Raw genomic sequence first — 56,209 nt, forward strand, 5'->3', positions numbered from 1 at the left:
CCGTATTGCAGACATTTCATTCTCTCTGGTCCGCTTTGAAACGTCACTCCTGCTGTTCATATATAATTCAATATGCCGCACTTTTACCTGTGCAGCAGAACTGATCTGTATATTCAGTTTAGCCAGTCTTTCCGCAAACCGGTGCATGATCCGGGAATAGTCACTCAGCTTCTTGAAACTCCCCCGGTCTTTCCGGATATGAGCAACCAAATCCTGTTTCAGTAATTTTTCACGTCTGGACACAGATACCTCCTCTTTGTCTTAAACAGCTGTACGTACAGCAGATGAATTTTGCTGTTGTGCCGTGAACACAACAGCAAAATTCATCTGCATTCTCCCTGGCGACACGGTTAAGCGTTGCGATCCTTCGGGTAATGAGTGCCTGAGCGCCAGGGTAGCGCAGACTGTTTAGGTATTGAGGGGTAACAAACCGGTGTTGCACACCGACTGCAGCATTCGCTGTACCTGTTTCCAGGTCGCCCCCGATACCACCCCTAATAAGTGGTATCGCCGGTTCGGCATCTCACTACATAAAACTCCTTAAAAAACAATAAAATTCTGCAAGAAGAACGGCCGATGAACGTTGTTCACGGTATCGTCTGTACGTTTGCAGAGAAGGTTGAAAAAACACTCTCACGTCTGGTCACTTCTTCAAATGTTAAAAAACATCCCGTGACGCGACGGTTTGTGCGGGTTCGTAAAGCAGACGCGCATGCGTCACTTTGTCATCGTTACACGCCGACAAAAGTGACGCCGCGCAGCTTTAAACTCCACATACGCACGCAAGCGGCCAGATTTCAGATGGCCTTATGCAGTGCGTACAGTCGTAAGAAGCCCGGGGCGAATGCCCGAACAGATTAAAGACGTCAGTTCGTTCAGACATGTCTCTGAAAGACTTAACGTATTGATATGCAGGCGTGATAAGCCTGTAAGTAAAGAATCATGGCATCTGCAGGATGCCTGCATAGAACAACTGGCCTCAGGCCAGCACGACCTCAATCACGGTTCCGTGATATCCGTTCCCAGAGGTTAAACGGATGTACCGCCACGTAAGGCGTTCTCTTCCAAGCTACGAGAACATTACGATCACCCGAAGGCGCTTCTCTCAGATCGTTAAAGCATTGGCTGGTAGCCGCCCGAAGGCTCCCCTCTCAGACTACTGGGGATTTGGATGGTCGCATACAGCGACATTAAAGCGGGAAAAGATTAACAAGATGGGCTTTTATATGTCAATAGTCTCATAGAAACGTCTGTCCATAAAATAAAAAGGCCGGGGTTAACCAGCCTGAGCATTAATATTCCGTAGATACAAAATAATCATTTACTCTCTATTTTTCTGTCTTTCCATATGTCAGGTTTAATATCCATCTTATCAATAGATACTGGGAGAAATGAAATATCGCAACGTTTCAATAACTCAGCAACTTTTCTGTCTCGTTCGATTCGTTCCTCTTTATTATGTGAACCATCATTAAGCTCTATGACACAAACAATTCTTTTTGTTTTTTTGTACACAAGTACATAATCCATTGCCATCGAAGCATAGATACTAAAAAACCGCCTTCTTTCCTCCTCAGTAAATTGCTTATTATTTTTAGCCTTAAAATCAACCAATTGCCCTAAAGACACCTGACAATTTATGTAACAAATGTCACCAAACCACTCAGTTAATTTCAACAAATACTTATTTTCAGGATCAGTGCATAAATATGGCCCACGTTTTCTTTCAAGGAAAATTTGCGAATTCATCATCCCCCAGAATATTTCATCTTTTCCCTCCCAGCGGGGATTTCTGTATACCTTATTATCTCTTTCATATTTTTCAACATTACTATTTGCTTTCTGGAAATCGTTATTACGATTTTCACGGTAATAACTCACATGTTTATCTTTTACATATTTTTTACCGCTACCATATACAAGACCGATAAAAAAACCTACTACAAAAATAACAATATAGTCCATAAAATCAAACCATCTCCATTTACAGATTACTTTTCGATGCAATATGCGGGACCAGCATCAGATATTTTTTTGCCAATTGAAGAACAATATTCTGCTGTTTTAGACAGCTCCCACCGCCGACCAAAATCAAAAGAAAAAGCGACCAGCGCAACAATTAACAATCCGAGGACAATTTTCTTTAACATAAACACGATCTCATCATCAATTAACGAATTTTCCCTTCAGCAACATCTTTAATATTCAACATCAGTTTCCTGAGACTTTCACTATTCAGTCTTTTATCCGATGGCGATTTAAACGTAATATATAATTTACTTCCCGCCCCATTCTTTTCCACTTCAATAGTCAGATGATCATAATCGTCCCAGTTTTGACCCATTTTATAATAACTACCGGGCATAACCTCCCATACAGGGTTCTGTTCAAGTATTGCTGATGCCGCCCATTCCCCACTGGTGTTTTTTTTGCGGATAGCTTCAATTTCATCGAAAGATATAAACTCGTAATAACGTTTAAGGCGAGCAGCAGCTGTATCAACATCAACGGGTACTGAATATTCCTGCGTTCTGGATTTTGTCGCCGGTTTTTGCACCTGACTTAAAACCGGCATTCCATTTGAATCCGCAGACGATGAGTTTCCACGCAATGCCCCCGTTAAAGCAAAAGCACCATCACTAATTTGCTTGTTAACCGAAGCAATTTCATCAACAGAACAGGCAGTTAACGCCAGGCATGAAACACAAACCAATAACAATTTTTTACTCAACATTTACACCTCCTTTTGAGACATTTATCGGTAGATTCTGTATGGTTTTTCACCTATATTTATACAAAAATGGCTTATAGTTTGAACATTAAATTCATCACATAGGACTGAAAATTAGGAGTTTTTCTTATGAAAACGACTAACAAAGCCGCTTATCTCAGAGGACAACGGTTTGCCATTCAGTGGAAACGACTCGTAAGAACGCTTCGTCAGTGGGACAACTTCTGGGTTCATGCGGCCAGAAAAAGGCATCTGCCAGCCTGGACTGGACGGCTTCCGCTGGCTATTGGATTAACCGGAATTGTGGTTTGTGCACTCTTCAGTATCACGGCAGTTCTCGGGTGTCTGGCGTTTACATGGGCTGTTGCATACATTCTTCGATGTGTTGGTGCCGGATTTAATACACAATGTGATAGTCTTGAAAAGAGGCATGACTTGAATTTTGAGTACGAAGGAGAACAATGGAAGCGTCCTATATGGAGAGAAGAATGGGAGCGTCCTATATGGAGAGAACAATGGGAGCGCGATGGAAATTAATTAAAAACATAAAATCGGGGATTTCAGAGTATCCTTCAATCCCCTGATTTAATATTTACCGCGCTGGAATTATTTTTGCTTATTCAATTTTTGACCTACCGAGCCTACTGTTTGGCCTGTTGAGCCTGCTGACGTGCCCCCAGACATCCCCCGCAACCCAGCATCCTGCAACATATTAACAGCACTGCCTCCTGATGCCTGAACTTGTCTAGAACCATCTCCCATACTTTGAGTCATCGCTCCTCCAATATACACCCCGGTCCAGGATAATGCCCCCATCCAGACCGCCGGTAAAATCAGGAACATACTGCCCATCACCAGATTCATAATCAGGTCATCTGAGGTATTCTGAAATCCTGCCATATTGAAACGGCTGTGCGTTCCCGAACTGTACAGCGCTGTAAACATCCATGAATCCAGCCATCGTGCCAGCTCCCACCAGAACGTCAGGAAATTAGTCGCAAAAATCACAAACGTCAGTGTAATCACCGTCTTTATCTCGTACGCCGCAAACGCCAGAATCAGCGGTAACATCACGTAAATAGCCATCAACAGGATCCCCTGTACCATGGGTAATGCCTGTCGCATCGCATCCAGGGCCGGAAACGCCGCCAGACTCCCCAGCGCCACGCCCCCTGTTGAGAACACGCGGGTCACCGCATTATCCAGCGACAAATCCGCATTCCCGCCATAACCAGCATAGGCTCTGCCACCATGTGACACTGTCATATTCACTGGACTGACCAGACGGCGTATCACCGCTTCTTCATACTCCTTGCCTGTATTCCCGATCATTTTCATCGTCGCTGACAGACGCAGCCACATACCGGGATCGGCCTGTTTCATCACCCGGCTTTTCAGCCCGACATCCGCCTCACTCCACCACTCATTACAGGTCGGGTAACCACCACGACCAGTATTCGGGCGTCCACTGTCACGGGATGTATTCCACGGAAACGCACTTCTCGGCATCTTTGACTGCAGCTCATTGTAATAACGCGACTGGAATGTCCTGCTGCCAATCCACTCAATATCCCGCAGCGTATTTTTATCCGTTGTCATTCCCTGATCCTGGTGCTTCCAGCTGTACAGCGCCAGTGAGTAGCAGTCATTGGTGAAATCCTGCAGTTCTTCAATCAGCGCCTTATTGTTGATTCGGGTATGCTGAACCTCAAAACGCATCTGTCGCATATCCGGCGAACAGGGAATGGATGCCACGGCAGCCTGAGTCACCCCTTTTGAAAGTTTGTGCACCATCAGCCACCACAGCGGGATCTGCGCCGTTTTACCGTCCATGCTGGAAATCACACCGGCATACCCGGTCTTATCCGGCGCCTTCGGCGTCCATGTCCCACACTGCTTCGCACGGTTGCCGTCATACTCAATAGTCCCCAGACTGACATTGACCAGCGGCACACAGCAACTGATAATCACAAAGAATCCCATGTACAGCGCATGTTCAATACGGGGCAGCGAGAGCAGCCCCTTATTCCCCTCATCCTCCCCTTCTTCCCTGACCCGCAACCAGATCCCAATAACCTTAAATACCAGTGGCAGTGCAAACAGCCCGGTTCCCAGCAGCACATCCCACAGGCCATTATTAATCAGCCAGCCCAGCAGGGTCAGAAAATATTCAAGATAGCTGTTTGTTGTCATCATCAGCCTCCCTGCGCCTTCAGCAGCGCGTATTCACAGACCAGAATAAACGCCACACTGGCGCAACAGATACGTATCAGTGGCTGGCGGTATTCCGCCCGGAATCCCGGCGCATGCGCGATACGCCAGATCCCCCAGCCCAGCAGGATATAAATGCACAGACGCCAGAGCAGCCAGCCAGAACGGTGAGCCCGCATCCACGTACTGAATGCGGCAGTTCCTTCCGGATGACGAATGGCCATATCCGCAATGAACAGCGCCACCACCATAAATGCCAGCAGGATACCGCCTGTGAGCAGCACCGCTTTCAGACGCTGACGGGCGTTACGTTTATTCATCTTCATCTGCTCCCTGCTCCAGTTGATTAATTCGGGTATCAGAGCTGTCTGCACTTTCCGTCTGCGGGTTAACGCCAACTCGCTGATTCTCACGTTCAATAATGGTCAGCACGCTGTTGCGGGCCAGTTCACGCTTCAGTTCCATCTCGTTTTTCAGCGCGGCAATCTCCCGGTCCAGCGCCTCAATACGGCGCTCCCCGTCAGCAACAGCACGAGGCTGTTCTGTTGCATTTGGTTCCGACATCCCCGTCATAATCATCCTGCGCATCAGCAGTGCTGTCTCCACCGTATCCGCCATGGCCAGTTCGCCAGCCAGACGCCCGGTCAGTGCGGCATTATCCGGATCCCGTTGCAGCGCCTTAATCACTCCGGCCGTTACCGTCAGACTGCCGGACCGGAGTCTGGCCAGATTTGCTGCTGTCGGTTTTTCCGTGCCATTAACTAGCTTCACCAGTTGCTCCGTATTCACTTTTACGGCCTCTTCCAGCATCGGGGCAAACCCCGTTCCGGCAACAGAGGTCCCCGGCTGCTGATCTTCATCCCCGCTGGTACACTCCGTTGCATTCACACAGGTCCGCATGGAACGATCGCCCAGTACTTTCACCACCGCCTTTGCCGCCTCTTCAGCATTGCTGAACTTACTGCAGACACTTCCGGTACAACTGGCTGCACTGATCGTGGATGTACTGGTGACCGGCAGGTTATTCATCATGTTAAACCCCGCTGCTGCCAGATCATGTGTGGGACGAATAGCTGGCTGTCCGGCACCACCACGACTCTGTCCGCCAATCCAGGTACTCCCTTTTTTTCCGGTCATTTTCTGTGCTTTATTGTCGGCGCTGACAGCATCCGCTTCACCACTGTTAACCAGTGACTTGTACTCCTCCATAACCGCAGCCTGTGTCCACTTGCTGCTGTCCGAGAACTCCATCATGCGCTTCGCCATGTTCTGACAGTTCAGCTGTGCCTTGTCGAACGCCACATTTGCCTGTAACACCCCGTTAGTCAGGGCGTCATACAACCCCGGATTAGCCCGCTGGATAACCATCGCCGGCAGGCTGGCCACCGCGCCCGTTGCCCCCTGTATCACATCCCCCATCAGGTTTTTAAAACCGTCCGTCACCCCGTTCAGCTGATTACCCACCGTGGTTTTCAGGTCAAAGTTGCCGCACATCAGGTTGCTGCTCCAGCCAATATCCACCCCGAGCTTCTTCATGTTGCTCCGGGTCGCCGGCTGAGATATCACTGACCCGCCTCCCAGGGTGTAAAACAGTTTGTCCGAAATGGCACCATCAATGGATTTCCCGTACCCGATGGCACTGTCATTCACCTGTGGCAGGGAGAGGCCGAACGTACTGCGTTCATTCTCCGCCGCACCGGCCATTGTGCTGCAGGCCAGCATGACCGCCAGTGCCACGATGTTTGTCAGTTGTGGTTTATGCTTCATGATTTGCTTTCCTCTAAAAATTCGTACTGCCCAGGAATTTCTGGCCCCGCTTTTTGCAGCAACTGTAGGGACGCCACAGAGCAAACGCGGCATTACCGTCCTCCGGCGCGGCATGACTGCCATCCGGGAATACGGCGCAGGATGAAGAAACGGAAGGAGTCAGTCGCTGCCATTTGTGATTACGGGTGCCGGTGTTTTCTTCCACCGCATCCGGTGGCCAGTAGCCATCCTTTTTTCGGCCTTTCAGCGACTGATAAACGTGAGGTTCTCCGGTGCGGGTGATGATATCCGCCACCCGCTGGGCCACCAGGGCTGCCGCTTTGTCATCATCGGTCTGGCTGACAAAACCGGAACGGGGGTAGATATTTCCCCACATGTCCGCATTGCGCTGATTCCCCAGCTCCCGTCTGCCGGGTATCATGGCTTCGGGATACAGGGATTCAGGCATGCCGGTACGCCAGGCAAGGCTGTCCAGCGTGCTGAGAAAATAAGGCCTCAGTGGCGTGGCAGCAGACTCACACGAATACCCGGGAATGCTGCCCCCGATAAGCAACGTTGCCGGATGCCCCAGCGCATCCGCGTATTTGAAACGGATGGCAGATTTACGCTGCCCCGGCGATTTCATATCAGCCGGGTTTCCCCCGCCAGCAGACAGCCCGGCAATCCCGCTGCTGATGGCGTTCTCCACACCGCCGGATGTCTGACTGACCAGAGCCATTTCCCGCCAGGGATTACCGCCCGGTGCGGTATAGGTGGACACCACTGCTTCAGGAATAAAATGTGAGACCTTCACGGACGTTCTGACCCGACACCCCGACCAGGAGCAGTGCAGCCAGTAACAGATACCGCTGACCCGCCAGCTGATGCAGCTCTGAGAAATGGCACCGGCCACTATCTGTGCCGTATTCAGGGAAGCGTCAGCCACAGAAACGGTCGCCATACACAGCAGCAGAGCACCGGCATAACGTCGTGTTCGCAGCCCCGTCATGGCTGACCTCCCTGACTCCGGAGTCGTTCAGCCTGTGCCACATCGGTGGTGCCGTACACCACTTCCCGGTCATCGAACACCACCGCCGGATATTTTTTAAGCCCCAGCGACCAGGCGTGGGTCACATGGCGATAACGTTCTGCAAGGTCAGCCTGTGCAGGCTGCCATTCAGGAGACTGCATGTGTTCACGAACAGCTGCCTCAGCGGCTTCGGGGTCAGCCGGCAACGGACCAAAAAAAGCATCCTGCAGTTGCTGTGGCCCGTCGAGCAACACAACCTGTACATCAGGGGGTGGATTAACCGGCAGATGTGCCGAATCGGTATAAACGGTAGTGCCGGCAACTGATATCACCGGCAGGGTAAGAAAGGAATACAACAGCTTCCGGTACATGGAATGACTCCGTCAGACAATACATACCTGACAGCGTGCGCAGAACCAGAATTGAGGTCACCAATAAATTCAAAACCGGAAACTGAAAATTTCTCAGGCTTTCCTGACCAAATCCATTTTTATTATGCTCTGGGGTATCTGAACAGACAGAGATACTTCCTTTATGTTAAAGATAATGAAACAACACAAATTCGCTTTTCTTCTCACTGCATTGCTGAGCACTTTCTTTCTCAACCTGTTTCAGCCGGACGCTGCAGGTTACAATCTGAATGCAGTGCTGCAGATTGTGGCAGGCGTTAATCTGCTGCAACGTCGCTATCAGGTCGTTTCATTTATTGTGCTGCTGATAATTTTTGTCACCACACACTGGTTGCACACTACCAGCGCCATGACACAACTGTACTACTGGAGTTATCTGGTCTTTTTCCTCACCCTGTCCGTGATTGTATTCCGACAGGTGATTTTCTCTGCCCGGATAAACACAGAGTCTGTCTGTGCCGCACTGAGCGGCTTTTTACTGATTGGCTATATGGGATTTTTCATGTTCTCAGCAATAGAAAACCACATGCCTGGCGCGTTCCGGGGACTGTCGCATGATGAGCTGCAGATGATGAATGAGCTCTTCTATTATTCTTTCATCAGTATTCTGACTGTGGGTTATGGCGATATTGTGGCCGTCAGCTGGCCGGCCCGTAATGCCACCATTCTGGTTATTCTCACTGGCTATATTTACTCACTGGTTTTTATTGCCCGCATTGTCAGTGGATTTTCAGTATCAGACAAATAATCCCCTGCGTCAGTCCCTGATATCACAGACAGAACTGAACTCACGACGTCTGAAGCTGTCACAAGTAAGTCGTATACGGCCAGGATACACACCGTACATCCTGAATACATTAACGTTATGTGGGTGGCAGCAGCCCCTGCTTCCCGCCCGGCAACTAAGGTCGGTCAGGGCTGCAGCCATTGTTCAATATCTGATTGTATAACCTGTAAACATGACTTTGATATCTGCAAAATTAACAACCCGCGCCCTTCTGGCTTTATCCTTATTCTTCGTTGCCAGCCTGCCCGGACAGGCTGCTGTCACCGTCACTGAAGGCAGACAGTACACAAAGCTCGATAACCCGGTAAAAGAAGCGCCGCCGGTCGTGGAATTTTTCTCATTCTACTGCCCCGCCTGCAGCAGCTTCTACAGCCCTTACCAGGTCAGTAAAAATATTGAAAACATACTGCCTGAAGGGGGGAAAGTTGAAAAATACCATGCCAGTTTTATGGGGGCGATGGGAAAACAGCTTACTGAAGCCTGGTCCATTGCCAGGGCACTGGGTGTGGAAGACAAAGTGGAAGGCCCCCTGTTTGAAGCCGTTCTGAAAGAGCGCTCGGTAAAAAGCGAAGACGATATCAGGGCGGTATTCATTCAGGCCGGCGTGGATGCCGGTGAATTTGATGCCGCCAGAAACAGCTTTATGGTAAAAACGATGACTGCCCGCCAGGAACAGGCTGCTGAGGAATTTGGTCTTACCGGAACGCCGGCTTTTTATGTCAACGGTAAGTACCAGATTAAAAACAACGGTATTAAAGACGGCTCCACAGAAGGCTACGGAAAGGAATTTGCTGAAGTGGTGCGTCAGTTGATGATGACAAATCCCTGACGTATTCCGGTCGTTATATCCGCTCTGCCTGTTCCGGAATACAGGCAGAGCTGCGGGTATATAAAATAAAAAAACCGGGCAATCATGCCCGGAAATCTGATATCTCAATGTAAGTAAGCCATCATTCGTGTTTAATATCATGATGAAACATTCACCTGACAGAGACAGAATGTTATCACCATATAACATTCATTTTTATTGCAACGTGATATTTTCAGACTTTTTCGTTCTCAACCGCCACACAACGAAAGTCTTCCACCCGAACTTTATCGCCAAAAGAGCGACCGGGCTCTTTCGGAATGGAAAACATTTTCTCACACTCTGTCCGGGTCATCCGGTGGTCTGAATAACGGGTCCAGAGCACCGGCAGATTACCGGGCTTCATTATCGTTGCCGTAATTCTGTAACGCACAGCCATACTTCATCTCTGTAACCAGTATATCTTCGACTGAGCCATCACCAGTGACGTAAGCGCGAAAAAAAGTCAGCGGGGCAGCAATGGCTCATGCGAAGACAGACTAAAAAAAGCCCGCGTCTCCTGCGGGCGAACCGTCCAGAGCAATAAAAAAACAATGAAACAACTTTACCCTGAAAATTCTGCCCGTAGCCTTCTGCTGATTTCAACTCCTGAAAAATTTTTCGGATTTTTCCCGTCGGTCAGTTTCGGAAATAAAAAAACCGCACCGGAGTGCGGAAAACGATGGAAATAATGCTGGTAATAAGAGTAGATTGCATAACAATAAGTGTCTGCCCGTTCATAATAACGAAAGTCATCCATCATCTGTAATACTCTGATTTATTTTTCAGACTTTTTCATCAGTCGTGCCCCGCGAACGCGATGCCTCCCTGAGTGTTTTTCTCTTTCCTTTCCCCTTTCTGATACTGAAAATAACTTCTTTAAGCCCCAACGACACGACATATACCACGACCAACAGAATCAGTGCGACAGACAGAAAAAACCATGGGTCATCAATTATCCGTTCCCTTACCGGCCCCAGCCCTCCCGGTAAATCATAACCAGAGTTCATACTTCATCCCTCTTTATTTAATCTGAAATACGCCATATATCACTGTCACCCCGGTCAGTGCGGGCACCGGAGCAGCATTAAAATCAGTGCACATATCCCCTCACTTTAACTCAGCCAGCCACAGCAGCAGATAACACAAATCAGCAGCATCGGTCACCGGGATATACCAGCGGGGATGTGCATACTCCTCCTCCGACGGCCAGCCCTCATGGCCACTCACCGTCAGCAGGAGATTCACCTGCTGACCCGACCGCCCTTCCAGTGCCACCGCCACGCTGCTGTTCACCCCCACACGCTGAGGCTGGCAACAGATACGCGTCACCGGCCCCAGCTGCTTCTGCAGATGCCCGCGCAGACGCTCAAGATTATCCCGGGTGGCACTACTGGCACCGGGCTGCCCCTGTGGTGGCAGCACAAACACACTTCCGGCAGGATGCCCCTGTGAAACCTCTTCCGGCTCCGGATATTTCAGACACAGCATCGTCTTACTCCCCGTCAGTCAGCCCACGCAGCCTGTCCAGCTTCCGGGCCACATGAAATGCGGCTTCCAGCTCACTGCACTGATGCACTTTCATTAACGCCCGGCGCTCCGCCTTCTCCTCCTTCTCCGTCATCCCCAGCGCGAGGTAAATACTCGGGGGCACCACACGGAACAGCGCCTCCACTTTCTTCGCCAGCACCACCCCTTCCGTGTAACACCCCGACAGTTTGCCGGCTGACAGCAGCACCGCTTTCTGCTCCTCTGTCAGGGCCTTAAAGCGGGCAATGTTATTCACCTCCTCCGGCGGCATGGTCAGACACACCCACCACTCGGCCATATTCAGCATCTTCTCGGCGACATCCGGATAGTCCTTCAGGTTCTGCGTGGCCAGCCACAGCCAGGCACCCAGCTTGCGCCACATTTTCACCACCTTAGTCATGTACGGGGACAGCAACGGATTCACCGTCACAATGTGTGCCTCATCCACCGCAAACAGAATATCCCGCCCCAGATACTGGTCACGCTCCGCGATGTTGTTAATCATGTTGGTCATCGACACCATGGTCAGCGCCATCTGGGCTTCATACCCCTCACGGGCCAGATGCCCCAGATCAATCAGCGTCACATCCGCCTCCGGCCACAGCGCCCCCTCACGGTTAAACAGCTCTGCCTCAAAACTGCCCGGCTGGGTGAACATCCCCAGCGCTTCCGCCATCTCTGCCGCTTTCGTCCGCCGGAGTTCATTTCGCTGACTGTCCCGGGAGATTTCCCACAGTGCCGACTGCAAATCCGCCGGCAGCATCTGGCGTCCCTCCCGGTATGTGGTGTGCGTGGCCATCAGCAGGGCTTCGCGGATCATCGCCCTGTCCGCCCGTTTGAGTGCCGCCTCTTCCTTCGGATCCCCCCCGGTGATCATCATGCGGGCAGAAATCTCCATTTCTCCCAGGATATCGCGCTGCTCCTCATTCTCGTCCTGCGTGTCATCATCAATATCCGGCAGTGTCTGTTCATCCACATCCTGCAGGGTCTGTCCCTGTGCCACCAGGTGATGCGCGTCCGCAAACGGCGGCAGGCTGACACCGGTGCCCGGTTTCACGCTGATTTTGTTGACGCTCAGCCCGAGGCTCTCAAAATAATCAGCAAGCAGCCCGAACGAGTTACCAGCCTCAGCAATAAAAAGACGGGGGCGATGTACGGCCATGATCTGCGACAGCGAGGAGCACAGCGTGGCGGATTTCCCGGCGCCGGTCGGACCGAACAGCAGCAGGTGCGCATTCTGGGTGCGATCCAGTTTATTCAGCGGATCAAATGTCAGCACATCCCCCCCCCGGTTAAAGAAACTGAATCCGGGATGACCGGTGCCTGTTTCCCGCCCGGTCACCGGCAGGAGCCCCGCCAGATGCTGCACCCACATCAGACGCGTGTACCACTGCTTCCTGTCCGTATCCGGGTCAAAACACATGGGCAGCGCACGCAGCCAGCTGTTCAGTGGCCCCACATCAAACTCCGGACGTACCGGCTGCAGGCCGGCGCCCAGCAGTGCCGTGGTCAGAGCCACCCGCTTACGCTTCAGGCTGTCCATATCCTCTGCCCGTAACAGAAAACTGATCCCCGCCCGGTAAAGTTTGTGGCGGTTCCCCAGATATTCCTTCACGGTGGCCACATCCTGACGGGCACGAATGGACTCTGTGTTTTCCCCGACCGCATTTTTTGACAGACGGGTAAAACGCTCCTCGAGTGTGTCCTGCGGCTGTACCACAATGGTCATGCACAACAGGGTACCTTCAGGGAACGTATCCATCAGGGCATTCACCGTCTTTTCGCCCCGGGCCTTCTCACCGGTCAGCGTCCCCGGCGCCGGAGGCGTACGCAGTTTCTCCACCACCACGGCGGCATGCGGAAGTCCGTCCAGCCACCACACACCGTTTTCCGGATCCGACACCGGCGGCGTGAACCAGAGACTTTCCGCAAAGTCGGTCATCACCGGCATCATACCCTCCGGGGTCTCCTGCGGTGCCGCGCGAGTGGCCAGACGGTACAGTGTGTCCCTGTCCACCCACTCTGGTCGGGGATTGAACAGTCTGAGCAGCCAGCCATGCACCTGCAGACCGTTCATACGGGTACAGCGCACCCCCGCCCCGCCCAGCGCCCCCACCACGCGTTCACACACCTGGTTCAGCATCGCCACCGGCGGCATCGGGTCATGGCTGTTTTTCCCGATACGGCGGTACACCACCATCCGGGTCCGTCGCTGCTGACCACGCCAGGGCTGACCGGTCACCAGCGTGTCCGTGAAAAGCCCTTCCGGGCGGGCAATTCCCCGCAGATGCCGTTCCATCTCACCCAGCCAGGCCTCTGTAAAAGCCGTGCGCTGCGCATGGGGCTTAACATACCCCTTCAGATGGTCAAGATACGCATCCACATCATTTTCATCCTGACAGAAGAACTGCACCACCCAGGGGTGGGTGTCGTATTCATCAAAGCTGTCCTGCAGGGCATCCTCCACCGTGTCACGGATTTGCTCAAGACGCTCTGCCGTGCGCCCTTCCGTGGCTGCCGGTGTCACCTCATACACCGCCCCGACAGACACCCCGTCATCCAGCAGCAGGCACTGCTCTTCATCCAGGTATTCCACCCAGGGCAGAAAATCAATAATGGACGGGCCCGCATGGTAAATCTTCGCCTCCTCCCGGCGGGTCATTCGCCCGGGGCGGGTCAGGTTACGGGGAGTACCGGCGTCATCGCCTCCTGAATGCTGCGCGCATTCTGCTGACACGGTCGTCTCTGCAGATATTGCCGGTTTCACGTTCTTTTTAAACAGCGGGAAAACCATCTTACTTACGCCCTTAACATACGTTGATAAACTGCCGGCATCACGCCGGCACCATCACTCAGCTCATCTGCCCCGTCAGAACGCTGCCGTGCGTTCACCGGGCATCGCATACTGCGTCTGGCTGTAAAATGAAAACACCGTGCTGTAGCCCGGTACCGGTGAGTTCCCCTCTGCAAGGTGCGGAAAGACATACATCACCATGTCCGGGTTGGGCAGGCGTGGAAACTGCTGGCTGATTTCACTCTCCTGTGTCCGGCTGTAACTGCGGTCCGTCTGCGCTGCGTCCTGCTGTTCCGTTTCTGTCAGCGGACGCCGCAGTGTGTCACGGGCTGCCGCAGCAGAACGGGCGCTTCCGCCGCCAGACTGCCCCTGCCAGATTTCCAGCATCGTCTGGTCACCGGCGGGCAGCAGTTCCTCTTTTGATGTCGCACAGCCGTACAGTGTCAGCGTGACGGTAATCAGGGTCATTACAGAAAAAAAATGCTTCACGGTTTGCTCCCTCAGTCCAGACCACCCTGTGCGTCCGCCTCTCCCGGCAGGGTGAAGTCATAACGCACCTTACGGCCCTGGTCTTCGTAATCAATCGCCAGCTGGCGGGTGATGTGAACGGCCAGCCTTTTTCCCGGTGGCACATAAATGGCATCAAACGTCTGCCCGTAACGCTGCTTCACCCACTCTGCTGTCTCATTCATTCCGCCGGAAATCGCCTTACCCAGTGCCGCCTCCCCGGCACTGCCGGTCAGCGCAGAAGAAAGGCCGTTGACGTTATTCTGCGTGGTGTACTGCCCCTGGCTCAGGGCCTCACCGGCCGCCCCCGCGGCAGACAGACCGAAAATGGTGGGCAGGTATGTAGCAGCATTGGACTTACGGGTGCCACTGATACACGGAATGCCGTCCTCATCCGAAATCCAGCCAATGCCGCCGGTGTTATTCCCGTTCTTCGTCTGCTGATTGCTGTTGGTGGTGCCATTCACATCCGGTGCCGGCAGCGTGCGAACCCGCCCGTCAGCAAACACAAAGGTGATACTGTTCACCTGGCCCCGCACACAGGAGAGCGTCCAGTCACCACTGGCGGTACCGGACACCACGGCCCCTTCCACATCCGGCAGTTCAATGCCGTTGGCGGTCAGGTTGTCCTTACCGATAAGCACCTTGAACGGATAAGGGTCTGTCACCGTGCCGTTGACCGGCACACGCCCCAGCAGGGCCGTCATTGCCCGGCTCCCGACCAGGGTGGCATTCTCCGGCAGGGTGTAGACGGCCTGTGTGGTGGCCTGTTGTTTCTCGTTACTGTATCCCTTCACCTGCTGTTCATACGCCGCCTTCTGACGGGTCAGCGGATTATCATCCAGAAAGGAGGTGGGGAAACGGGGACCACTTTTGCCCCCTGCCACATCCCGTGGGTCAGGCTGTGACTGGTCAGCCGGCGTCACCCACATCAGGCCATCGGCCCCCTGTGACACCGCGCTGCCCGGGGAACCGCTCAGCCCGTCAAGCCCCAGCCCGAGGGGAATATCGCTGTCGGTACTGTTGTTCGCATCCGCCTTACCGGAGTGCCCCTGTTGTGACAGTTGTTCCGTCAGGGACTGCACCTTTGCCATCAGGGTGTTCTGCTCGTTCTGCAGCTGGCGCTGCTTCTCCTCATAACTTTTCTGCAGTCCTGCCACGGCATCGTTCAGCTGACCGGACACATCCGTTCCGCGTTTGCGCAGTTGTTCATTCTCCTTCAGCAGTCTGCTGTTCTGTTCGTCCAGCGTCTGCTGACGTTCACGTACCTGATTGAGACGCCCGATAAGCGTGCGCAGGGTATCTTCCGGCGTGTCACCCTCAACACCCAGCGCCTTCAGTTCCTCCTGAGACAGAGTCCCCAGGACCTGTGTCTGCTGTGCTGACGGGTCTGATGACGGCGCTGAATCACCACAGCTTTTAAGCCCGATGAATACCCCACCCACAACCACAGCGGGCACCACAAATTTGACCAGCGTGTTGGATTTAATCTGCACGATTCACCTCCCCACGGGCGCTGCCCCCTGTCTTACGGGCTGTGGTGACTTTACGGCGGACTGGCTCTGCGATAAACGCCCTGTCCGGTCTGCCCTCTGTCACCAGATACAGTGTTGTGGTGTCCTCCGGTGAGCCTGCAGGTCCCAGCCAGCGATGCTGGAAGGTGGCGGTCACAAAGTTTCCCTGCAGAGCCCTGGGGTCCAGCACCACCTTACGGCTGACCGTACTGGTGAGCTTCAGCGCCACCACCGAACGCCCGCCGGCGCCCCATGCTGCCAGTGGCGTGACGGTCAGGGGCTCTGACGGATACAGGGTGGTGATGCGCCCTGGCAGGTGATGACTGACCGGGTGAACACCCGGCACCGCCTCCAGAGTCCTGAGCGGGGCATACAGGGACTGGGCGGCGTAACGGGTCAGCAGCACTGGCAGGGGCGCGCTGTAACGAACCGGCTGACGACGGGCCTGCGTACCATCATCCTGTCCCGGTGCCCGCGACTGACCGGCGGAGGTTTTGCCGGATGAGGGCGCCGGTTTCATCAGGTCAGTCGCCTGACTGACCATGCTGACCTCACCGTCATACACAATACGTACCGGCTCAGAAGGTCCCTGTTCACCGGCGGTGACATCGAGCAGAATCATTTCCCCGGTCTCCACATCCTGCAACTGCAGTCGTGTCTGCGGAAAGGCACTGTCCGCCTTCAGGTACACGGCACCACCGGTACTCTGTACCCGCAGCTTACCGTTCAGTGCCGGCGGGAATCCCACCCGCACATTTTTGTCCGCAAAAATCACCCGCTCCTGCCCCACCTTCAGGGGTACGGATAACGGAATACGCTCCCACTTCATCAGTTCGTCAGCATGCAGCACAAACGGAGATATCAGTAACGGAAGCGCCGTCAGGCTATTCCGGAGGAAATGACGAACGGTAGCTACCATCACTGCGCACCTCCCGGGCCTGAAGCCACCGGCGCGGCTTCCAGCCGTTGTGGTGTACCGCTGTAGCAGTCAAGTGCCAGCCCGAAGGGGTTATGTTCCGGGTCCCCCTCCCAACGCACCACTTTCAGGGGATAACGCACCAGCGCACGTTTGACCGGCTCGGCATGAAAATACTCATCCGCCACCAGGTCCAGACGTACCAGCCAGTTATCCCGGCCCTGTACGGTCACCGGATTTTTGTTGTAGCGACCACCGTACCCGTGCTCAGGGATTTCATACACCACACGCACGCGGTCGAGCAGTTCCCCTGCATCCTTACGGCGGCGGGCATCTCCCTCCATCAGTTCACGACACGACGGCGTCAGATAGGCCGACAGGGCATGAATTTTCGCCGGGTAATCCACCTCACCGTTCTTCGGCCAGGCATTTAACTGCTGGAAGATATAAAAGGCGAAGGAGTAGACCGTCGACGGGGGCACTTCCCACCACGGACGGGTACTGCCGGAACGCAAATCCGGCGGATTATGAATGGTCAGGCGACTGGGGGCAGTCATCCAGCCAATACAGGCCAGTAACAGAAATCCTGCCAGCACGGCACTGATAATGCGCAGGCTGCGGATATGCTGGTCCCTGTCCTGAAGGGCGTGACGAAAACGACTCATGATACTCTCCTTACCGGCCGGGTACGGCGCAGGGACCAGCCCTGCGCCACTATAATCAGCGATGAACGCCCCATACCGGCACGACACTTTTTCTCCTCCAGCCGCTGCCAGAGCCAGTTATCCGGCTTGCCACGCTTCATCCGGGTGATCCAGCTTCCGCCGAACCAGACCAGTAACAGCGGCGTGACCATCATTCCTGTCGGGATAATCACCCAGCCGGTCAGCGGAAGCAGCGGTAACGGCCAGAGCAGGCCGAGACCGGCACCGCTCAGTGCAGCCAGCCCCAGCTCCGGCGTGGTGAAGCCCCGGAACACAGCCGGCTCCACGTTAAGGCGATCGGGTAAAAAATGAATGGTCTGCATGGGCGGCGTTCCTTACAGAATGATGGACGCCGATTTGGTCAGCAGCCAGATCACCGCAACCAGCAGGATCACCCCCACCACCACAATGGCACCAAACTGCGTCCAGCCTTTTTTGCCATCCTGCACTTCCGCAAACGTGGAAATCGCGGCATTCGCCACGACAATAAACCCAATGGCGGAGATAATCAGACCACCCAGCACCACACCGTCCTGGGAATAGCCTTTAATCTGCCCGAACAGCCCGCTGCCACCTCCCGATGACGGCGGCTCCATCTGAGGCAGATCAGCCAGCGCCGGTTGCATACTCATCCAGAGCAGCAAACACAGTGAGAACACGGCCTGCCACAGGCGTAACAGCATTGTGTGCGGCAGAGAAACAAGACGTTTCAGAAAACGAAAACACCACTTCATAAACACAAAATCCTCGTAATCATGATTCAGATAACAAATCACCTCAGCTGGCAAACATCCAGATACTGAGAACCAGCAGGAGAGCCAGCCGGATAAAAAAGCGCCCCAGCATTGCGCTGCGGACTTTCTCATTACTCCAGCCCGCCCAGACATCCAGCAGCGCCCAGGCCGCCCAGAGAAACAGCACAGCCAGGAGCAGCCCGAGTGACAGCAGATGCAGCACGCTGATATCCATTTCCCCGGAAGCCGCTTTAAAGGCGGAGGACTGCGCGGCAGACATGCCCATCAGGGACGCTCCCGCCGGTAATGACCGTTCACGGCTGACGTTGTGCGGGGCTGGGCCCGGGAGGGCGTGAGATAGCGGTCAATGCCATCACGGATGGTCTCCAGATCGGCACGTGCCCGGGGATAATCAAAGAAGTAACGGGATGGCTCAGACGAACCGGACTGAACTGCAGCCACCCGGGCCCGTTCCAGCGCCGCCTGCACCTGATCAAGCTGGCGCATGGCGGTGGCCAGTTCATCCTGTTCAGCCGCCTGAACGGGTATGGCAAGGGTGAAAAGAAACAGCATCCCCGCGGCACCGGCCCGACGGCCGACACGACAGGCTGATGCCGGAAAAGAACGCATACGCACCTCCTTCAGAGTTAAACGGTACGTACAGGATGCGTAAGGCTGGGAAACAGATCAGCAATAAACTCTGTTTGCAGAACTGAAAATTTTCACGGGAAAAGCAGCATGGCTGAACACCGGAAGATTTTCCGGCGCTGAGCAAGGATTCTGATGGTGTTGGCTGGCAAACTCACACATTTGCACCGACATCCGGGCTGGCAAAAAACGGAATTTGCACTGGCGAATAATTTCATCGTGACGTGAATGAATTAACGCTGTCGGGAACAACGCTCAGAAATTACGCTGTTCTCATTTGTAACATCAATAAAGGCGGAATAATGACTGAGCTTACACTGAAGATATATGCTGGCGCACTTGCCTTCTGGCTCCTGTTTTACTGCTTCATCAAAGTTGCAGAACTCCGTTTTCCGCCCTGGGTATGGACCATCATGCAATGCATCGCCGTTTTTTTTATCATCACACTGCCCGTTTTCCTGCGGGAACTGATACGCAGCCCTGCTTTCTGACCAGTACGTTCTCTGAAGAAAACAGCATATGCAACTTAACCTGATCGCTTTGATATTGTTCCGGGGCTGTTTATCTGCATGCCCATTCAAAAGGAGAGAATACGCCTGAACATCTGTTTCAGCCCCTACTTCTGGGCTGGTTATTTTTTTGCGCCTTCTGGTTTGTATTTCTCAATTACCTCCGTCTGGAAGAACCCCATTACCCTCTGTGGGCATGTTACGTCATACAGACCATCAACGGGATCATTATTGTACTGAATGTTATTATCATCCCCGTGCTGACAGTGACAATCTTCCGCCCGTTTCTCTCATCGGTGAACTGACACTGGCAGTTTTCCACTGATGCGCACTGATGATAACAGGCCGACACCCTGCTACAAAAACAAGTTTTACACCAGGGTGTCGCGGCTCTAAGTAAATATGCTTCACGATACTATCGCTATGAGGGCTTCCTGCAAGTACACTCATCAAAAGAAGGATATATACTTGTATCGAACAAAGAAATAGTTTCAACCTGATCCACTGGAATAACATGCCGGAAATGTTGCAGATTCAGCGGAGAGGAATCAGCTGTAATACCATCTTTCAGATAAAGCGCATAATATTGGTGCTGTTCACAAAACAGCACGTAAGCAACCGCAGGGTTTACCTGATATTCAACCACATATAAACTTGCCTTTCACCATAACTATTTTATGGAGAAAAATAACATGCAGAAAATAGCGAAACGGTCTTTACAAATAATAATCATCGTTACTATTATCGCCATTATATTTAATGCGGGCAGCCTTATCAGAATGGCGAAACGTATCGGGAGTGAGCCATATTACGTAAAAATATCAACAGATCATCCCATCGATAATGGCCGCCCCCCTGGAAATTCACTTATCTGATCGAAGCTTATTCCGCCACCGGCACAGAAAAATCACTGGAGTTTACAACCAGCCATGTATTAAGACCCGGCGCCCATCTTCAGATTTATGTGCGTAACGACGACGTTATCTCCTGGGAAGAGATACCACTCCATGCCATTCCACCAGATGCACGAAAACAACTGAGAGAAAATCCTTCTCTGTAATAATGTACAAAATTCATTAAAAACCGGCGTGGTACACACAAAAGTATAAAACATCGCAATCAAGACTCTGATAATAATTAATTACTATATACTAATATTCTGGCGATTTTATTTATCGCCAGAATCATCAACCACCATCAAATCCGCCTACTCCCCCTACACAGATAATTAAACAAAACCCAAACAACACGGACATTCAGTATTGACGCCAGATATCATAAAAAATAATAAAAAGGCGGAATAACCAAAATGGAGCTTCATTTATGCAATTAAAACAGCTTATTCTTGTACTCTGCGCCCCCACCGCTTTTGCCGTGCAGGCCAGTACCGCCCCTGCTCTCTTTACTCCTGAAAAAGTCAGCACAGACATCAGCCTGGGCACTCTGAGCGGTAAAACAAAAGAACGGGTTTACTCTTCCCGGGATGGCAGCAAACTTAGCCAGCTGGACTGGAAATACAATAACGCCGCCATTTTAAAAGGAGCCCTTAACTGGGATGTTACGCCATGGACGACATTCAGCGCCGCCGGGTGGTCCACTATTGGTCAGCGTGGTGGTTTCATGACCGATACCGACTGGGAGGGTGTAGATACAAACGACTGGACAGCCCGCAGCTGGCACCCCAACACCCGATTAAAATATGCCAATGAATGGGACCTGAATATCAAAGGCTGGTTTTTAAACGAACCGGATTATCGCCTTGGCATAATGGCAGGCTATCAGGAAAGCCGTTACAGTTTTAACGCGACGGGCGGCCCCTGGGTTGACACAAATTTTGAGACCGGTGAACAAATCAGTGGCACTGACCCACTGGACAGAAAAAGCATTGGTTATACACAACGCTTCAGAATGCCTTATATCGGGCTGACAGGAAGTTATCGTTACGGCAATGTTGAATTTGGCGGCGCGTTTAAATACAGCAGCTGGGTACGTTCATCCGATAACGATGAGCATTATTTGAGAACCACAACATTCAGAGGGAGTATAAAAAATCAGAACTATTATTCTGTTACAGCAAATGCCGGATATTATATCACTCCGAATGCCAGAGTTTATGTGGAAGGGACCTGGAATCGTATCACAAACAAAAAAGGCGATGCCACACAATATAATTATGGAGACGGAATATTCGATAAAAACCCGGGAGGGATGGGCATAGAAAACTATAACTTCATCGCCACCGCAGGTCTGAAATACACGTTCTGATACCACAATATCTGGCATTCCACGCCATGAATACTTCATTTTTTATCTCCCGGGAGAGTTGTGTATGCGCTATATAAAAATACTACTGGTATGCACACTGATGACTTTTATCACCACAGCCAATGCCAGTGAGCAAAAACATTCCATATCCGCAGGCATCGGCGTAACTGACGGTGCATATACCGGAGCAGGAATAAACCTCAAATATCGTTATGAATTTAATGAGAAATGGGGAGCGGGCTTTTCATATACGGGCATAGCCAGTTTAATGCCCGGAATAATAGTTAACAGTGCCGGCGGCTATGATGCCTTTTCAGTGGGCCCCTTTTACCGTATTTCTCCGTCCCTCAGTATTTATGCTCTTGCAGGAATAGCCTCTGCAGAACAGGAAGAACAGTGGATAACAGGAAATACCATCAATCATAAAGACAGAGGGGCAATGGGCGCTCTCGGTTTACAGATAAATCCGTGGCAAAGCGTTGTTATCGATGCCTCATGGGAGTATTCCCGTCTGCTGGGCGAGAATAATAATACCTGGATACTGGGTATTGGATACCGGTTCTGATGACAACAGCGGGAAGCACTGACGCGCACTGACAGTAATAGCGTGGCTTGTCTGCTGACAGCCCGGCACAAAACACGTTTTGCGTCGGGCTGTCCAGCGCCTGGGGTTATAAATATTTCTTGAAAGACGCCATGGTCACGGTGATGGCCACACCCAGAAGCATGGCCGCCGGCCATATCAGCAGGTTCGGGTATACTGCCGTGGGCCAGGACAGATAAAGAATACAGGGAATGTATATCGCCGGTTTAATGGACTTTCTGGCATGGTGATAAACAAAACTGGATTCATACGCAGCACCATACCTGCGCAGGTCACGTCTTCCCAGACCTTCCACCACAGCCACCAGTGACACCATCACAAACAGAGGGGCTGACAGCACCAGAATCGTCACCCGGACCAGCGTCACCACCGTCACATATACCGTGGCCATCAGGTAATCATGCAGGTAATGCGCCAGCCAGCGGCCCAGGGTATCCACTTCCTGTATCACACTGTTATCAGCCGAAGCGCCCTGCTTCATCCAGGCCATAAATCCGCTGTCCGCAAACAACCACTGGTACGCCGTGGACACCCACTTCATCACCGTCACTGACGGCGTGGACAGCAGCAGACTGCGGGTGAATTCCGAGGATAACCAGCCCAGCTCGGTGTTCATGACCGCTTCACTGTGCCCGGCCCCCTGTCCGGGCCAGAAAAACGTAATACCCACGTACTCAATCAGCAGGCTCAGCAACAGGGAGGAGAGTACCATCCCGGCCAGTGCCCACGGCCATCCCCACAGCAGGTTATACAGCAGCCCGTGCCGGCGTGGGGGTTGTGCAACGTCAGGACGGTTCACATCACGACGGGAATCAGCCATGTCCGTCTCCTTCCGGTACATTCACGGCCGGGGCTTCATGCCACCACCCCTCTCCGGTGTGGTAATTACGCCGCATGGCTTCAGCCACTTTTGCAATGCTCTCCGGCATCAGCGCATCGTCCTTATCCGGCGCCGGCAGCGGCATCCGGATTTTCCACAACTGTCCGCCTTCCAGCAGGGCAAATGCCTGCCCCTTTGGCAGGGTGACGATATCCGCCGGCTCCAGTAAGGGAACCTTTACTGTACCAACGCGGTCCTGGGTGCTGGAGGTGAAATCCTGTCCGGACGTCACATCGGCGGTATCCTGATGTCCAGACACCAGTGTTTTGGTGTAAATCTCCACCTGAGGCAGCTGACTGGTCAGCAGCTCTGCCGTCCTGTTCTCCCTGACGCGCAGCATAATCATGTTATTGAAGTTACCCTGTACCTGGGCAGTTTTAGCCGCATTACCGATGCGGGCTTCAATATCCGAAGACGTCTGGGTATACGCCGTCACCTGCATACCGGCACCACCGCCCTTGTTGATGAGCGGAATAAATTCATCGCCCATCAGTTCGTTGAATTCATCACAGTGCAGGTTGACCACATTTTTACTCTCCCCGGCACCGGGCAATCCGGCATTCATACCGTGTTTGTAGATATGTCCGGCCACGCTCACCAGGTCTGCAAACATGGAGTTTCCCACGGCACTGGCCACCTCACTGTCACTGAGTGCATCAAGACCGATATACACCACCGCCTTTTTACGTATCACCTGCTCCCAGTCAAACACGGGACGGGTATCGCTCATATCCAGGTAGTCCGGTGCCAGCAGCTCTGCCGTCTTTCCGGTGGTCAGTTTTTCCAGCAACGGCAGCAGGGATGCCACGATTTTATCGAAATAGGTCCGGTCATAACGTACCGCACTTCGCAGACCATCCAGTATCGGGTCATAAAGTTTCTTCCCGGCTTCACTGCTGAGCGCCACCTCAATGGCCCAGATACGCACAGCATCCGGCTGGTTCTGCATGGTCCGGGGCACATCATTCTCACCCAGCACATTCATGTTATTCAGAATGGCGCTTTCCAGTTCCGGCATCTGTTCACTGACCACCTTTCCGGCATAGCGAATATAGAGGTCAGCAATATTATTCACATAGCGCATAATCAGCGTGTAATCCGGGCGTTCTCCCAGCGCCACCAGGGCGCGGGCAATGATATTGACAAAACGCCAGGCAAACTCCCGGAAAGCAGCACTGTTGCCTTCACCGGACAACTGTCCCGCCACACGGGTGGCCACTTCCGATACCCGGCCAAAACGCCCCACTGCGTTATAACGCGCAGAGATTTCCGGCCAGCCCAGATGAAAGATATAAAGCTCATCGCCCCTGCCGGCCCGGTGTGCTTCTGCCCAGACACGCAGCAACAGGTCAGCATCCCCTTTGGGGTCAAAGACAATGGTGACCTCTCCCCGGCGGATATCCTGTGTGACCAGCAGCTCTGCCAGCCGGGTTTTACCGACACGGGTGGTACCATAAACAATGGTATGTCCCACCCGCTCTCCCAGCGCCAGCGTCACATCCTGTTCATCCGGTTCAATACCATGCAGTGCCGGATTCCCGCCCACCGGCGGCAGGGGGCGTACCGGATTCAGCGGAGAGTCCTGACGCAAAAGTGCGCCCAGGCGGGGGACGGTATGCTCCGTTTTCAGCTCAAGCTGACGGGCCATCCGGTACAGCCAGTCCGGCTGAAGGTACCTGGCCACCTCCGGGCGCAGCGTATCCTGAAGGCGCTGGGTGTGTTTCTGTGTCCAGCGAAATCCCCGCCCCAGAAAAAGGCGCTGACGACTCACCGGTATCTGCCGGGTACTCATCACATAACGGGGCAGACGCCGCAGATTGCGACGGTAGCGGATGACCTTCATTCCCTGGCGAAAACGGACCGCTGCCAGAACACCAAAACCGGCAGCAGTGGCATAACTGACCGACGGCGCGAGCGCCACCGCCCAGGGCGCTGTCACACAGACACCGGCCGCCGTTGCCGCCACCACAGCAGTGTTCAGCTCCACCGCCGGTCGCAGCAGGGCCTCAATCACATAACGGTTACTCATGACCGGGTACCTCTCTGTAAAAGACGCCGCCACCATGAGCGCCCTGTATCCGCACGCGCTGAAAATCTTTCCAGACGGTATCGCAGAGCCATTACCTCCTGCCATGCGTCCGCCGCATTCAGCAGTAATGCCTTATACACCGGTGGCCCGTCATGTCCGCCTGCATGCACATCATCCACTGTCAGCAGGGCTTCTGTGCTGAAACGGTCCACTTTCCAGCAGGCCAGGTCTTCGCGGGAAACACACTGCCGCCGGGTCTGCAGACGAAGATACACCCCATGCCGGGACAACGGTTCTGTCAGGTTGTGAATCTCCCGACAGGCAGACCGGAACGCCCGGTCTGTGTGATAAACACTCTGGGCCACATTGTGAAGCTGTGTACGCCCCTCCCCCTGCAGGTGAAACAGAAAGCGGGCCAGACAGCTGCGGTGATTACCGTCAGCACTGACATACCAGTGAATGCCATCCGTGCTGACAAAACTCATCCCCGCATGCTGTTGCTCTGCCTGCGTGTAATATCCCGGATTCTTTTCGAGTAACGGGATATTGATGTCCATGCGTTTACCGCGCTCCAGCAGCCCCAGCCAGGTCATTCCGGCATACTGAGGATGGTCAGTCCCCACAATGCGGTACACATTGATACTGCCCTGTCCCGTCCAGTAGTGTTCCGTAATAAAATCCGACATTGCCGCAAACTCTGCGGCATCCCATGCAGCCAGTTGTTCATTTGCCCAGACAGGAATATTTGCCTGCACACGGGCCAGCAGTGAAGCCGTCATACCTGACCTCCCTTCTGCGGAATTGCATCATTATCATGGTCAGGCCAGTGTGCAACCGCACCACGGCCCCGGCCACATCCACAGTGTGGTGATACCGGCACGGATGCGGTTTTCCGGCGCAACATACCGGCCGAAATGCCTTCCAGAACCACAGATGCCAGCAACAGTGTCAGCGCCAGCACGTGCAGTGACTGAAAATCTGCCTCTGCAGCCTGCCTGAAAGAGCGCGGTGACCGGAGGCATTCTGCATCAGTGGCGGACTGTGCACGCCACTCCCCGGTTGTCACCGGCGTCACAAAGGGACGCGACGGGCACCGGAGCATCATCACCGTCCCTTCCGGCGCATCACGCCAGCGTGCTGACTCCGCCTCATAACGCTGCGCCAGCCCTGTCACACCACCGCTGGCGACCTCAACGAAATACAGCATCATCAGGCATCCCGTCAGCACGGATGGCCAGACAATCACTGTTCTGAATAAAAGCATAAACATCCGTTTTACCGTCATCATCCCCGCTCCCCCCTGGTGAGTTCATCTGTCAGTAATGTTCCGTTCAGCAGTTTCAGCAGACGCTGACCGCTGACAAGTTCGATATCCGGCCACAGTGTCAGCCTGGCCCGGCTGACCGGCCCCGTACGACCGGTATGAATAAAAAATCCCCGGCAACCCTCCCGGCGCAGCAGTTCCCCGAAGGCATCAATATGTGCCGGGCGGATGGTCCGTCCGTAGCGCTTTGCCTGTATCAGCCAGCGCTCACCGTTAATCACCACCTGTCCGTCCAGGCCGCCATCACCGCTGTAGCAGGGATTGTGAATAACCGTCATCCCCTGCTGCGTCAGGGCCAGTAACAGCAGTTCTTCGAAGACATACGGGTTGATTTTGCGCAGATACTTCAGACGATGCGCATCCCCCGGCAGCGTCTTCAGTCTGGCCAGTACCCGGGCGGCAGTGGCACGGTAACGCTGATGGCGACGGGTCCGGGCGCATTTCTGTTTTCGCCACCCTCCCCGCAGGATAAGCATCAGCAACACGGTCAGCAGGCAGAACGTCAGACAGACCATCAGCACCGGGCTGACCAGCAGGGCTGCAGTTATCACAGGTGCCTGCATCATGGCTCCACCTCCTGTGACAGCCCGTTGTCCGTTATCAGCACCGGGTAAGACTTCAGCTGTAACCGGCGGGACAGCGCAGAACCGGATGCCGGTGCCATCGCCACGCCGGGGGCCAGTTCACGCAGCGTGCGCAGGCCGTTTTCATCAGCCACATTCACCACCATTCCGGCGGCATGGCGCGCCCGGAGCACAGCCGCATTTTTCTGCAGCCACGCGCGGGAATACACATCATCCCCCACAAGGAAAAGTGCACCGATGCCCGGTAGCTGAAGCGGGCGTGGTGTCACCTCGCCGGGTGACATTTCAGGTGTGCTGACCGGCAGCATCGCCGCTTCCCCCTGCAGAAGAGGCGGTGGTGAAACAACCGGTGCAGAAGCCGGTGCCTGCCGGTTGATACCCTCAAAAAAAGGAGCCGCATCCCTGCCCCCCAGGTCAGCAATCACCGTCAGTTCAGCACTGACGCTCGCTGAAAACAGAAGCCATACAGGAAAATAAAAAGTAATCAGTCTCAGTCTGTTCATTCACGCCTCCGGGGCTCTGTCCAGATATAATCCGCCGCCGGTGCCAGCATGGCGGTCTGCTGTGGCGTCATACCTTTTGCATTCAGCCGGTCCAGATGACGTCTGACCACGGTGGTGTAACGGGCGGCCGGCTTTCCACCGGCAGGATGGTGATAACAACCGGCTGTCTTCAGCCAGCTGTCGGGATGGCGCTGACGGCACTCCTGCAGAATGACCGCCGCCGTCTCAAGACTGGTGTACGGGTCAAAGGCCGCCCATGTTGACGGGAAACGATGACCATTCCACCCCAGATTGACCTGCGCTATTCCGACATCAATGCGTCTGGCCGGATAACGTTTCAGAAACGCCTGCAGTGCCTGCCAGGCCTCCAGGCGACTGGCATAACGATACCCCTTTCCGGCCACGTTGATTGTCCAGGGCCAGGGGCGGGAGACATCCGGCAGACGCCCGTCGTGGCGGGAATACCGCATGATGCCGGCCATATCACCGGGCGCCATGGCGGTCTCTGTCAGGGAGACGGCATACAGCACTTCTGCCGGAATACCGTGTGCACGGGCCACCTGCACATACCCGTCAGGAATGGTCTGTGCAACAGACTGACACATACCGCTGCCTGCCAGCATCAGCAGAACGGTCAGAATGCAGCCACGCGCCATCCGTCCGCCCCCTGCTGCAGTACCACCGGCATCTGTCCCTCACCAAAACGCAGCCAGCGCCCCGCATCATGGTTCAGGGTGATATGCCGGCTGCGAACCTTCTCTGGTGGGATATTGTGCTCACGTGCCCACTGACGAAGCAGCCCGTCTTTCCCCTGACTGTCCACCAGGTAAATATCCACCGGCTTACCGGATGCCAGCACCTTACTCAGGCGGATATCACAGGACGCACAGTCCTTCGCCTTCACAAACAGCGCCAGTCTGCCTCCGGTGTCCCCGGCCAGAACACCGGTATTGCCCATGCTGACCGGCAGCTTTCCGGGATAAAGACGCTGCCATGCCGCATCAACCTCCCGCTGAAAAGCCAGCTCCTTCTCTGTACGGGCATACTCTTCCTTCACCCACTTTTCGGCATACGCCCGGCGCTCAGCCGGTGTCCGGGCCTCAATACCCAGTGCTGTCAGCGGGTCAAGACCCGGTGAGTGTATCCCGCGGGGGCCCGCCATCAGTGCCTGATAACGCCCCCAGTCCTCCTCACTCAGCCCCCACCGGCCAGCCTGCTGTTGCAGCGACTGCGTGGTGCTCTGCGTATGTTGTGACGTATCCGTACGGGACACGTCCGTCACGGTCGTGTTCTGGTCTGCGGCCTGTACCAGTACAGGTATCAGTATCACCAGTAACAGGGATTTCAGTCTCATCTTCATTCACTCCACCCTGACCTGTACCTGACGTCCGTTCACCCGGAACGTCGCCTGTTCGTGACCGGCATGAATCAGTGTCCAGCCGGCCACACTCTCACCTTCCCCGAGCAGTGCCACCTGCGACAGACGGGTATATCCCCGGGGTGCCACCGCCGCATATGACTGCGCCCCCCGGCGCTCGGTGCCGGTCAGCACAAACGGTGCCTGACGGAAAGTGTGCGACGTACCTGAACGTGCAGTCAGAGGGCGGGCGATTTTCTGTACCACCGGAGAGGGGTCTTTCGTTCCGGACACGTCCTTTTTCCCGGTGCCGGAAGCAGAGGGGGATTCGGACTGAACAGCCCGGGGCTGTGGCTTCTCTGCCAGTGCCGCCAGTGTGTCCAGCCGCAGGGAAAGGGCTTTCTGTGCTGCCTGAATCTGCTCAAGGGACGCCGGCACTTCCTTAAGCAGCGTCTGCTGAACCTCGGTCAGAACGGGCTGCCGGGCCAGCTGCGCCAGACGCGCACTCTCCGCCTGCAGCTTCGTCTCCAGTTCACTCAGGCGTGACTGCAACGGGGCCAGCGACGCCGGTGTCAGACGCTCCCCCTGCTGTTGTTCCAGGGTTGCCAGACGGGTATCCATCGCCAGCATGCCGCGTCCCGTCAGATACAGAGCCACGCCCGTCACCATAACCAGCAAAGTCAGGGAACCGACTGCCACGCCCCGCAGAAGTGAACGCCGGCGCGTTGTGGGTTTATCTGCAGGGACGGGTGTCATCATCTCCTGTTGTTCGCTCATTTTTTCAGGAAGCCTCCCCTAGCCGGTTGCGCCACCGGGGCCGTGATTGCCGGAGAAGCCGGCACCGGTGCCAGCTGGCCTGCCGGTAACTGATACCCCGCCCGCAGGCTGTGGCAGACCACACGCTGAACGTCATCCACCTCCAGTTGCCAGGCCGGTCCCGCCATCACCTGCAGGGCTGTACGCAGTCGCACCGGTCCCTGCTGATACTGCACGGCGGGCAGGGGCTGGCGGTACAGCACACCATTAGCCGGCCCGGTGGCACACAGCGTGTAACCGGACTGTTTCAGGGCATAACGCATGGCATCGGCCACGGTGGGCTTTAACGACGCCGGAATACGGATATCAATCACCTGGGAAAGCGGGTCACGCTGCGCTGCCTGTGGTGCCGTGCTGACCAGCAGGTAACGGTCGTAACGCACCACCTCCGGTGCCGGCTGCGCATAAATATCCTGTGACACCGGCTGCACATTGCGGGAAACGCTGACGGAAGGTACCGGCATGGCCGGCGCACGTTGCTGAAGTTTTTGTGGACTGTTACACCCGGCCAGCAGGGCCAGGGTAACCAGGGAAAATAAGATCCCGGGTTGCATCTTCATCCGGATAACTCCTCTGCAGTGATAAAACAGCGGTCACTGTGCAAAGAAGCGCCGGCTGGCTCAACGAACAACTCATTATCAGTAAACAAAAAAAACGCCAGCGTAAAAGCTGGCGTGATGTTGATTATGCGGAAAGTGGCCTCTCATATCAGCCACACTCCGCCCCGTGATAACACGGAAACGGATTAACCGAGCGCTTTCTGCAGCTCGTCATCAGAAAGCTGCAGGATCTCCTGAATACTCTCAGGCGACATCCCCATCTTCTGCATCCGACGGGCAGCCTCAAGCGTCTTCTCAAGCGCCTTTTCTCTCTCTTCCTGACGGCCTTTCTCGATACCTTTTTCGATGCCCGCCAGTTCAAGTCGTTCAGCGATAGTCATAATATCATCCTCATACCGGGGCAGATGTTCTGCCATCGCCCGTATAAATTCCGGTGAAGCCGAATCGCACGCCTTCACCATATAGTTTAACAGAACCACCACCTGATCGTGTGTTCCCTGTATCTGAAGCAACTGTGACAGAAAGTCAAGCTGCGCCATCAGATCGCCCTTCCGCTGACGGACCTTCATCAGAAGCATCAGGGCGGCCATCTGCTGATAGCAGCGGATACCCTCATCATCAAGAAGACCCACATCAATAACGCGGGGCGGCTTTCCTTCGCCGTAAAGCTCCCGACCAAGCGCCGGATCGTCCAGACAGTCCAGCCAGTTCAGGCTGTACGGATACGGACTGGGTTCACCGTGATAAAAAAGCACCGGGATCACAATGGGGGCCTGCTTATGCGTTTTCAGGTGACGATACATTATCGCCAGCACATAATGCATCATGCGCAGGGCCATAAAACGATCCGCAGAGCTCTGATGTTCCGTCAGCGCGTAGATGTAACCATCACGCCCGTCGGTGGTTTTCATGCTCCACAGAACGTCACTGGCATACTGGCGCAAATCCGGATCCACAAACGTGGCCGGCTCCAGCTTCAGGGTGTTCATATCGCACCGCTGTAACTGTGCCGGCGGCAACGCAGCTTCAAGAAAATCCCTTGCAACCGAAGGGGTTTCCATCATCGCCCTGAACGCCGCATCGTGTGGCGTGGGGGTGGTATGATTTTTTTCACTCACGATACCTCCTTGGTAAAAATGGGGGCAGTGATGCCCCCGGGGTTAACATTACATGGCATGGATAATCCGCCGTTCAGCGCCATATCCCGGTCCACTGAAGGGAATGTCGTCGTCAAAATCCATCGGCATTCCCCCGCCGTTCCCGGAAGCCGGTGACGGTGAGTTACCCGCCGGTGCACCGGCAGTTCCCTGACCGCTGTGTGCGGGTGCGACACCGCTGCCCTGCTGGCGCGGAGAGCCCAGCATCTGCAGGGTGCCGTTGACACTCACCACCACCTCCGTCGAATAGCGATCAACACCATTCTGCTGATCGAACCATTTCCGGGTCCTTAACTGGCCCTCGATGTATACCTGTGAACCCTTGCGCAGGTATTCACCGGCAATCTCCGCCAGTTTTCCGAAAATCACCACGCGGTGCCACTCGGTCTGCTCCTTCATTTCACCGCTCTGTTTATCACGCCAGGATTCACTGGTGGCCAGGGTCAGGTTCGCCACAGCTCCGCCGCCATTGGGGAAGTAACGGAGTTCCGGGTCCTGTCCAAGATGTCCAATCAGTATCACCTTATTAATACCGCGTGACGCCATATGCCCTCCTCATCCTCACGCACACGTCCGCTGCGTCCAGGTGCCGTTTTCCAGCGCCTGTGCCGCCTGCTCATGGTTCCTGTAATACTCCACGGATTCGCGGGACACCGGTCCCTCATCACACTGAGTACCAATATAATAACCACGTACGCTGCTGAGAACCTGAATGGGTAACGTATAGCTGGCCTGTGCGGCCAGAATGCCATTTGGCTGTTGCATGGGAAGTTTCCTTAAAGATAAAGACAATAAGAAAACAGACCGCCCTGATGAGGCAGTCTGTTTTCATCAGGACGGTTGAGAAAAGTACGATCAGAAAGAGTTTTCTGCGTATTGCTGTTGCATGGTGCCGTTTTGCGGCGGCTGGGAGTCTGATTTTTCAGCCTTATAAACCATCTCCTGGCCTATCTTGATCCAGTCCACCTTGATCAGGCGGGCCTTCAGGCTGACGCGTTGTTCACCGGCATGCTCTCCCTTGTTCAGGGTGAAGATGTCAGTGGACAGGTTGCTCAGCGTGAAGCCAAGCAGCACCTTGCGATCTTCATCCACCGCCTTCTGGCAGCGGGCAATCAGGGCGGTCGCCTCTTTACCGGCAACCGTGACATCAAAACGGACGTAGGACGGGCTGTCCGTGGGTCCGCTCAGCGCATTCACCACACAGCTGAGAAACGAGCCGTTCTGGTGATTCACCTGACGTACATTACTGAGATACCCCAGACCTTTCAGGGTCAGATTAAAGTATTCAGTTTTGGCAGTATTTACAGACATGATGATTTCTCCATGGAGTTAAAAAATGTGATGACGGAGAACATCACCATCCCTGACGGGAGTGAATGTTCCCGTCGGGGATGCCGGATCAGCTGAATTCCGGCTGTCTGAGAAGTAAAAAGACCTCAATCACTGAACAGTGATATCCGTTTCCAGAGGTTAAACGGATGTACCGCCCACAGGCATCCTCTTTCAGGCTACGAGGATATTCCGGCCACCCGAAGGTGTTTCTCTCAGGCCGGTGAAACGTTGGCTGGCAGTCACCCGAAGGCGTTTCTCTCAGACTGCTGAAACATTGGCTGGCTGCAGATGCAGCAAATAAGCCCGGTTATTTTTAAAACACATCCATGGAAAGTCAACCCGGAATAAAAAACGGCGCTGCAAATACAGCGCCGTTACAGGGGGGTACCAGCCCGGTGGTTATCTCACTTGTCTCCGGGGATAAATCCCGGCGCGTTTTTCACGGAGGGCATGCGCCTTACAACCCGACAGGATGTGCGATTGGCCGGTTGTTGTATCAGTAGCTGACTGAACGCCGTTGTGTTTTCGTTGAGCCAGCCTCCCGCTGATAACGGGGGTATACATCAAAGCTTAACCACACTACCCGATCCTGAACAGGGAGAAATTAAGATTACTCCGTTTTAGTTTTTCCCGATTTTTTTCGCCGCCCGGCCTTTTTCTGCGTGTTCACCACCCCCTTACACTCAGGATACCGCTGACAGCTCAGGAACAGCCCGTGCTTTCCCTTTCGCTGCCGGGTCGGCCCCTGACAAAGCGGGCACGGCGGCGTCACCGGAACCGTCATACTGAAGGGCTGTTCCCGCCCGGATGAGACCAGATGACGCACCCACTGCTGCTGTTTGCCCATAAAGGTATCCAGTGACATTCTGCCCTGTGCAATATCATCCAGAGCCTGCTCCCACAGCGCCGTCATGCCCGGGCTGGTCAGGGCTTCCGGCAGGGCGGCCGTCAGCTCCCTGCCCCGTTGCGTTGACCGGATATGCTTCCCGCTCTTCTCCAGATACTGCCGGGCAAATAACACCTCCAGCACGCCGGCCCGCGTGGCCTCCGTCCCCAGACCGGCATTCTCCCTCAGCACTTTTTTCAGCTTCGGGTCGCTGACCTGACTGGCAGCATTCTTCATGGCGGCAATCAGGGTTCCTTCCGTAAAAGGTGCCGGAGGTGACGTCATCCGATCCTTGAGTTCTGAACCGCTAATCCGGCAGAGCTCTCCCCGTTCAAACGCCGGCAACGCCATTTCCGTCGTCTGTTCATCTTCGCCTTCAGCAGCTTCTGCAGCCTCCCCGGAAAACAGGCCTCGCCAGCCCGTCACCACATTCACTTTCCCGCGGGCCCTGAACCGTTGCCCACCGAGTGTCAGTGTTGCATCGGTAATATCAGACTCCTGCAGGGGCAGAAACTGGGCCAGATAATGCTGGCGAATGAGCAGATACACCTTCAGCTCATCTTCACTCAGTGCCCTGATATCAAAGACCTGCCGGGTCGGGATGATGGCATGGTGTGCCGTAATTTTTTTGTCATTCCAGATACGTGAAACAAAACCGGGATCGAGCTGTGCCAGAACCGGCGTCAGGGCCGGATCTGAACGCGCCATCGCCGCCAGTACCTCCCGGCTTTCCTGTTGCATGGATTCAGGCAGATAGCCACAGTCCGTCCGGGGATACGTCGTGGCCTTGTGTGTCTCATACAGAGACTGCGCGATATTCAGCACAGTCTGCGCCCCCATACCAAATTTCCGGGAGCAGGCTTCCTGCAGTGTCCCCAGCGAAAAACAGAGCGGAGCCGGTGTTTTTTCACGCTTCCGGGTCACCTCATGCACCACCGCTGACGGTGTCTGCTGACACAACTGAAGAACGGCCCGGGCCGCCTGAACGTTCACGCACCGTTTCTCTTCATCGCAGTACTGCTCTGCCGCCACCCAGACGGCCCGGAACCGGATCCCGTCTTTCTCCAGTCCGACAAACACCTGCCACCAGGGCCGTGGCACAAAACCGGCAATCTCCTGATCCCGTCTGACCACCATGGCAAGTGTCGGCGTCTGTACCCTTCCGACGGATAACACATCCGGGATCCCCGACGCCCGGGCTTTAAGGGTATACAGGCGCGTCAGGTTCATCCCGATCAACCAGTCAGCCTGACCACGGGCCAGGCCGGCATCATACAGACGGGCCGTCTGCTCACCAGGCAGAATGTTTGCCAGCGCCTCCCGGACGCTGGCCTCATCCAGGGCGGACAGCCACAGCCGGCGGACTGGCCCACGGTACCGGCAGTACGTCAGCAGCTCCCGGGCGATGACTTCCCCTTCCCTGTCCGCATCCGTGGCAATCACCACTTCAGACGCACGCTTCAGCAGGCGGCTGATCACCGTAAACTGGGATTTCGTCTGCGGTTTAACCGTCATCTGCCAGTTTTCAGGCAGAACGGGAAGTGACTCCATACGCCAGGGAACCCCGAACTGCTCCCCGTACGCTTCCGGGGCGGCCAGCTCCAGCAGATGCCCCACAGCCCAGGTGACCGTGACAGTATCACCTTCAATACAGCCCTCTCCCCGCCCACTAAGCCCCAGCACCCGGGCAATATCCCGCGCCTGTGACGGTTTTTCACACAAGTAAAGTTGCATTTATCCCCCACTATTTATTCTTCTTTTTCTTCAGCGGAGGAGAAAATGATGATCGCAACTGCCCATTCATAATCTCAGCATCAGGGAGCCCCAGGCGTGCCATCGCCTGTTCTCCCGCTGGTGTTTTTTCTTCAAGATCCTGTCGTGTGACAGGGATGGCATAATAACCCCTTAAAATGCCGTAAATTTTCCGGATAAGATACCCGCCATGTGAGAGTAACTCGTCCCGTTTCTGCCGGGAAATCAGGCCAAAGTGGGATGCCTGAAACGCTTTCAGAGCCATTTGATCATATCCCACAAGCAGCCAGACACAGCGATACCCCAGCGGAGAACTACTGTAAACCCCGATATTTAATGGAGAACGGGATACAACATCAGTCATGGTAATATTCGCCGGCACGGCACACAGAACCTGCTCCAGCCAGCCAACCAGAGCATGTACTTTTTCACTGGCAGCATTAATTGCATTTTCCACCTTCCACATCGCTTCATCGGCATAGGGATTATCCGCCAGTGAATCCCGGTAAATCCCCCCGGCACGTTTTATCGCCTGCGGCATACTCATAATCCGGGGCACATTCCCGGCCTTTTGTCCGGGTAAACGCCCTTCCCAAAGACGGATGGCATAATGGGTGTGTAACAGAATAGACAACGAGGACTGCAGTGCGCCAGCCCGGATATCCTTCTGGTCCTGTTTATCTTCACTCATATCAGTTCCTTATAACGATCAGGGGTAAAGTGTGATCGTCAGGACGAAACGCAGAAGGAACAACAGAAAACCAGATTCAGTGCTCAGAAAAATGGGGAGAGAGAAAACACTTAATACACCGGTACCCACGGCACCGGTGGTGGTCAGCTTACAGCGCTGTCAGAAACGATAAGTGATCCCGGAGGAAAACAGCCCGTCCCATGACCTGTCCACCATGGGGGAGTTTTTGACCTCATCAGATAAGCGGCTGTAACGTGCGGATCCATACACACTCCAGTTACCAATAAAATTGTAACTGGCACTGACTTCCAGGTAGGGTGCCCAGCCATTATCCGCTTTATACCGCTCCAGGCCACTGCGCGCAGATTCACGACGCGATACACCATAGTAATAATCATTCTGTTTCTGGCTGCTCCACTCCACACCAATACCGGGCGTCAGCGTAAATCCGCCATTCACATAACGATATAACCACGCCACGTCACCGACAACACCATTACTGTTGTCCAGGACATCCGCTGCCAGACTCGTTCGCAGAAAACCATACGCCGTATGGTGGGACCATGATATCCCTGCCATCATCGTGCTTTTACGTTTATCCAGCTGACGTAACTGATAGTGATTACTGTCATCCGGATGAAAATACATCGGCAACCAGTAGGCCATCACCGACAGAGTATCTGCCGCATCGTTCCACAGATAATACCCACCGCCCAGACCACGGAACCAGAAGTTGTCGCCGTCATAAGACACTGCGGGGACAAGATAAGCCCTGGAGTCGTAGCCTTTGTAAGGATGCTTAATCGCCCCCACACCAGCCCCCAGAGTCAGAGTGCTTTCAGCATAAGCGCTATTTACAGATATGGCTGCCAGCATACTGAGTGCCAGAATTTTAATTTTGGTCATAAAAAATCCTTCCTTAGTCAAAATTTTAGCGCGGAAAGTATACTGATGAAAAAAGCGGCGACAAGTATTCGATTTTCCCCCTGTCCTCTGCTCTCTTTATGCAATCCTGGTTTTTCCCTGAAATAAACAGGGTCTGGCAGGGCAGGGGGAGCACTGCATTCTGTCAGAGTGTTTCCGGCTGACGCCGGGCTTCGGCGGTTTACCGTCAGATGTTCCAGGATATTCAGTACCGCCGCCTTCCATGCTGCTGACGCAGCATAATTTTCGCTCTCTGTTGGCACTGCCAGCATTGACTATTTTTTATACTTTGGTGGCACTGCCACCACCGGCTATTTTTTGTACTTTGGTGGCACTGCCAGCATTGACTATTTTTTGTACTTTGGTGGCACTGCCACCATCGGCTAATTTTTGTACTTTGGTGGCACTGCCACCATCGGCTAATTTTTGTACTTTGGTGGCACTGCCACCATCGGCTAATTTTTGTACTTTGGTGGCACTGCCACCATCGGCTATTTTTTGTACTTTGGTGGCACTGCCACCACCGGCTATTTTTTGTACTTTGGTGGCACTGCCACCACCGGCTATTTTTTATACTTTGGTGCCAGTGACACCTTCCTCTTCACCGGACTCTTATCGCAGCACGGTTACGCAGGGAGGCCCGTAACCCTGCCACAATGCCACTCAGACGTTCTGCTGAAATGGGTTCTGTACGTTTCCGGGTGACTACGGGTTGCGAAGTGGAGCGCCCTCCTGCTTCCGCCTGCATGGAAGCCGATACAGCGACGCGCTGTTTCTGTTTCGGCGGATAAAAATTTCCCTCCCGGGCACGCTTCAGCACCGCAAGCAGCCAGCCCAACGGGTTCTGCAGTGACTGACTGCCCAGCATCCCTGACAGGCTTTCCAGCACCCCCTGTGCCAGCGCTTCCGGCAACGCCTGCAACTGACTGGTCAGCATGATGGCATCCTCCTCCCGAATTTGTCCCGTCAGCGACGCCGGCAGTACGTACGTGTTTTTAATCACACTGTGTGTGATATTACGTACGTAATGGTTCGGTTTCCGGACTCTGTGATAACCTGCTGATTTTCCTGATGGTTCGGAATCCGAACTCTGTCTTTCTTGCCCCATTTTTTTACCCGGTTCGGTTTCCGAACTCAGCTTTTCCGGTGCCGAACTCAGTGTTCTCACCACTGGTTCGGTTTCCGAACCCGGCCGCATTCTTTCCTCCGTCACCCGCTGACGGGCAGCCATCTGCCCCGGTGTCTGGGCACTTCCTATCCGGGCTTCCAGCTGACTGATATGGCTGTGATAGTGACGCATTCCCGGATCATTTTTTATTTCACCCAGAATATCCCGTGCCGTCTGACTGATGGTCCGGTTCCGGCTCATACAGGCTTCTGCCACTATATCCAGATAACGCGGATCCATCGCCTCTGCATCGCAGAACGTCAGGGGCTCGTCATGCTGGGCGTAAATGTTTCCCCGAACCCGGCCTTTATCATCACGTACCCGTTTACACAGGCTCAGCCAGCCCGTGATCCGCAACATCAGCAATACCCGACTGACGGTTTCTCTGGAAGCTTTTCCCTTTCCCGGGGATGCCAGCTGCAGTTGCAGTTCGTCATAAGTGGGAAAAATGACCCCCTCATTATTCTGTGCATACAACCGGATCATCATCCATGCCATCTTGTCCAGCGGTGAAAGACGCGTATCCAGCAACAGACGACGCGGAATGGCATCGTGCACATTGCCGGTGAACAACAGTCCGCTGCGTATTCGCCCCTCCTCCTTCCGGGCTCCGGTAGCCATACGGTGCTTCATTTTTTCCAGGGTATACGCAATCAGGCTTTCCGCTGGTAACGCCATAATCACCTCATTCAGTAGCGGCAATATCGCCGCTTTTTATCCGGTACAAAAATGCTTATTACAGCCCCCTGCTGGATGCAGGGGGCTGGCTAAACATTTTCGATTAATCCTTAATCCCTGTGTCATTTTGATGCTTCACGCCAATGCCGGCGTCGGTTCTGGCGTAAACAATAACGCCGTCATCAGGACGTTTACGCAGCAGGCATATTCCCGTTCCGGGCCAGAGTGCAATAAATTGTGACTCTCTATTCTCAAGCCGCCAAAATGCTCTCCTGCTCATAACACCAACCGGACGCAATGTTTCTTTCTCTTCCTCCAGTTCTGCAATACGCTTTTTTGCGGCTTCCAGTTCATCCAGCAGATCGGCGATAATATCCACTTCCCTGTGACGGATTTGACGCTTAAACGCAGCCAAAGCTTCATCACAATCAACCTCTGCGTCTGGGCTATCCGGGATAGCCTCATACCACGCCAGCATCGACTGATAGTTTTGCGCTGCCTCACGCAGTGCCTGATAATGAATACTGTTCATTGATTGCCTCCCCCTTAACACCCTGCGAGAACCATCATCCAGTTCCCACACAATTTCACGTTTTACCCGTTCACCGGAAATACAGGATGTACAGGGCGATTAATGCCCACGTCCATAATAAGAGGAAGCCGTATACTGTAATTCTCCATTCTGCATCTTCCAGTTCCGTCACCAGTTCCACAATCACGTCAATTTCCTGATCACCAATGGCCTTCCTGATGTTTCCGGCTGCAGCAGCTAATTCCCGCTCAGCGCCCGGACTGTGCCTGTCTGAACGACTCCACGACAGTACATCCTGATATCGTTTTACCGCCTTACTTAACGCCTTCCAGCTAAGCTCATTCATAGGGGGCAATTTCCTGCGCAATACCTTGTCGTCAACAGGGCCGGCCCCGATACTCCGGTCCGGCCTGCACGTTTCATTTACGTCTGGCGCTGTTGTAACGCTCATGACTGAGCAGTTCCCAGGTCTCTCCCCGGTTACGGCTCAGCAGACGCCAGGCGCGTCCGACGTTTATCTTGTAATAACGGGTCCCCCGGTCATTCAGTTGCCGGTAATTACGCACACCCTGCCGGAACAGACTGACCATCTGAACCGCCTTACGACAGCAGGCCGGCGGAACGCACGGGCTGGCCAGAATGCCCGGTGCCAGTTCTGTCATTTTCATGACGCATTCCTTACCGGCTCCGTCTGCCGGTCAGCGCACCATCCCCTTACCGCATGCCAGATAGCCGTCAGCGGGATATTCATCTGCTCCGCAGCCAGCATCATGACATCCAGTCCGTCCGCACTCTCCACATCCGTGATGCCGGCCTTCTGCCATAACCGCCACAGCTCTGCACTTTCCTCATCGCTCAGCGTGACACCACGTCCCGGACGAACATCAATACCGGCAATGCGCCGGCGCGCCGCAACATCCACACTGGAAAGTCCAAAGTAAAACGCCATCAGCTCAATGGAGCCACCCAGCGCCAGTGCACGGTCAATGCGCTGCAGACGTTTCTGCTCCGTCCGGGCCTGCTGCAGCATACGCAGCAGATTTTCATGATTAATGTCCAGCCGGATAACCGACACTTCCGAGTTCGACAGGTAATGGATTTCCTCAATGGTCAGTCCCTGCAGCATCTGCATTTCCTCCCGGGCCAGTCCCAGAGATTCACAACGACGCAGGTAGCCGCTCTTGAGGTCCATCACCAGTTGCATCAGCAGACCGTTGGTTGCCTGAGATAAGCTGTTATTCATGACGCCTCCCGTATCATCAGCCCCGGCACCATCCGGCGGGCAGTTCCCCCCACACCATGATGCAGTGAGGCATTTTTCCCGGCCTCATACCCCTGCCAGCGGGCCAGGTCACCGCCGCGACAGGCTTTCACCTCCCGGGAGTCCACCGTCTCCATCTCCTGTTGCTCCAGCCAGAGACGCATCAGCCGGTTTTCCTCTTCTGTCACACTGAATGGCATCACCACCTGACGAACGCCCAGAACCCAGCCATCACGGAACTGGGCGGCCCGGGCACGGCGGGTGCTCAGTTTCAGCCGCCGGCTCTGTGTACGGAGATACGCATCCGTTGCGTCCCTCAGCTGACGGCACAGAACATCAAACGCATAAGCCGCCACCTGAGGACGTTCACTGAAACCGTAAAACGTCACACACCGGCGATACCGCCCCCCGGGCATCTCCCGCCAGTCGTAATACGCCCTGCAGCCAAATGTCTGTGACACCACCATGACCAGACGGAACATCCACGCCGGAACTTTTTCAGCCTCAGAAGGTGCCCCCTGTGATGAAAAAGTCTGTACCGAAGAAAGTCCCGCATCCTGCTCCGTGATACCGTGTTTCGCCATCAGCTGTTGTGCCCTTGCAAGCGCCAGCCCGGCCTCATGGGCATTACTGTTATTGCGGCTCAGCTCCAGCAGTTTCCTGACCCGTCTGACCAGGCGCTCCTGATGCGGCATATCACTCATTACTTTCCTCCTCCTCATCATCTTCGGGTAACACACTGCGCTGCAGGGCTCGCAGACGGCGCAGCACACTCAGAAGACGCAGCAGCTTCACGGCATGTTCATCATCCAGCAGTGGCCATGCTTCCGGCGCACTGCCACCTGTCAGCAGGTCTGTCAGGCTGACGGGAGACACTGTCAGCGGTGCATCACCGGTCAGCCCCACCAGAAATGCCGTCACCGGCGAACATTTCTCCTCTGCCATCCCAAAACCAGCCGACAGGTCACTTTCCCTGTCCATGGCAATTTCTTCAGCACAGCCGGCAGACTCAGCCAGTTCCCATGCCAGCCGGAAGGCCTCATTCTGCAGATGCTCGATATCATCCCGTCCTTCAGCAAAATGCGTCACCGATGCGGGAAGTGCATCAGGTGTTCCGGACGGCGCTGTATCGCCGGTCATAACGGATGGCACAGCGGCCCCGGCAATCCCCGCGTCCACAGCGTCACCGCTGAAGACCGGCTCACCACCGTACATATCCGGCTGTATCTCTGAACGCCGGACTTTCCCGGCAGAAGAAAGCGCTCTGTCTGCAGTCTCCTCCGGAGAAGGAAAACCGCATTTTTCAGTGTGGTCTGTGTCAGAAACAGCGTTCTCCGGTCGGGCGATACCATGCTGTCCGGGCTCAGTACCGGGGGCAGTGCTTTCCGGCACCGGCTCTGCGTCCGTATCCGGCAGACACTCCGGTGCCTCAGACCGGGTACGGGATACCGGGGCACCGGGCTGCCCTGTGCCACTGTCACGGACTGACGGCGGTACCACCACCGGTTCCGGCTCACCAAAATGGTGACGGCGGTTCCGCTCTTTCGGATCCAGCTCCAGCAGCCACCGGTCATAGTCCAGGGAGGGATGTGGCAGCGCCTGCAATAAATCTCCAATCAGCTCATCGCGGAACATCTCCAGTGACCACAGCTCCGGCGAATTAAACTTCCGGCAGCTTTCCCCGAACACACGGTCAAATTCCGCATCCGTGCCGGACGCCAGCGCAAACTGCCCCCAGACACGCTCGGCATCCTGACGTAACGCAAGCAGATTTCTGACCTGCGGGCTTCCCAGCCCCGACTCCATCAGATCGGGGATCCAGGGGTACAGATATTTCAGGGCATGCTCCATCCGGCTGATGGAGGTATGGCTGACAGGTAACCCCTCATCAGTCAGCAAGGTCGCCAGTTCCCGGATCGTTACCTGACGCTGCAGAGACTCCTCGTAAATCAGGCGCGCCTTGTGGATGCCCTGTGCCTTCTCAATAAAAGTCAGTTCACCGCGAACTTCATTTTCCGCCAGATGACCAATCACACACTGAAGCCGTCCCGGCCAGGGTTTGAACAGCACATGAATACGGTAAAAACGCAGGTCTCCCGTTTCTTTCCAGAGCTCCGTCAGTATCTGGTAACGGGTGTTTCCCCCGTCACTGAAGATATACACATCCGGCTCACTGTCCGGCATACGGGTGACCTTGGGCACCGTATCCAGCCCGCGGGCGTGAATGGAGTTTTTGATGTCGTCATAACGTGGATTGCGCGTGGTGCGCGGGTTATCCGGATTCGGGCGTAACTGGTCCAGCGTCAGAATCATGGGAGTTTCCCCCAGCGCCACCACATTACCGGCGGCACTGGCCTGACGACCGGGCTGCATAATGGCAGCCCCGAGATTCAGTGGCTTGTGTGCCATCACGCATATCCTCCCTGCCCGTCATTTTCAGAGGGCGTAAACAGTGTGTAACGACCGTCGAACCTGACCCTTACCGTGCCTGTGGGTCCCTGACGCTGCTTGCTGACAATGATTTCAGCCTCTCCCTTTGCCAGTGAATCGGGGTTATAGACCTCGTCGCGGTAAATAAACATAATCAGGTCAGCATCCTGCTCCAGTGCCCCGGAATCACGCAGGTCACCGTTATTGGGGCGTTTATCTGCACGCTGTTCCACCTGCCGGTTAAGCTGGGAGAGGGCCAGCACCGGGCAGCCCAGCTCCTTCCCCAGCGCTTTCAGGGAACGGGAAATTTCCGCAATTTCCTGAGTGCGGTTCTCCAGCTCCGGCGCACGAATCAGCTGCAGATAATCCACCATAATCAGAGCGGGTTTACCGTACAGGCGGGTATAACGGCGGGCACTGGCACGCAGCGATGACGGTGTCTGCTGGCTGCAGTCATCAATTATCAGGCGTTCACCCAGCGCATCCATGTCTCCGTCACCCAGCGCCATGCCGACCGCAGATGACACCCTCGCCCAGTCCTCATCATCCATGTTGCCACTGCGCAGATGATTCAGTTCCACACGCCCCAGCATGGAAAGCATGCGCAGAATCAGTTGCTCCTTTGGCATCTCGATGCTGAATACCAGAACGCTCTCTTCTGTCCGCCGCAGGGCGGCACTGAGACACATGGACAGTGCCAGAGAGGTTTTCCCCATTGACGGACGGGCAGCCAGCAGGACCAGGTCACCGGGCTGCAGGCCACAGGTCATTTCATCCAGACAGTCAAATCCCGTGGGGGTACCGGTCACACCGTCGGAACCGAGCACACTTTCCAGTTGCTGCAGAACAGTATCGAGCGCGGATGAAAGAGAGGCTTCCGTGCGCTCCCGGAGCGTCCTGTTCTGCACAAGAGCAAACAGACGCCGCTCTGCTGTATCCAGCACGTCCCGTGATGTGGCATTCGGAGCCGCCACATCAGCAATCAGGGTGTTTCCGGTGGCCTGTAATTGACGCAGAACGCTTTTCTCCACCACAATGCCTGCATAGGCCATGATGTTGGCCGCAGAAGGTGTGTTCTTGCTGAGCTCGGCCAGATAAGCAAAACCACCCAGGACGTCCAGCCTGCCCTGATGTTCCAGATGCTCTGACAGTGTAATCAGGTCCAGAGGCTGACCATTCACCGCCAGTTCAGACATGGCACGGAAGATGGCCCGGTGCGGAGCCACATAAAAATCGTCAGGGTTCAGTATCAGCACCACTTCATCCCAGCGCTCATTCTCCAGCATCAGGCCGCCCAGAACGGCCTGCTCTGCTTCGTATGCACAGAGAACAGACACTTCAGCCATGGCGTACCCTCCCCCTCTGACTGCCGGAAACCTGGCTGTGTAAAAAAAGGAAAAAGGGTGCCGGACGTACAGTTGTCGGGAATAAAATCCCGGTAACTGTCTGTACGTTTTCAGACCGGCAAGTCTGGCAACCCCGGTCAGAAGGTACGGACAGCATCTTTGCGCTCATAATCAACATGTTTACGAGGAGAAAAGCCTTATGAACACAAATCATCAACAACTGCCGTCCGGCATTGAATCTGAAGTGAAATACACCCTGCAGTTCTGGCTGCTGAGTAACGGAAAGGTCATGACGGAAAAAGACGGGCTCTGTAACCCCTTTCCCCCGAACTGTATTGAATCGGCTCATCCTTTCACTCTGTTTCAACACGTTGAGAAAAAAGCGCTGCCTGACTGGCTGAGAGCATTCCACACTGACGTTTCGCACTCGTAAAAACACGTTCAGCCCGACGGGTCATATTTTCCAGCCACCCGTCGGGGAAAATATCAGCACCATCACGGGGAAACAAAATCGCTTTCCATTCAGGGTATGAGCGCGGAATACCTCCGGAAGCATTCCGGCTCAGACAGCGACTCACAGTACAGGCAGCACGGAATGCATATGTCGCGATGCTCTCATCATATGTTGCGATGTTCTCATTATTGCCTTTCTGCAGTTCCACCCGCTCTTCAGCATCAAATGCCAGTGCGGCAAGGCTTGCCCAGCACATGCAGTTCACTGAATCCCCCGGAACGCGCTGCAGCTCCCGGCGCACCATGTTGACCTCCGCACTGAAAAAAACGTTCTCATCACCTTCAAGGGCAGCCAGATGCAACGGAAGCCAGACCTGACTGAACCATTCACACATCCGTTCCCGGTTACTGACGGTCATCACTGTCTCCGGGCGGGAACCGTCCTGAAAAACATGTCCGGTGCGTGGAGAACTGTATGAAATATAACCACCATGCACCGCAATGACCGGACGACCTGACGCCGGAAGCCCCACACGACACCCACTGGCAATCCGGGTCATCAGCAGGTTCAGTTCAGCCAGCGATTCAGGGCGGGTTAACACCGCCGGAACCGGAGAATATTTCACTGAGGAAGACATACTTTCACCTCCATATCTCTCAGCCCGCCAGGTGCGTCACTTCCCCGCAGATAACCGGAAACCTGGCTGTGTAAAAAAAGGAAAAAGGGTGCCGGACGTACAGCTGTCGGGAATAAAATCCCGGTAACTGTCTGTACATTTTCAGACCGGTAAGTTTGCCGACCCCGGTCAGAAGGTACGGACAGCATCTTTATATTCATAACCAATTGACTTAAAAAGGAAAAAAGATGAATACAAATCATCAACAACTGCCGTCCGGCATTGATGACTTCGCTGCGAACAGAGGTGCGCGTTACAAAAATTGTCATGCCGCCTCCTCCGCTTTTCGCTTTTTGCCGGAAATACAACATGAAAAAAGCTGGTCATGCCGCTGACGACGCTGGCGCTCCTGCAAAAGAAAGTTGTCACAACTGGAGCACAGCCCCAGCCCGCTCTCATGATTCACCTTCACCCACTGCCGGGTGTCCTGACCTGCAGCATCACCAAACCGCACACCGGAATAACCACACCCGACACACACTGTCCGGCTGCGTCCTGTCAGGGATTTAAACGACAGCTTTACCATTGACGCATGCCTCCGTTTTCCAGCAGTTCATCAAAAAACTCACTCCACTCCGGCAACAGCTCACAGGCCAGGCTGTGCATGGTGACCAGCGCAGAATCACTGCGACGGGCAGACGCTTTTTCAAGACGGTGCACCGGCTGACCGGCTGCGTGTCCCTGTTTGTAAATATTCAGGTCATAAATCTGTGTTGAAAGCAGGGTGACCGCGCCTTCCGGAAGCACTTTGCTGTAGCGACCGGAGTTAATAATGTCAGTCAGCTCCGCCAGTGTTTGTCTGGCCAGCGCCGTATAATCCATGCAGTTAACCAGGGTGCGGACTTTCGGCAGGGGGATACCCAGTTCACGGTAGGGCAACAGGTTTTCCATGACATTGACTGTGCCACGAATGAACTCACGCACATCCGGCAGAACCGGATTCACCATCCCCACCACAGACTCCGTGGCAGACAGCACAATCATTTCCAGCATGACGGAACGCGCGCCCTGTGAATCCACCACAATGACGTCATAGCTCTGGAAAAGCGGATGCTGGAGCACATTACGCAGACGGAGGCGACCATCCGGTGCATGAAGCATGGCCGTTTTCAGTTGTTCATGGGGGTCATTGGAGACTATCAGGTCAAGGCCGTCGATAGCCGTGCGGGAAATGATGTTGTCGGGATGACTGAGGTCAGCCGTGCGCATCAGTAATTCAAAAAGACCGGCCGGCGCTTCATACGTCAGCGGAAAGATATTGCTTGCCGTGGGCTGGGCATGGTCTCCGTCTATCAGCAGAGTACGGAGACCAGCATCCGCCAGAAAACCGGCAAGGTTAGCAGACTGGGTTGATTTTCCTTCGCCACCTTTGGTGGACACAACGGGCAGAATGTTCATTACGCACATCCTTCTCATTTATAAGTTGAGACTGGATGCACATGAAAAAAAACTCTTTTGACTACTTGACGAACTCTTAATTATCAGAAGCTCATTGCCATGGGATTGAAAATCCCCGTGTCCTTGGTTCGATTCCGAGTCCGGGCACCAAATTCATATCAACGGACCTCCACGGAGGTCCGTTTTTCGTTTCAGGACGCCACGATTTAAGCGTTCTGCCTCCAAATCATTTCTACCGAACTCAACCAGATTCGCCCCACATCAACCTCATTGTGTGGGTATAATTGCGGGTATACCCCAGTTCGACAGAATTTGTACCCTCTTTAACGCATTCAGAAGGCTGAACTATGGCACTGACTGACGCAAAAATCCGGGCTGCAAAGCCCACTGACAAGGCTTATAAACTCACTGACGGGGCTGGCATGTTCCTGCTGGTACATCCTAATGGTTCCCGTTACTGGCGTCTCCGTTATCGTATTCTGGGTAAGGAGAAGACTCTGGCACTTGGGGTGTATCCAGAAGTTTCTCTCTCCGAAGCTCGTACAAAACGGGATGAGGCCCGAAAACTGATTTCGGAGGGGATTGACCCTTGCGAACAGAAAAGAGCTAAAAAAGTAGTCCCTGATTTACAACTCTCTTTTGAACATATTGCACGACGCTGGCATGCCAGTAATAAACAATGGGCACAATCACACAGCGATAAAGTACTCAAAAGCCTCGAGACACACGTTTTCCCCTTTATCGGCAACCGGGATATCACAACACTCAGTACCCCGGACCTGCTTATCCCTGTTCGTGCTGCAGAAGCTAAACAAATTTATGAAATCGCCAGTCGTCTGCAGCAAAGAATATCTGCTGTAATGCGTTATGCCGTACAGTCTGGCATCATCAGATATAACCCGGCTCTGGATATGGCTGGTGCATTGACCACGGTAAAACGCCAGCATCGCCCTGCTCTGGATCTTTCACGCCTGCCTGAACTTCTGTCGCGTATTGACGGTTATAAAGGCCAGCCTGTCACCCGACTGGCAGTTATGCTGAATTTACTGGTTTTTATTCGTTCCAGTGAACTCAGATATGCCCGCTGGTCTGAAATTGATATTGACAATGCCATGTGGACTATTCCAGCCGAACGCGAACCTCTGCCAGGCGTAAAATACTCACACCGGGGCTCCAAGATGCGAACACCACATCTTGTGCCACTCAGCCAACAGGCTGTAGCCATACTGACAGAACTTCAGACATGGGCAGGTGAAAATGGTCTGATATTTACGGGTGCACATGACCCGCGTAAACCAATCAGTGAAAATACTGTAAATAAAGCCCTCAGGGTGATGGGGTATGACACAACCCGGGAAGTCTGTGGCCATGGATTCCGGGCGATGGCGTGCAGTGCATTGATTGAATCAGGTTTGTGGTCCCGCGATGCTGTGGAACGTCAGATGAGCCATCAGGAGCGTAATGGTGTACGTGCTGCGTATATCCATAAAGCAGAACATCTGGAAGAACGGCGACTGATGCTACAGTGGTGGGCAGATTTTCTGGATGCGAACAGAGAACAATGTATCAGCCCGTTTGAATATGCAAAGATTAACAATCCATTAAAATAGTAATCATCCCGGGCTGCCAGCCCGGGAATTATTTTATGAATATTTTTCTTTGTGAGTAACCGGAAAAAAGATAGCGAAATAAATTACTTTAATGAATTACTCCAGGGTTTCATTAAAGTTCTTTCGTAATACTTTGTAGTCAAACACGTTATGACTGGCATCAAAAACCACGGATTTCCCCTGCCAGCGGGTAATCACCTCCTCCGGCGTTTTCGGTTGAGCCGGTCTGGTTACGCCCATCCATGCATTAATCAGATAATCATTATACGCAGTGGAAAAAACGCTGTTCACCGTCTGGCGATCGACATGCTCTCCCAGTGTCGGGCTGTACCAGATAAACATCGGAACATGATAAGCCTGCTGACTGGGTTTTATTCCACCATGAAAATAGGCATGTTCTTTTGTCGGGTCATACTCCAGACCGTGATCTGAAAAATACATGACTGATGCCCGACGCGTTTCCAGCATGGCGAAAATCTGTCCCAACAAATTGTCGGTATAATAAATGGAATTATCGTAGCAGACTTCTTCTGTATCCAGCGGTTTAAACACGGCTTTATCTCTGGGCCAGTTACTGCAGACTGGCTCATGGCTGCCCGTCAAATGCAGAACAATCAGTTTCCTGCTCCCCGGATTACTGTTCAGTGCTTCAGCCAGGTGTGGGAGCAGTAACTCATCATAGCCTCTGACATAAATTCTGTTTCTGGCCCGCATGGCGATACTGGCCACAGCCGTTCCGTTCTGTCGGAAAGCGGACTGCGCACTGAGCCACCAGGTATCGAACCCCGCCTGATTCGCCATGTTGATAATATTATCGGGGTAACGGCGAACATCATGATGCAGCACGGTATCAGCAGATAATGCCAGCGGTACCGCAAGAGCGGTATAAGGTGCCCCGCTGATTGCCTGAGTGAACAGTTTCAGTCGTGATTTCTGTTTCTGAAGCTCTGGTGTGGTTGGGCGCGAATACCCGTAAATGGACATGTTATCAGTCCTTGCAGATTCACCAATCACCAGAACAAATACGTCAGTGTTGTTATCCGTAATCATCAGATCGTAGTGAGGTATGGTATCAGCAATCGTCATTAATCTCTGATGCTCCTTTGCGGCCAGTGCAAAATAGTTCAGATTAAAGAAAGGGGTATATGTGGCAAATCGGGAAGCGACTATGTAAGGATCAACTTCATTTATTTGATACTGTTTCTTCAACGCAAACTGGAAGGAAGAATATAACGTTACTGTAATTAACAATAAAAATGTAATTACCGTGACCTTTTCCGATGGCAATGAGGACGTTTTATTTATTGCTGAACAGAAGAACAATAAAAAGAGGATAATAAATGCGATAACATAAACAACATACATCCTGAACATTCTTATTACTTCATCAGGATCTGTCTGAAGGATACTGATTGCAAAACCATCATTAAATGTTGTGCCAAATGTACACCATGAATACAGGCTGATACTGATATCTGCAGCAGTCAGTAATGTGAACGGGAAGGCAAGAATCAAACGCAACGTAATCGATTTCATTGCCTTAATAATAAGAAGTGCCAGGATAAAGAATAATATCCGGTAAATCAGATGCGCTCCTGAGGATACAAGGAGATTAGAAAGGGTAAAGACAACCACTGATAACACGAGGCGCTTATCATTGCTAATCCGTGGCCAGTGTATGAATGGAAGATTAATTTTCATAATAATTGAGTAAAAGCGATATTTCTGTCCGGCGCCGCTCGCTGAACATGCCGTGACAGGTAAATACATTTTTCTGAATAATCATAAAACAGGCATCATCCGCCGCCACAAATGTAACGGCGTAAACAGGAACGTCATGATGTTTTCTTTCGTGACAGAAGAGAACCGCATATACCACCCGCAATCACTATCATCAGGAATAACATCCCCAGGCCAACGATTACTCTTAATGCCGGATGAACCCGATCGGCGAGAAAAAATAACTCCATCCCGAAACCAATAACAAGCCAGGCCAGCGTCATTCCGACGAGCCCTTTTAACAACAATCTCACGATCCTCTCCTTCTGCGTTCTTAACGAAAATGCCTTACAATAACAGCAGCCGGAGAAAGCAACGCTGGCTGCTGAACGGAATGACATTTTACTGTTTTATGTTCTCTCAGTTTCTGTCCTGACGCCGCCATTAATGGCATTACAGTTTATTCAGAATAAGGCAGGCGGCCTGGTTTAATGCAATAAACTCCTGCCAGCTGTACTGAGACTGATAATTCAGTAAATACTGGTCTTCAACCCGGCAAATCTGTGGGCGTTTATCATAAATTGCACACAAATGAGAATCAGTCTGATAGTGGCGGCAAATACCGTCACCACGATCCAGACATTGCGTTTCACCCGCCCTGTTGACATGACGACAACAGGCCCCACACTGGTTACAGGGAAATGGAGGGTGTAATTTCATCGCTTATTTAACCAGTCACGAACAGAAGCCACATTTCCTGACTCAAACGGCAACGCAATCCCTCGTCGGCTGACTTCTTCTCTCAGCAGAAGTCCGCGCTCTATCTCACTGTTTACGCTATCCAGATGAAGTGAAAAATGATTTAACGCGGCAGCATCAACAGAAAATTCCAGCGCAGTAAGTTCCACAAGATAGCGATCAAGTTCAGCATTGACTGCCTGAAAGTATTCCAGTGACCGCCGGAATTTGTCCTTAAATTTGTCCAGAAATGCCCATACCCGCTGCATAACCTCGCTATATTCGAGATAATAATTCATCACCAGCCCGAGAATACCTGTCGTCAGCGCACCACAAAAGGCAGCAAGCTCTGAACCAAATGGAAAAATAAGGATCTGCGCCATCGCCTCATTTATCATCACCCCTCCGGCAACAGCCACACCTGCTGCTATCAGTTTAGTGACCGCTTTGGCTAACTGCCCCGGCGATAATCCCTCCGGGTTAAATACCAGGACTTTAAAGGCCTGAACGAGATTGTTCCACATCTCCCTGATAAGCCGGACAATCATTCTTTCCGTCGTCAGGAATATATTTAACAACGTTGTGGTAATACCTGACAGTATCCCTCCGATGACACCATCTTTAAAGGCAATTAAAAAAGAACTGAATTTTTCCTGTACTCGTTCCTGGCAGGCACGTAATGATGACGTTATTTCGGACAGGCATTTGCCGGCGCAGAATGAGTTCCGTTGCTGTCTGATAATATGCGGGATTCGTTCCCTCACTTCGAACCAGATCTCGGCAAGAATAAGCCCCAGCATCTGTCGCGTCCCCATACGAAAACCGGAATTAAGTGAAGCACTGGCGACAGCAGTAGCAAACTTACTACTCAGGTAATAGCTCTGATTAATCGTGGCCTCGTATTTTTCCCGGGCATATTTATCAGCCCTTTCCATACGCTCAGTATCTGCATCAGCTTTTTTTCTCAGACTTATCAGACGTTTCTTTTCTTTTTCTGTCAGTGTTGCCTGAGATTCAAGCTCTGCTATCTGCCTTAACGTATCTTCTCTATTTTTCTGCAATGTGCAAATAAACGCATCCATTGAGTCTGCTTTCTTTGATTTATTGAGCGACTCATGTGTGAATGCCAGATTTGAAGCGTCATTTGCCAGTTCTGCACCATCCCGTTCAGCAAGAATTCTCCCCGGATCATCATGAATTTCTTTAGCGGAAATAATATGATCCAGATTTTTTTTATCGTCTGAAGCAAACACTTCGCCTGTATATGCATCAGTAAGAGTCCCTGCCTGATGTGCACGCTTTCCTTTCCGGTTCGTCGCGATGTAGTTCTCATGGCTGTGGTAATGATGAGAATCATAGTCGCCACGACCTTCATACCGCTGTCGCTCAGCCTCCGTGGCATAAATGCCATTACGCACATTATGGATAGTGTCAACATCACCACCCTTACGATCATTTAACAACAGAAAATCCAGCCCGAATGATGTAACCAGGCTCTTCACCATGGTCTGATGTAACTCTTCTGTCCAGTCAAATTTTTCCACATTCATGTTATTTCACTTCTTGTAAAGCCGGGCTTTAACGCCCGGTAAATCATTAACTCCGGGATGAAAAATCATCAAATTTCACAACCGAACAGGCCAGTACATCATCCAGCTCTTCCTTATTAATAACATTCATTCCATTATCATCCTTTTCCATTTCAATAACGTTATCTTTTATCACCGCCTCACCATTTTCCTGTTTCCGCGGTTTAAACAGTGGCGTTGTAATAATATCCGTCATAATAGCGGCCAGTGAATATCCATGGTCAATAAGCATAATGATTTCATCTGATACACTAATATCCTGTTGTTCTGTAATAACAGAATGCATGGATTTAAGCGGATCAAAATAGTGTTTAATAAATACAGCATGCATTCTGTTCAGTGCAGTGAGAATTTCATCAACGTACTGATTAACTTTTGCAAAATGTTCCCGGGCCAGATTCATTTGCTTAACTGCCCGTTCAACTTTGCAGGCACACTGATGGGCATTTTCAAGAGCTTTCGTCGCATGTCTGTCGTAAGCCCAGCCCGCAATGGCAATCAACGGTGCAGCCACTGCAGTGCCTAATACCATTGCGCCACCAGCCATTCCCATGCCCCCTGCAGCCAGTGAGCCCCCACCAATTGCCGCCATCGTCGCGTTATAAGCCGCGGCACCAGAAAGCGCTGCAATGGGTGTACCTGTGGAAGCCGCAGCAAATGCCATCACTCCGCTATACACAGCAAAACCCGCAGCAGCCCCGGAAACTCCGGCAGCAACGACCGTACTGAGATATTCTGTCGCTGAAATGGCCAGGTTCTGAATCTTATTGATGTTATGTTGCGGGACACTCAGTTTCAGGTCTTTATTGCCCTCTTTTTCCAGACGCGCCAGGAGCTCAGCAGCAATCCTGTCGAACTCACTGAAATCTTTACCAATCTCAAGCTCTTTATTTCCGAGCGTTGTTAATTTTGATGATGTCTGAGCTTCAGCCTGCTCAAATTTTTCTTTATGCTCCTCGTAACGCTCTTTTGCTTTTTCGAGGATATCCTCTGCTTCTGACTTTTTTTGATATCCATCGTAAGCTTTTTTTCCGCCGAATGCCGCAGCGCCGGCAGCCACACCCAAAATAATGAAAGGTAACGCCATTCTTTTCCTCCTGTACAGGTTGCTTTATCATCAATCAACTGAAGTATTTCAGGAAACATTCTCAGCAGTGAGGTATTTTCCTAACATTGTTAACACGGCTTCTTTCAGCCATACTGGTTCAATAATTTCAACATTCGGTAGCCAGTATAAAATCAACGGGATAATTTGATTTTTATGTGCAGCCTTGCATGACAGCGTAATGCCATTGTCATGTCTGTGTAGCAATTGCTGGTAAGGAAGTAAGTCCCGTCGCAAAAAATAATGGGCGATATTACTGTGAATGAACAACACTACATTAAATGTTTTGTCGCTCACCCACGGGTCACATGACTCACTTACTAGTGACTGTATTTCCTCACTCTTTGCAAACTTTTCTTTTTTTATATCCAGCCATTTTATTTTAGCTAATGAAAACGACTTTAACTTGTTCTCTTCAGTAGCCAGCAAATACCATATACTTCTCTGATTAGTTAATTTATAAGGATGAACGATTCTGGTCTTACCGGCATATGCAATCTGACAAACATTACTGTTGCAGATCGCTTTTTCAAGAACATCAAGATATTTTCTTAAATCATCCCTGATGGTGTGCTCAGGGTTATGAAACTGAACACGAATATGCTCTTCGGTTGCCCTGTTTTCTAATTTCTGCCAGAAACTTTCATTCCGTTCAGGAAAAATCGCATCAGTATCCAGTAACCTGGCCAGAGATTTGTGCAGTGATTCTTTGCTCTGGTTATCTGCTCTTGCTGAAATAAGCCGGTATTTTCCATCGCCACAGGATTCAATAAAGGGAGAAAGCATATTCAGATCACGATATGCTGTTCGCTCAGTGATGTTGTATTTTTTCATCAAATTATGGCGACTGACCACGCCATAATTCTGTAATTCAACAAGAATATCAATCAAACGCTCCGCTGAGCGATTTTTCGTTGAGTCAGCCATAAATCACTGCACCTGTAGTATTACTCTTGTGTAAGTGAATTATATAAATATTCCTGACATCATTTGTCAGTTCTACAAAACTACGCCCTCCGGTAACAGGTTTTTATTTGATTATAATCAAACTTTAAACCAGATATCCGGAGTACCTCTTTCGCAATAAGGTTTATTACGGAAGGGCTGATATAGCAAAAAGCAACATGCCTCAACAACAGTCTTTATTCATTTAACAGGCTGACAACCATACTGCGTATCACCTGCACCTCTGTAAAAAATCAACGCGAGTAATATTTTTACTCTATTTATATTTCATTCATCTAAAATTATTAGTTGCCAGAGGGAGAATATCATCGGGATATCTGTTGTTGACAATTTGTCATACCTGCACTTTACTGTGCCCCAAAGCGCAGGCAGAAATGGCTGTCAGAAGTTATACGTTGCGCCTAACATAAACTCGTTACTTTTGACATCAACAGAGGATTTATATTTAGCACCATCCTCATCTTTATAAGTCAGAGTGGAATCCCCTGCATCCAGATACCGGTAGCTGAGGTCAAGGCTGAAATCCTGCGTCACATCGTATTTAACACCGACACCAAGGCTCCATGCCAGGTTGTTTTCGTATTTTGACGCTGAAGCTGAATAAGCTTCACTTCCTGCCGGGCTGTTATCGGTATATATGTACGAAGTTTTATGATGAACCCGTGCATAACCCAAGCCAGCAGATATCCATGGCGTGAATGCACTGTTGTTTCTGAAATCATAATACGCATTCAGCATCAGCGTGTTTACACTGAGCTTGTTCTGTGCGTCATCAAACTCGGCGCCACCGGCACTTTCCCAATAACTCAGACGATATTTTGATTCAGCATTACCACGGCCATAAAACTCCACTTCAATACGTACCGGCACATTGTAGTGCTGATAAAAATCGTATCCCACCGCAAGGCCTGTGCCAAAAACCGTATCACTTTTGTCACCGCCTTTATATTTATCTGCCCATGCCCCTTCACCATCAACGAAACGTTGGTCTGAAAGTGACATAACAGAAGCACCGGCTTTACCGGTCACATAAAAGCCTGTTTTATCCTCATCAGCCAGAGCCTGGGCCGAAAACATGCCTGCCATTGCAAGCGCTGAAACCGCAATAACCTTTTTCATTTCAATCATCTCCGTTGGTTCTTACCCTACCCGACAAATAGGGTTGCCTATTTTAAAACCATGCAAAAGATATGGTAAAATGGTTACAACCGATCGATGCGATCATATCGATCGGTAAAATCGATCGATTTTGATGAA

General features: G+C 52.9%; 63 protein-coding genes (1 of these 63 only partly in view). 7 read left to right on the forward strand and 56 right to left on the reverse strand.

The genetic code is table 11. The features are described 5' to 3' along the window. The 9 genes from FEM44_RS04960 to FEM44_RS05015 form a co-directional block, all read right to left on the reverse strand. Window positions 1-243 carry the 5' end (the start) of an integrase domain-containing protein gene (locus FEM44_RS04960; RefSeq protein WP_135524114.1) on the reverse strand. The gene continues 660 nt to the left of window position 1, outside the view, so only the first 243 of its 903 coding nucleotides appear in the window; the start codon lies at window positions 241-243; its stop codon lies off the left edge, out of view. Between the two features lie 1,074 nt (window positions 244-1,317). Next, window positions 1,318-1,965, reverse strand: coding sequence for a DUF2726 domain-containing protein (locus FEM44_RS04975; RefSeq protein WP_138158886.1), 648 nt, complete (start codon window positions 1,963-1,965; stop codon window positions 1,318-1,320). A 26-nt stretch (window positions 1,966-1,991) separates the two neighbouring features. Further along, a complete protein-coding gene (locus FEM44_RS04980) occupies window positions 1,992-2,150 on the reverse strand; it encodes an ABC transporter ATP-binding protein (RefSeq protein ID WP_138158888.1) in 159 nt (52 codons plus the stop codon). Window positions 2,151-2,170: 20 nt separating this feature from the next. Beyond that, entirely contained in the window at window positions 2,171-2,734 is a 564-nt protein-coding gene (locus FEM44_RS04985) for a hypothetical protein (protein WP_135524116.1), read from the reverse strand. Between the two features lie 603 nt (window positions 2,735-3,337). Continuing rightward, window positions 3,338-4,924: a conjugal transfer protein TraG N-terminal domain-containing protein gene (locus FEM44_RS04995; protein ID WP_240731802.1), complete on the reverse strand. Its 1,587-nt coding sequence runs from the start codon at window positions 4,922-4,924 to the stop codon at window positions 3,338-3,340. Window positions 4,925-4,926: 2 nt separating this feature from the next. Next, window positions 4,927-5,262 (reverse strand): hypothetical protein, encoded by a 336-nt coding sequence (locus FEM44_RS05000; protein ID WP_001422118.1) that lies wholly within the window; start codon window positions 5,260-5,262, stop codon window positions 4,927-4,929. Continuing rightward, entirely contained in the window at window positions 5,255-6,709 is a 1,455-nt protein-coding gene (locus tag FEM44_RS05005; protein WP_138158890.1) for an integrating conjugative element protein, read from the reverse strand. The genes FEM44_RS05000 and FEM44_RS05005 overlap by 8 nt, the downstream gene beginning before the upstream one ends. A 13-nt stretch (window positions 6,710-6,722) precedes the next feature. Next, the gene (locus FEM44_RS05010) at window positions 6,723-7,697 is read right to left on the reverse strand and encodes a TIGR03756 family integrating conjugative element protein (RefSeq protein ID WP_138158892.1); all 975 of its coding nucleotides are present in this window, start codon (window positions 7,695-7,697) and stop codon (window positions 6,723-6,725) included. Next, window positions 7,694-8,089, reverse strand: a complete 396-nt coding sequence (locus FEM44_RS05015) for a TIGR03757 family integrating conjugative element protein (RefSeq protein WP_135524125.1) — start codon at window positions 8,087-8,089, stop codon at window positions 7,694-7,696. Before FEM44_RS05015 ends, FEM44_RS05010 begins: the two co-directional genes overlap by 4 nt. 163 nt (window positions 8,090-8,252) lie before the next feature. On the opposite strand from FEM44_RS05015, the gene FEM44_RS05020 reads away from it, so the two are divergent. Continuing rightward, window positions 8,253-8,876, forward strand: coding sequence for a potassium channel family protein (locus tag FEM44_RS05020; protein ID WP_135524126.1), 624 nt, complete (start codon window positions 8,253-8,255; stop codon window positions 8,874-8,876). Between the two features lie 211 nt (window positions 8,877-9,087). Continuing rightward, window positions 9,088-9,744, forward strand: coding sequence for a DsbA family protein (locus tag FEM44_RS05025; RefSeq protein WP_135524127.1), 657 nt, complete (start codon window positions 9,088-9,090; stop codon window positions 9,742-9,744). A 214-nt stretch (window positions 9,745-9,958) separates the two neighbouring features. Here FEM44_RS05025 and FEM44_RS05030 read toward each other — a convergent pair whose 3' ends face one another. The 12 genes from FEM44_RS05030 to FEM44_RS05085 all read right to left on the reverse strand — a co-directional run bounded on the left by FEM44_RS05030 (window position 9,959) and on the right by FEM44_RS05085 (window position 19,091). After that, window positions 9,959-10,162 carry a DUF1187 family protein gene (locus tag FEM44_RS05030; protein WP_096147722.1) on the reverse strand — a complete coding sequence of 68 codons (204 nt, stop codon included), beginning with the start codon at window positions 10,160-10,162 and terminating at the stop codon, window positions 9,959-9,961. 385 nt (window positions 10,163-10,547) lie between these two features. Beyond that, window positions 10,548-10,772 (reverse strand): hypothetical protein, encoded by a 225-nt coding sequence (locus FEM44_RS05035; protein WP_135524128.1) that lies wholly within the window; start codon window positions 10,770-10,772, stop codon window positions 10,548-10,550. Between the two features lie 100 nt (window positions 10,773-10,872). Further along, entirely contained in the window at window positions 10,873-11,253 is a 381-nt protein-coding gene (locus tag FEM44_RS05040; protein ID WP_000882413.1) for a hypothetical protein, read from the reverse strand. A gap of 4 nt (window positions 11,254-11,257) precedes the next feature. Continuing rightward, window positions 11,258-13,954 carry a conjugative transfer ATPase gene (locus tag FEM44_RS05045; protein WP_441316613.1) on the reverse strand — a complete coding sequence of 899 codons (2,697 nt, stop codon included), beginning with the start codon at window positions 13,952-13,954 and terminating at the stop codon, window positions 11,258-11,260. Window positions 13,955-14,161: 207 nt separating this feature from the next. Then, on the reverse strand, window positions 14,162-14,554 hold the full coding sequence (locus FEM44_RS05050; RefSeq protein WP_112935046.1) for a TIGR03751 family conjugal transfer lipoprotein: 393 nt from the start codon (window positions 14,552-14,554) through the stop codon (window positions 14,162-14,164). A gap of 32 nt (window positions 14,555-14,586) precedes the next feature. Further along, window positions 14,587-16,089 carry a TIGR03752 family integrating conjugative element protein gene (locus FEM44_RS05055; RefSeq protein ID WP_135524130.1) on the reverse strand — a complete coding sequence of 501 codons (1,503 nt, stop codon included), beginning with the start codon at window positions 16,087-16,089 and terminating at the stop codon, window positions 14,587-14,589. Beyond that, window positions 16,079-17,026 carry a TIGR03749 family integrating conjugative element protein gene (locus tag FEM44_RS05060; RefSeq protein ID WP_135524151.1) on the reverse strand — a complete coding sequence of 316 codons (948 nt, stop codon included), beginning with the start codon at window positions 17,024-17,026 and terminating at the stop codon, window positions 16,079-16,081. Before FEM44_RS05060 ends, FEM44_RS05055 begins: the two co-directional genes overlap by 11 nt. Next, window positions 17,026-17,688 (reverse strand): PFL_4703 family integrating conjugative element protein, encoded by a 663-nt coding sequence (locus FEM44_RS05065; RefSeq protein WP_138158894.1) that lies wholly within the window; start codon window positions 17,686-17,688, stop codon window positions 17,026-17,028. The genes FEM44_RS05060 and FEM44_RS05065 overlap by 1 nt, the downstream gene beginning before the upstream one ends. Next, window positions 17,685-18,050, reverse strand: coding sequence for a TIGR03750 family conjugal transfer protein (locus FEM44_RS05070; RefSeq protein WP_135524131.1), 366 nt, complete (start codon window positions 18,048-18,050; stop codon window positions 17,685-17,687). The genes FEM44_RS05065 and FEM44_RS05070 overlap by 4 nt, the downstream gene beginning before the upstream one ends. Before the next feature lie 12 nt (window positions 18,051-18,062). After that, window positions 18,063-18,461 (reverse strand): TIGR03745 family integrating conjugative element membrane protein, encoded by a 399-nt coding sequence (locus FEM44_RS05075; protein ID WP_171022596.1) that lies wholly within the window; start codon window positions 18,459-18,461, stop codon window positions 18,063-18,065. A gap of 43 nt (window positions 18,462-18,504) precedes the next feature. After that, window positions 18,505-18,747, reverse strand: coding sequence for a TIGR03758 family integrating conjugative element protein (locus FEM44_RS05080; protein ID WP_135524132.1), 243 nt, complete (start codon window positions 18,745-18,747; stop codon window positions 18,505-18,507). After that, window positions 18,747-19,091, reverse strand: a complete 345-nt coding sequence (locus FEM44_RS05085; RefSeq protein ID WP_057698393.1) for an integrative conjugative element protein, RAQPRD family — start codon at window positions 19,089-19,091, stop codon at window positions 18,747-18,749. The genes FEM44_RS05080 and FEM44_RS05085 overlap by 1 nt, the downstream gene beginning before the upstream one ends. Window positions 19,092-20,492: 1,401 nt before the next feature. Here FEM44_RS05085 and FEM44_RS25825 point away from each other — a divergent pair. The 3 genes from FEM44_RS25825 to FEM44_RS05110 all read left to right on the forward strand — a co-directional run bounded on the left by FEM44_RS25825 (window position 20,493) and on the right by FEM44_RS05110 (window position 22,448). After that, entirely contained in the window at window positions 20,493-20,678 is a 186-nt protein-coding gene (locus tag FEM44_RS25825) for a DUF1093 domain-containing protein (RefSeq protein WP_368074187.1), read from the forward strand. A gap of 263 nt (window positions 20,679-20,941) precedes the next feature. Further along, window positions 20,942-21,883 (forward strand): omptin family outer membrane protease, encoded by a 942-nt coding sequence (locus FEM44_RS05105; RefSeq protein WP_138158896.1) that lies wholly within the window; start codon window positions 20,942-20,944, stop codon window positions 21,881-21,883. 64 nt (window positions 21,884-21,947) lie between these two features. Beyond that, on the forward strand, window positions 21,948-22,448 hold the full coding sequence (locus FEM44_RS05110; protein WP_135524218.1) for an outer membrane beta-barrel protein: 501 nt from the start codon (window positions 21,948-21,950) through the stop codon (window positions 22,446-22,448). 106 nt (window positions 22,449-22,554) lie between these two features. Here the strand turns inward: FEM44_RS05110 and FEM44_RS05115 are convergent, their stop codons facing one another. The 17 genes from FEM44_RS05115 to FEM44_RS05195 all read right to left on the reverse strand — a co-directional run bounded on the left by FEM44_RS05115 (window position 22,555) and on the right by FEM44_RS05195 (window position 37,264). Further along, entirely contained in the window at window positions 22,555-23,307 is a 753-nt protein-coding gene (locus tag FEM44_RS05115) for a TIGR03747 family integrating conjugative element membrane protein (RefSeq protein WP_135524136.1), read from the reverse strand. Further along, window positions 23,300-25,396 carry a type IV conjugative transfer system coupling protein TraD gene (gene traD / locus FEM44_RS05120; RefSeq protein WP_138158898.1) on the reverse strand — a complete coding sequence of 699 codons (2,097 nt, stop codon included), beginning with the start codon at window positions 25,394-25,396 and terminating at the stop codon, window positions 23,300-23,302. The genes FEM44_RS05115 and traD overlap by 8 nt, the downstream gene beginning before the upstream one ends. Beyond that, window positions 25,393-26,175, reverse strand: coding sequence for a hypothetical protein (locus FEM44_RS05125; RefSeq protein WP_135524198.1), 783 nt, complete (start codon window positions 26,173-26,175; stop codon window positions 25,393-25,395). The genes traD and FEM44_RS05125 overlap by 4 nt, the downstream gene beginning before the upstream one ends. Next, window positions 26,172-26,684 (reverse strand): hypothetical protein, encoded by a 513-nt coding sequence (locus FEM44_RS05130; RefSeq protein WP_135524197.1) that lies wholly within the window; start codon window positions 26,682-26,684, stop codon window positions 26,172-26,174. Before FEM44_RS05130 ends, FEM44_RS05125 begins: the two co-directional genes overlap by 4 nt. After that, window positions 26,681-27,286, reverse strand: a complete 606-nt coding sequence (locus FEM44_RS05135) for a restriction endonuclease (RefSeq protein ID WP_135524196.1) — start codon at window positions 27,284-27,286, stop codon at window positions 26,681-26,683. The genes FEM44_RS05130 and FEM44_RS05135 overlap by 4 nt, the downstream gene beginning before the upstream one ends. Continuing rightward, window positions 27,283-27,807, reverse strand: a complete 525-nt coding sequence (locus tag FEM44_RS05140) for an integrating conjugative element protein (protein WP_135524195.1) — start codon at window positions 27,805-27,807, stop codon at window positions 27,283-27,285. The genes FEM44_RS05135 and FEM44_RS05140 overlap by 4 nt, the downstream gene beginning before the upstream one ends. Further along, window positions 27,804-28,463 (reverse strand): transglycosylase, encoded by a 660-nt coding sequence (locus FEM44_RS05145; RefSeq protein ID WP_135524199.1) that lies wholly within the window; start codon window positions 28,461-28,463, stop codon window positions 27,804-27,806. Before FEM44_RS05145 ends, FEM44_RS05140 begins: the two co-directional genes overlap by 4 nt. After that, entirely contained in the window at window positions 28,442-29,161 is a 720-nt protein-coding gene (locus FEM44_RS05150) for a TIGR03759 family integrating conjugative element protein (RefSeq protein ID WP_171022597.1), read from the reverse strand. Before FEM44_RS05150 ends, FEM44_RS05145 begins: the two co-directional genes overlap by 22 nt. Window positions 29,162-29,167: 6 nt before the next feature. Beyond that, window positions 29,168-29,941: a Tat (twin-arginine translocation) pathway signal sequence gene (locus FEM44_RS05155; protein ID WP_135524144.1), complete on the reverse strand. Its 774-nt coding sequence runs from the start codon at window positions 29,939-29,941 to the stop codon at window positions 29,168-29,170. After that, window positions 29,938-30,534, reverse strand: coding sequence for a PFGI-1 class ICE element type IV pilus protein PilL2 (pilL2, locus tag FEM44_RS05160; RefSeq protein ID WP_024199196.1), 597 nt, complete (start codon window positions 30,532-30,534; stop codon window positions 29,938-29,940). Before pilL2 ends, FEM44_RS05155 begins: the two co-directional genes overlap by 4 nt. Before the next feature lie 191 nt (window positions 30,535-30,725). Continuing rightward, complete coding sequence (locus FEM44_RS05165) at window positions 30,726-31,658, reverse strand: Rpn family recombination-promoting nuclease/putative transposase (protein WP_135524205.1); 933 nt, start codon at window positions 31,656-31,658, stop codon at window positions 30,726-30,728. Between the two features lie 48 nt (window positions 31,659-31,706). Beyond that, on the reverse strand, window positions 31,707-32,243 hold the full coding sequence (ssb, locus tag FEM44_RS05170; RefSeq protein WP_135524146.1) for a single-stranded DNA-binding protein: 537 nt from the start codon (window positions 32,241-32,243) through the stop codon (window positions 31,707-31,709). Between the two features lie 15 nt (window positions 32,244-32,258). Beyond that, window positions 32,259-32,462 carry a hypothetical protein gene (locus tag FEM44_RS05175; protein WP_135524178.1) on the reverse strand — a complete coding sequence of 68 codons (204 nt, stop codon included), beginning with the start codon at window positions 32,460-32,462 and terminating at the stop codon, window positions 32,259-32,261. Between the two features lie 90 nt (window positions 32,463-32,552). Further along, window positions 32,553-33,008 carry an STY4534 family ICE replication protein gene (locus FEM44_RS05180; RefSeq protein ID WP_047656108.1) on the reverse strand — a complete coding sequence of 152 codons (456 nt, stop codon included), beginning with the start codon at window positions 33,006-33,008 and terminating at the stop codon, window positions 32,553-32,555. 631 nt (window positions 33,009-33,639) lie between these two features. Continuing rightward, on the reverse strand, window positions 33,640-35,649 hold the full coding sequence (locus FEM44_RS05185) for a DNA topoisomerase III (protein WP_135524179.1): 2,010 nt from the start codon (window positions 35,647-35,649) through the stop codon (window positions 33,640-33,642). Between the two features lie 10 nt (window positions 35,650-35,659). After that, window positions 35,660-36,358: a PFL_4669 family integrating conjugative element protein gene (locus FEM44_RS05190; protein ID WP_097756727.1), complete on the reverse strand. Its 699-nt coding sequence runs from the start codon at window positions 36,356-36,358 to the stop codon at window positions 35,660-35,662. 159 nt (window positions 36,359-36,517) lie between these two features. Further along, entirely contained in the window at window positions 36,518-37,264 is a 747-nt protein-coding gene (locus FEM44_RS05195; RefSeq protein WP_135524180.1) for a MipA/OmpV family protein, read from the reverse strand. A 241-nt stretch (window positions 37,265-37,505) separates the two neighbouring features. Here FEM44_RS05195 and FEM44_RS25105 point away from each other — a divergent pair, with 241 nt between their 5' ends. After that, window positions 37,506-37,928: a hypothetical protein gene (locus FEM44_RS25105; protein ID WP_175406690.1), complete on the forward strand. Its 423-nt coding sequence runs from the start codon at window positions 37,506-37,508 to the stop codon at window positions 37,926-37,928. Here the strand turns inward: FEM44_RS25105 and FEM44_RS05205 are convergent. The 12 genes from FEM44_RS05205 to FEM44_RS05265 form a co-directional block, all read right to left on the reverse strand. Then, window positions 37,884-39,128: an STY4528 family pathogenicity island replication protein gene (locus FEM44_RS05205; protein ID WP_135524182.1), complete on the reverse strand. Its 1,245-nt coding sequence runs from the start codon at window positions 39,126-39,128 to the stop codon at window positions 37,884-37,886. The two genes, FEM44_RS25105 and FEM44_RS05205, sit on opposite strands and share 45 nt — an antisense overlap. A 103-nt stretch (window positions 39,129-39,231) precedes the next feature. Continuing rightward, window positions 39,232-39,660, reverse strand: coding sequence for an ead/Ea22-like family protein (locus FEM44_RS05210; RefSeq protein WP_135524183.1), 429 nt, complete (start codon window positions 39,658-39,660; stop codon window positions 39,232-39,234). A gap of 70 nt (window positions 39,661-39,730) precedes the next feature. After that, a complete protein-coding gene (locus FEM44_RS05215; RefSeq protein WP_001004373.1) occupies window positions 39,731-40,006 on the reverse strand; it encodes a hypothetical protein in 276 nt (91 codons plus the stop codon). A 73-nt stretch (window positions 40,007-40,079) separates the two neighbouring features. Further along, on the reverse strand, window positions 40,080-40,328 hold the full coding sequence (locus tag FEM44_RS05220) for a ParE family toxin-like protein (RefSeq protein ID WP_000784281.1): 249 nt from the start codon (window positions 40,326-40,328) through the stop codon (window positions 40,080-40,082). Then, window positions 40,325-40,903, reverse strand: coding sequence for a DUF2857 domain-containing protein (locus FEM44_RS05225; RefSeq protein ID WP_001065818.1), 579 nt, complete (start codon window positions 40,901-40,903; stop codon window positions 40,325-40,327). Before FEM44_RS05225 ends, FEM44_RS05220 begins: the two co-directional genes overlap by 4 nt. Continuing rightward, the gene (locus tag FEM44_RS05230; RefSeq protein ID WP_135524194.1) at window positions 40,900-41,625 is read right to left on the reverse strand and encodes a DUF2786 domain-containing protein; all 726 of its coding nucleotides are present in this window, start codon (window positions 41,623-41,625) and stop codon (window positions 40,900-40,902) included. The genes FEM44_RS05225 and FEM44_RS05230 overlap by 4 nt, the downstream gene beginning before the upstream one ends. After that, window positions 41,618-43,330, reverse strand: coding sequence for a ParB family protein (locus tag FEM44_RS05235; RefSeq protein ID WP_135524193.1), 1,713 nt, complete (start codon window positions 43,328-43,330; stop codon window positions 41,618-41,620). The genes FEM44_RS05230 and FEM44_RS05235 overlap by 8 nt, the downstream gene beginning before the upstream one ends. Continuing rightward, window positions 43,330-44,697, reverse strand: a complete 1,368-nt coding sequence (gene dnaB-PI, locus FEM44_RS05240) for an SPI-7-type island replicative DNA helicase (protein ID WP_138158900.1) — start codon at window positions 44,695-44,697, stop codon at window positions 43,330-43,332. Before dnaB-PI ends, FEM44_RS05235 begins: the two co-directional genes overlap by 1 nt. Before the next feature lie 353 nt (window positions 44,698-45,050). Further along, window positions 45,051-45,788, reverse strand: a complete 738-nt coding sequence (locus FEM44_RS05250) for a hypothetical protein (RefSeq protein WP_138158904.1) — start codon at window positions 45,786-45,788, stop codon at window positions 45,051-45,053. Further along, window positions 45,773-46,096, reverse strand: coding sequence for a hypothetical protein (locus FEM44_RS05255; RefSeq protein WP_240731769.1), 324 nt, complete (start codon window positions 46,094-46,096; stop codon window positions 45,773-45,775). The genes FEM44_RS05250 and FEM44_RS05255 overlap by 16 nt, the downstream gene beginning before the upstream one ends. After that, the gene (locus FEM44_RS05260; protein WP_138158906.1) at window positions 46,093-46,353 is read right to left on the reverse strand and encodes a hypothetical protein; all 261 of its coding nucleotides are present in this window, start codon (window positions 46,351-46,353) and stop codon (window positions 46,093-46,095) included. The genes FEM44_RS05255 and FEM44_RS05260 overlap by 4 nt, the downstream gene beginning before the upstream one ends. Then, window positions 46,347-47,225: a ParA family protein gene (locus tag FEM44_RS05265; RefSeq protein ID WP_001023818.1), complete on the reverse strand. Its 879-nt coding sequence runs from the start codon at window positions 47,223-47,225 to the stop codon at window positions 46,347-46,349. The genes FEM44_RS05260 and FEM44_RS05265 overlap by 7 nt, the downstream gene beginning before the upstream one ends. 347 nt (window positions 47,226-47,572) lie before the next feature. Here FEM44_RS05265 and FEM44_RS05270 point away from each other — a divergent pair, with 347 nt between their 5' ends. Next, entirely contained in the window at window positions 47,573-48,835 is a 1,263-nt protein-coding gene (locus tag FEM44_RS05270; protein ID WP_001218785.1) for a tyrosine-type recombinase/integrase, read from the forward strand. A gap of 96 nt (window positions 48,836-48,931) precedes the next feature. Here FEM44_RS05270 and FEM44_RS05275 read toward each other — a convergent pair whose 3' ends face one another. The 6 genes from FEM44_RS05275 to FEM44_RS05310 form a co-directional block, all read right to left on the reverse strand. After that, window positions 48,932-50,605, reverse strand: coding sequence for a phosphoethanolamine transferase (locus FEM44_RS05275; protein ID WP_138158908.1), 1,674 nt, complete (start codon window positions 50,603-50,605; stop codon window positions 48,932-48,934). 65 nt (window positions 50,606-50,670) lie between these two features. Further along, complete coding sequence (locus FEM44_RS05285; RefSeq protein ID WP_138158912.1) at window positions 50,671-50,868, reverse strand: hypothetical protein; 198 nt, start codon at window positions 50,866-50,868, stop codon at window positions 50,671-50,673. A 402-nt stretch (window positions 50,869-51,270) separates the two neighbouring features. Beyond that, window positions 51,271-52,842, reverse strand: a complete 1,572-nt coding sequence (locus FEM44_RS05295; protein WP_138158914.1) for a cobalamin adenosyltransferase — start codon at window positions 52,840-52,842, stop codon at window positions 51,271-51,273. Window positions 52,843-52,888: 46 nt separating this feature from the next. Then, window positions 52,889-53,968 carry a chemotaxis protein gene (locus FEM44_RS05300; RefSeq protein WP_138158916.1) on the reverse strand — a complete coding sequence of 360 codons (1,080 nt, stop codon included), beginning with the start codon at window positions 53,966-53,968 and terminating at the stop codon, window positions 52,889-52,891. 48 nt (window positions 53,969-54,016) lie between these two features. Then, complete coding sequence (locus FEM44_RS05305) at window positions 54,017-54,913, reverse strand: helix-turn-helix transcriptional regulator (RefSeq protein ID WP_138158918.1); 897 nt, start codon at window positions 54,911-54,913, stop codon at window positions 54,017-54,019. Window positions 54,914-55,333: 420 nt separating this feature from the next. Next, complete coding sequence (locus FEM44_RS05310) at window positions 55,334-56,071, reverse strand: outer membrane protein (RefSeq protein ID WP_171022598.1); 738 nt, start codon at window positions 56,069-56,071, stop codon at window positions 55,334-55,336. Window positions 56,072-56,209: the final 138 nt, after the last annotated feature.

The sequence above is a fragment of the Escherichia sp. E4742 genome (assembly GCF_005843885.1).
In the GTDB taxonomy this organism is placed as follows: Bacteria; Pseudomonadota; Gammaproteobacteria; order Enterobacterales; family Enterobacteriaceae; genus Escherichia.

Bases quoted from the DNA above. Each gene is read 5' to 3' on its own strand.
- FEM44_RS04975 (WP_138158886.1), bottom strand. From the start codon at position 1,965: ATGGACTATATTGTTATTTTTGTAGTAGGTTTTTTTATCGGTCTTGTA.
- FEM44_RS04980 (WP_138158888.1), bottom strand. From the start codon at position 2,150: ATGTTAAAGAAAATTGTCCTCGGATTGTTAATTGTTGCGCTGGTCGCT.
- FEM44_RS04985 (WP_135524116.1), bottom strand. From the start codon at position 2,734: ATGTTGAGTAAAAAATTGTTATTGGTTTGTGTTTCATGCCTGGCGTTA.
- FEM44_RS04995 (WP_240731802.1), bottom strand. From the start codon at position 4,924: ATGACAACAAACAGCTATCTTGAATATTTTCTGACCCTGCTGGGCTGG.
- FEM44_RS05000 (WP_001422118.1), bottom strand. From the start codon at position 5,262: ATGAATAAACGTAACGCCCGTCAGCGTCTGAAAGCGGTGCTGCTCACA.
- FEM44_RS05005 (WP_138158890.1), bottom strand. From the start codon at position 6,709: ATGAAGCATAAACCACAACTGACAAACATCGTGGCACTGGCGGTCATG.
- FEM44_RS05010 (WP_138158892.1), bottom strand. From the start codon at position 7,697: ATGACGGGGCTGCGAACACGACGTTATGCCGGTGCTCTGCTGCTGTGT.
- FEM44_RS05015 (WP_135524125.1), bottom strand. From the start codon at position 8,089: ATGTACCGGAAGCTGTTGTATTCCTTTCTTACCCTGCCGGTGATATCA.
- FEM44_RS05020 (WP_135524126.1), top strand. From the start codon at position 8,253: ATGTTAAAGATAATGAAACAACACAAATTCGCTTTTCTTCTCACTGCA.
- FEM44_RS05025 (WP_135524127.1), top strand. From the start codon at position 9,088: ATGACTTTGATATCTGCAAAATTAACAACCCGCGCCCTTCTGGCTTTA.
- FEM44_RS05030 (WP_096147722.1), bottom strand. From the start codon at position 10,162: ATGGCTGTGCGTTACAGAATTACGGCAACGATAATGAAGCCCGGTAAT.
- FEM44_RS05035 (WP_135524128.1), bottom strand. From the start codon at position 10,772: ATGAACTCTGGTTATGATTTACCGGGAGGGCTGGGGCCGGTAAGGGAA.
- FEM44_RS05040 (WP_000882413.1), bottom strand. From the start codon at position 11,253: ATGCTGTGTCTGAAATATCCGGAGCCGGAAGAGGTTTCACAGGGGCAT.
- FEM44_RS05045 (WP_441316613.1), bottom strand. From the start codon at position 13,954: ATGACCCGCCGGGAGGAGGCGAAGATTTACCATGCGGGCCCGTCCATT.
- FEM44_RS05050 (WP_112935046.1), bottom strand. From the start codon at position 14,554: ATGACCCTGATTACCGTCACGCTGACACTGTACGGCTGTGCGACATCA.
- FEM44_RS05060 (WP_135524151.1), bottom strand. From the start codon at position 17,026: ATGGTAGCTACCGTTCGTCATTTCCTCCGGAATAGCCTGACGGCGCTT.
- FEM44_RS05065 (WP_138158894.1), bottom strand. From the start codon at position 17,688: ATGAGTCGTTTTCGTCACGCCCTTCAGGACAGGGACCAGCATATCCGC.
- FEM44_RS05070 (WP_135524131.1), bottom strand. From the start codon at position 18,050: ATGCAGACCATTCATTTTTTACCCGATCGCCTTAACGTGGAGCCGGCT.
- FEM44_RS05075 (WP_171022596.1), bottom strand. From the start codon at position 18,461: ATGAAGTGGTGTTTTCGTTTTCTGAAACGTCTTGTTTCTCTGCCGCAC.
- FEM44_RS05080 (WP_135524132.1), bottom strand. From the start codon at position 18,747: ATGGGCATGTCTGCCGCGCAGTCCTCCGCCTTTAAAGCGGCTTCCGGG.
- FEM44_RS05085 (WP_057698393.1), bottom strand. From the start codon at position 19,091: ATGCGTTCTTTTCCGGCATCAGCCTGTCGTGTCGGCCGTCGGGCCGGT.
- FEM44_RS05105 (WP_138158896.1), top strand. From the start codon at position 20,942: ATGCAATTAAAACAGCTTATTCTTGTACTCTGCGCCCCCACCGCTTTT.
- FEM44_RS05110 (WP_135524218.1), top strand. From the start codon at position 21,948: ATGCGCTATATAAAAATACTACTGGTATGCACACTGATGACTTTTATC.
- FEM44_RS05115 (WP_135524136.1), bottom strand. From the start codon at position 23,307: ATGGCTGATTCCCGTCGTGATGTGAACCGTCCTGACGTTGCACAACCC.
- traD (WP_138158898.1), bottom strand. From the start codon at position 25,396: ATGAGTAACCGTTATGTGATTGAGGCCCTGCTGCGACCGGCGGTGGAG.
- FEM44_RS05125 (WP_135524198.1), bottom strand. From the start codon at position 26,175: ATGACGGCTTCACTGCTGGCCCGTGTGCAGGCAAATATTCCTGTCTGG.
- FEM44_RS05130 (WP_135524197.1), bottom strand. From the start codon at position 26,684: ATGATGACGGTAAAACGGATGTTTATGCTTTTATTCAGAACAGTGATT.
- FEM44_RS05135 (WP_135524196.1), bottom strand. From the start codon at position 27,286: ATGATGCAGGCACCTGTGATAACTGCAGCCCTGCTGGTCAGCCCGGTG.
- FEM44_RS05140 (WP_135524195.1), bottom strand. From the start codon at position 27,807: ATGAACAGACTGAGACTGATTACTTTTTATTTTCCTGTATGGCTTCTG.
- FEM44_RS05145 (WP_135524199.1), bottom strand. From the start codon at position 28,463: ATGGCGCGTGGCTGCATTCTGACCGTTCTGCTGATGCTGGCAGGCAGC.
- FEM44_RS05150 (WP_171022597.1), bottom strand. From the start codon at position 29,161: ATGAGACTGAAATCCCTGTTACTGGTGATACTGATACCTGTACTGGTA.
- FEM44_RS05155 (WP_135524144.1), bottom strand. From the start codon at position 29,941: ATGAGCGAACAACAGGAGATGATGACACCCGTCCCTGCAGATAAACCC.
- pilL2 (WP_024199196.1), bottom strand. From the start codon at position 30,534: ATGCAACCCGGGATCTTATTTTCCCTGGTTACCCTGGCCCTGCTGGCC.
- ssb (WP_135524146.1), bottom strand. From the start codon at position 32,243: ATGGCGTCACGCGGTATTAATAAGGTGATACTGATTGGACATCTTGGA.
- FEM44_RS05175 (WP_135524178.1), bottom strand. From the start codon at position 32,462: ATGCAACAGCCAAATGGCATTCTGGCCGCACAGGCCAGCTATACGTTA.
- FEM44_RS05180 (WP_047656108.1), bottom strand. From the start codon at position 33,008: ATGTCTGTAAATACTGCCAAAACTGAATACTTTAATCTGACCCTGAAA.
- FEM44_RS05185 (WP_135524179.1), bottom strand. From the start codon at position 35,649: ATGCAACTTTACTTGTGTGAAAAACCGTCACAGGCGCGGGATATTGCC.
- FEM44_RS05190 (WP_097756727.1), bottom strand. From the start codon at position 36,358: ATGAGTGAAGATAAACAGGACCAGAAGGATATCCGGGCTGGCGCACTG.
- FEM44_RS05195 (WP_135524180.1), bottom strand. From the start codon at position 37,264: ATGACCAAAATTAAAATTCTGGCACTCAGTATGCTGGCAGCCATATCT.
- FEM44_RS25105 (WP_175406690.1), top strand. From the start codon at position 37,506: ATGCTGCTGACGCAGCATAATTTTCGCTCTCTGTTGGCACTGCCAGCA.
- FEM44_RS05205 (WP_135524182.1), bottom strand. From the start codon at position 39,128: ATGGCGTTACCAGCGGAAAGCCTGATTGCGTATACCCTGGAAAAAATG.
- FEM44_RS05210 (WP_135524183.1), bottom strand. From the start codon at position 39,660: ATGAACAGTATTCATTATCAGGCACTGCGTGAGGCAGCGCAAAACTAT.
- FEM44_RS05215 (WP_001004373.1), bottom strand. From the start codon at position 40,006: ATGAATGAGCTTAGCTGGAAGGCGTTAAGTAAGGCGGTAAAACGATAT.
- FEM44_RS05220 (WP_000784281.1), bottom strand. From the start codon at position 40,328: ATGAAAATGACAGAACTGGCACCGGGCATTCTGGCCAGCCCGTGCGTT.
- FEM44_RS05225 (WP_001065818.1), bottom strand. From the start codon at position 40,903: ATGAATAACAGCTTATCTCAGGCAACCAACGGTCTGCTGATGCAACTG.
- FEM44_RS05230 (WP_135524194.1), bottom strand. From the start codon at position 41,625: ATGAGTGATATGCCGCATCAGGAGCGCCTGGTCAGACGGGTCAGGAAA.
- FEM44_RS05235 (WP_135524193.1), bottom strand. From the start codon at position 43,330: ATGGCACACAAGCCACTGAATCTCGGGGCTGCCATTATGCAGCCCGGT.
- dnaB-PI (WP_138158900.1), bottom strand. From the start codon at position 44,697: ATGGCTGAAGTGTCTGTTCTCTGTGCATACGAAGCAGAGCAGGCCGTT.
- FEM44_RS05250 (WP_138158904.1), bottom strand. From the start codon at position 45,788: ATGTCTTCCTCAGTGAAATATTCTCCGGTTCCGGCGGTGTTAACCCGC.
- FEM44_RS05255 (WP_240731769.1), bottom strand. From the start codon at position 46,096: ATGACAATTTTTGTAACGCGCACCTCTGTTCGCAGCGAAGTCATCAAT.
- FEM44_RS05260 (WP_138158906.1), bottom strand. From the start codon at position 46,353: ATGGTAAAGCTGTCGTTTAAATCCCTGACAGGACGCAGCCGGACAGTG.
- FEM44_RS05265 (WP_001023818.1), bottom strand. From the start codon at position 47,225: ATGAACATTCTGCCCGTTGTGTCCACCAAAGGTGGCGAAGGAAAATCA.
- FEM44_RS05270 (WP_001218785.1), top strand. From the start codon at position 47,573: ATGGCACTGACTGACGCAAAAATCCGGGCTGCAAAGCCCACTGACAAG.
- FEM44_RS05275 (WP_138158908.1), bottom strand. From the start codon at position 50,605: ATGTATTTACCTGTCACGGCATGTTCAGCGAGCGGCGCCGGACAGAAA.
- FEM44_RS05295 (WP_138158914.1), bottom strand. From the start codon at position 52,842: ATGAATGTGGAAAAATTTGACTGGACAGAAGAGTTACATCAGACCATG.
- FEM44_RS05300 (WP_138158916.1), bottom strand. From the start codon at position 53,968: ATGGCGTTACCTTTCATTATTTTGGGTGTGGCTGCCGGCGCTGCGGCA.
- FEM44_RS05305 (WP_138158918.1), bottom strand. From the start codon at position 54,913: ATGGCTGACTCAACGAAAAATCGCTCAGCGGAGCGTTTGATTGATATT.
- FEM44_RS05310 (WP_171022598.1), bottom strand. From the start codon at position 56,071: ATGAAAAAGGTTATTGCGGTTTCAGCGCTTGCAATGGCAGGCATGTTT.